The 56,892-nt window shown below is 70.8% G+C and carries 51 protein-coding genes and 2 tRNA genes (1 of these 53 only partly in view); 25 read left to right on the top strand and 28 right to left on the bottom strand.

The window, feature by feature from the left end:
• Nucleotides 1-1,373, bottom strand: the 5' portion of a protein-coding gene (gene purL, locus AC5YDA_RS11335; protein ID WP_496188514.1) for a phosphoribosylformylglycinamidine synthase. The gene continues 2,554 nt to the left of window position 1, outside the view; only the first 1,373 of its 3,927 coding nucleotides appear in the window; it begins with the start codon at nt 1,371-1,373; its stop codon lies off the left edge, out of view.
• Between the two features lie 160 nt (nt 1,374-1,533).
• On the opposite strand from purL, the gene mfd reads away from it, so the two are divergent.
• The 9 genes from mfd to AC5YDA_RS11290 all read left to right on the top strand — a co-directional run bounded on the left by mfd (nt 1,534) and on the right by AC5YDA_RS11290 (nt 10,986).
• A complete protein-coding gene (gene mfd, locus AC5YDA_RS11330; RefSeq protein WP_496188515.1) occupies nt 1,534-5,022 on the top strand; it encodes a transcription-repair coupling factor in 3,489 nt (1,162 codons plus the stop codon).
• Between the two features lie 58 nt (nt 5,023-5,080).
• Entirely contained in the window at nt 5,081-5,590 is a 510-nt protein-coding gene (locus tag AC5YDA_RS11325) for a hypothetical protein (RefSeq protein ID WP_496188516.1), read from the top strand.
• 50 nt (nt 5,591-5,640) lie between these two features.
• Complete coding sequence (locus AC5YDA_RS11320) at nt 5,641-6,216, top strand: nucleoside triphosphate pyrophosphohydrolase (protein WP_496188550.1); 576 nt, start codon at nt 5,641-5,643, stop codon at nt 6,214-6,216.
• A 110-nt stretch (nt 6,217-6,326) separates the two neighbouring features.
• Nucleotides 6,327-7,607, top strand: coding sequence for a phosphopyruvate hydratase (eno, locus tag AC5YDA_RS11315; RefSeq protein ID WP_496188517.1), 1,281 nt, complete (start codon nt 6,327-6,329; stop codon nt 7,605-7,607).
• Nucleotides 7,608-7,771: 164 nt separating this feature from the next.
• Complete coding sequence (locus AC5YDA_RS11310; RefSeq protein ID WP_496188518.1) at nt 7,772-8,443, top strand: FtsB family cell division protein; 672 nt, start codon at nt 7,772-7,774, stop codon at nt 8,441-8,443.
• 37 nt (nt 8,444-8,480) lie between these two features.
• Nucleotides 8,481-8,984 (top strand): DUF501 domain-containing protein, encoded by a 504-nt coding sequence (locus AC5YDA_RS11305; RefSeq protein ID WP_496188519.1) that lies wholly within the window; start codon nt 8,481-8,483, stop codon nt 8,982-8,984.
• Nucleotides 8,981-9,913, top strand: a complete 933-nt coding sequence (locus AC5YDA_RS11300; protein WP_496188520.1) for a Ppx/GppA phosphatase family protein — start codon at nt 8,981-8,983, stop codon at nt 9,911-9,913. The genes AC5YDA_RS11305 and AC5YDA_RS11300 overlap by 4 nt, the downstream gene beginning before the upstream one ends.
• Before the next feature lie 44 nt (nt 9,914-9,957).
• A tRNA-Leu gene (locus AC5YDA_RS11295) sits at nt 9,958-10,030 on the top strand.
• A gap of 89 nt (nt 10,031-10,119) precedes the next feature.
• Complete coding sequence (locus AC5YDA_RS11290) at nt 10,120-10,986, top strand: Bax inhibitor-1/YccA family protein (protein ID WP_496193022.1); 867 nt, start codon at nt 10,120-10,122, stop codon at nt 10,984-10,986.
• Nucleotides 10,987-11,060: 74 nt separating this feature from the next.
• Here the strand turns inward: AC5YDA_RS11290 and AC5YDA_RS11285 are convergent, their stop codons facing one another.
• Nucleotides 11,061-11,774, bottom strand: coding sequence for an NUDIX hydrolase (locus AC5YDA_RS11285; RefSeq protein WP_496188522.1), 714 nt, complete (start codon nt 11,772-11,774; stop codon nt 11,061-11,063).
• 135 nt (nt 11,775-11,909) lie between these two features.
• Between AC5YDA_RS11285 and ypfJ the strand changes: the two genes are divergently transcribed.
• Nucleotides 11,910-12,773, top strand: a complete 864-nt coding sequence (gene ypfJ, locus AC5YDA_RS11280; RefSeq protein ID WP_496188523.1) for a KPN_02809 family neutral zinc metallopeptidase — start codon at nt 11,910-11,912, stop codon at nt 12,771-12,773.
• Nucleotides 12,774-12,803: 30 nt separating this feature from the next.
• Here the strand turns inward: ypfJ and AC5YDA_RS11275 are convergent, their stop codons facing one another.
• The 6 genes from AC5YDA_RS11275 to AC5YDA_RS11250 form a co-directional block, all read right to left on the bottom strand.
• Nucleotides 12,804-13,772, bottom strand: a complete 969-nt coding sequence (locus AC5YDA_RS11275) for a hypothetical protein (protein ID WP_496188524.1) — start codon at nt 13,770-13,772, stop codon at nt 12,804-12,806.
• 10 nt (nt 13,773-13,782) lie between these two features.
• Entirely contained in the window at nt 13,783-15,813 is a 2,031-nt protein-coding gene (locus tag AC5YDA_RS11270; protein WP_496188525.1) for an alpha/beta fold hydrolase, read from the bottom strand.
• 79 nt (nt 15,814-15,892) lie between these two features.
• A complete protein-coding gene (locus AC5YDA_RS11265) occupies nt 15,893-16,945 on the bottom strand; it encodes an alpha/beta fold hydrolase (RefSeq protein WP_496188526.1) in 1,053 nt (350 codons plus the stop codon).
• Nucleotides 16,946-17,073: 128 nt separating this feature from the next.
• Nucleotides 17,074-18,432 (bottom strand): glycoside-pentoside-hexuronide (GPH):cation symporter, encoded by a 1,359-nt coding sequence (locus AC5YDA_RS11260; protein ID WP_496188527.1) that lies wholly within the window; start codon nt 18,430-18,432, stop codon nt 17,074-17,076.
• 26 nt (nt 18,433-18,458) lie between these two features.
• Entirely contained in the window at nt 18,459-19,295 is an 837-nt protein-coding gene (locus AC5YDA_RS11255) for a YwiC-like family protein (protein WP_496188528.1), read from the bottom strand.
• Nucleotides 19,292-20,323, bottom strand: a complete 1,032-nt coding sequence (locus AC5YDA_RS11250; protein WP_496188529.1) for a class I SAM-dependent methyltransferase — start codon at nt 20,321-20,323, stop codon at nt 19,292-19,294. Before AC5YDA_RS11250 ends, AC5YDA_RS11255 begins: the two co-directional genes overlap by 4 nt.
• Before the next feature lie 171 nt (nt 20,324-20,494).
• Between AC5YDA_RS11250 and ppdK the strand changes: the two genes are divergently transcribed.
• The gene (ppdK, locus tag AC5YDA_RS11245; RefSeq protein WP_496188530.1) at nt 20,495-23,149 is read left to right on the top strand and encodes a pyruvate, phosphate dikinase; all 2,655 of its coding nucleotides are present in this window, start codon (nt 20,495-20,497) and stop codon (nt 23,147-23,149) included.
• A gap of 287 nt (nt 23,150-23,436) precedes the next feature.
• Here the strand turns inward: ppdK and deoC are convergent, their stop codons facing one another.
• Both deoC and AC5YDA_RS11235 read right to left on the bottom strand, forming a co-directional pair.
• Entirely contained in the window at nt 23,437-24,105 is a 669-nt protein-coding gene (gene deoC / locus AC5YDA_RS11240; RefSeq protein WP_496188531.1) for a deoxyribose-phosphate aldolase, read from the bottom strand.
• Nucleotides 24,106-24,176: 71 nt separating this feature from the next.
• Entirely contained in the window at nt 24,177-25,868 is a 1,692-nt protein-coding gene (locus AC5YDA_RS11235) for an ABC1 kinase family protein (RefSeq protein ID WP_496188532.1), read from the bottom strand.
• Nucleotides 25,869-25,929: 61 nt separating this feature from the next.
• On the opposite strand from AC5YDA_RS11235, the gene AC5YDA_RS11230 reads away from it, so the two are divergent.
• On the top strand, nt 25,930-26,076 hold the full coding sequence (locus AC5YDA_RS11230) for a hypothetical protein (RefSeq protein ID WP_496188533.1): 147 nt from the start codon (nt 25,930-25,932) through the stop codon (nt 26,074-26,076).
• A gap of 73 nt (nt 26,077-26,149) precedes the next feature.
• Here AC5YDA_RS11230 and AC5YDA_RS11225 read toward each other — a convergent pair whose 3' ends face one another.
• The 5 genes from AC5YDA_RS11225 to AC5YDA_RS11205 all read right to left on the bottom strand — a co-directional run bounded on the left by AC5YDA_RS11225 (nt 26,150) and on the right by AC5YDA_RS11205 (nt 30,174).
• Entirely contained in the window at nt 26,150-26,875 is a 726-nt protein-coding gene (locus tag AC5YDA_RS11225; RefSeq protein ID WP_496193029.1) for a 1-phosphofructokinase family hexose kinase, read from the bottom strand.
• Nucleotides 26,876-27,164: 289 nt separating this feature from the next.
• Nucleotides 27,165-28,655 carry a sensor histidine kinase gene (locus AC5YDA_RS11220; RefSeq protein WP_496188535.1) on the bottom strand — a complete coding sequence of 497 codons (1,491 nt, stop codon included), beginning with the start codon at nt 28,653-28,655 and terminating at the stop codon, nt 27,165-27,167.
• Nucleotides 28,655-29,377 carry a response regulator transcription factor gene (locus AC5YDA_RS11215; RefSeq protein ID WP_496188536.1) on the bottom strand — a complete coding sequence of 241 codons (723 nt, stop codon included), beginning with the start codon at nt 29,375-29,377 and terminating at the stop codon, nt 28,655-28,657. Before AC5YDA_RS11215 ends, AC5YDA_RS11220 begins: the two co-directional genes overlap by 1 nt.
• Nucleotides 29,378-29,449: 72 nt before the next feature.
• Nucleotides 29,450-29,749, bottom strand: coding sequence for an acylphosphatase (locus AC5YDA_RS11210; RefSeq protein WP_496188537.1), 300 nt, complete (start codon nt 29,747-29,749; stop codon nt 29,450-29,452).
• Nucleotides 29,746-30,174 carry a CBS domain-containing protein gene (locus tag AC5YDA_RS11205; RefSeq protein WP_496188538.1) on the bottom strand — a complete coding sequence of 143 codons (429 nt, stop codon included), beginning with the start codon at nt 30,172-30,174 and terminating at the stop codon, nt 29,746-29,748. Before AC5YDA_RS11205 ends, AC5YDA_RS11210 begins: the two co-directional genes overlap by 4 nt.
• Before the next feature lie 83 nt (nt 30,175-30,257).
• Here AC5YDA_RS11205 and metB point away from each other — a divergent pair, with 83 nt between their 5' ends.
• Nucleotides 30,258-31,421 (top strand): cystathionine gamma-synthase, encoded by a 1,164-nt coding sequence (metB, locus tag AC5YDA_RS11200; protein ID WP_496188539.1) that lies wholly within the window; start codon nt 30,258-30,260, stop codon nt 31,419-31,421.
• Between the two features lie 3 nt (nt 31,422-31,424).
• On the opposite strand, the gene AC5YDA_RS11195 is transcribed toward metB, so the two are convergent.
• From AC5YDA_RS11195 to AC5YDA_RS11175, 5 genes are all read right to left on the bottom strand, one after another.
• On the bottom strand, nt 31,425-32,129 hold the full coding sequence (locus AC5YDA_RS11195) for an EcsC family protein (RefSeq protein WP_496188540.1): 705 nt from the start codon (nt 32,127-32,129) through the stop codon (nt 31,425-31,427).
• Between the two features lie 110 nt (nt 32,130-32,239).
• A complete protein-coding gene (locus AC5YDA_RS11190) occupies nt 32,240-33,163 on the bottom strand; it encodes a proline dehydrogenase family protein (RefSeq protein WP_496188541.1) in 924 nt (307 codons plus the stop codon).
• A 166-nt stretch (nt 33,164-33,329) separates the two neighbouring features.
• Complete coding sequence (locus AC5YDA_RS11185) at nt 33,330-34,643, bottom strand: TerC family protein (RefSeq protein ID WP_496188542.1); 1,314 nt, start codon at nt 34,641-34,643, stop codon at nt 33,330-33,332.
• Nucleotides 34,644-34,828: 185 nt separating this feature from the next.
• Entirely contained in the window at nt 34,829-36,556 is a 1,728-nt protein-coding gene (locus AC5YDA_RS11180; RefSeq protein ID WP_496188543.1) for a glycoside hydrolase family 3 protein, read from the bottom strand.
• Nucleotide 36,557: 1 nt separating this feature from the next.
• Nucleotides 36,558-37,499, bottom strand: coding sequence for an HAD family hydrolase (locus AC5YDA_RS11175; RefSeq protein ID WP_496188544.1), 942 nt, complete (start codon nt 37,497-37,499; stop codon nt 36,558-36,560).
• A 169-nt stretch (nt 37,500-37,668) separates the two neighbouring features.
• Between AC5YDA_RS11175 and AC5YDA_RS11170 the strand changes: the two genes are divergently transcribed.
• The gene (locus AC5YDA_RS11170; protein ID WP_496188545.1) at nt 37,669-38,337 is read left to right on the top strand and encodes an HAD family hydrolase; all 669 of its coding nucleotides are present in this window, start codon (nt 37,669-37,671) and stop codon (nt 38,335-38,337) included.
• An 18-nt stretch (nt 38,338-38,355) separates the two neighbouring features.
• Here the strand turns inward: AC5YDA_RS11170 and AC5YDA_RS11165 are convergent, their stop codons facing one another.
• Complete coding sequence (locus AC5YDA_RS11165; protein ID WP_496188546.1) at nt 38,356-39,033, bottom strand: uracil-DNA glycosylase; 678 nt, start codon at nt 39,031-39,033, stop codon at nt 38,356-38,358.
• Nucleotides 39,034-39,101: 68 nt separating this feature from the next.
• Between AC5YDA_RS11165 and AC5YDA_RS11160 the strand changes: the two genes are divergently transcribed.
• The 3 genes from AC5YDA_RS11160 (at nt 39,102) to AC5YDA_RS11150 (ending at nt 41,655) form a co-directional block, all read left to right on the top strand.
• A complete protein-coding gene (locus AC5YDA_RS11160) occupies nt 39,102-40,280 on the top strand; it encodes an AI-2E family transporter (RefSeq protein ID WP_496188547.1) in 1,179 nt (392 codons plus the stop codon).
• Nucleotides 40,281-40,393: 113 nt separating this feature from the next.
• Nucleotides 40,394-41,179, top strand: a complete 786-nt coding sequence (locus AC5YDA_RS11155; protein WP_496188548.1) for a hypothetical protein — start codon at nt 40,394-40,396, stop codon at nt 41,177-41,179.
• Entirely contained in the window at nt 41,176-41,655 is a 480-nt protein-coding gene (locus AC5YDA_RS11150; protein WP_496188549.1) for a DUF2089 domain-containing protein, read from the top strand. The genes AC5YDA_RS11155 and AC5YDA_RS11150 overlap by 4 nt, the downstream gene beginning before the upstream one ends.
• A gap of 82 nt (nt 41,656-41,737) precedes the next feature.
• Here the strand turns inward: AC5YDA_RS11150 and greA are convergent, their stop codons facing one another.
• Together greA and AC5YDA_RS11140 are read right to left on the bottom strand one after the other, a co-directional pair.
• Nucleotides 41,738-42,244 carry a transcription elongation factor GreA gene (gene greA / locus AC5YDA_RS11145; protein WP_496188551.1) on the bottom strand — a complete coding sequence of 169 codons (507 nt, stop codon included), beginning with the start codon at nt 42,242-42,244 and terminating at the stop codon, nt 41,738-41,740.
• Nucleotides 42,245-42,256: 12 nt separating this feature from the next.
• Nucleotides 42,257-42,661: a DUF4307 domain-containing protein gene (locus AC5YDA_RS11140; RefSeq protein WP_496188552.1), complete on the bottom strand. Its 405-nt coding sequence runs from the start codon at nt 42,659-42,661 to the stop codon at nt 42,257-42,259.
• A 33-nt stretch (nt 42,662-42,694) separates the two neighbouring features.
• On the opposite strand from AC5YDA_RS11140, the gene mca reads away from it, so the two are divergent.
• The 3 genes from mca to AC5YDA_RS11125 are packed head-to-tail and all read left to right on the top strand — an operon-like array spanning nt 42,695 to nt 46,046.
• The gene (gene mca, locus AC5YDA_RS11135; protein ID WP_496188553.1) at nt 42,695-43,630 is read left to right on the top strand and encodes a mycothiol conjugate amidase Mca; all 936 of its coding nucleotides are present in this window, start codon (nt 42,695-42,697) and stop codon (nt 43,628-43,630) included.
• Complete coding sequence (locus AC5YDA_RS11130) at nt 43,612-43,827, top strand: hypothetical protein (RefSeq protein WP_496188554.1); 216 nt, start codon at nt 43,612-43,614, stop codon at nt 43,825-43,827. Before mca ends, AC5YDA_RS11130 begins: the two co-directional genes overlap by 19 nt.
• Entirely contained in the window at nt 43,827-46,046 is a 2,220-nt protein-coding gene (locus tag AC5YDA_RS11125; protein ID WP_496188555.1) for a thioredoxin domain-containing protein, read from the top strand. The genes AC5YDA_RS11130 and AC5YDA_RS11125 overlap by 1 nt, the downstream gene beginning before the upstream one ends.
• Before the next feature lie 15 nt (nt 46,047-46,061).
• Here AC5YDA_RS11125 and trhA read toward each other — a convergent pair whose 3' ends face one another.
• Complete coding sequence (gene trhA, locus AC5YDA_RS11120; protein ID WP_496188556.1) at nt 46,062-46,742, bottom strand: PAQR family membrane homeostasis protein TrhA; 681 nt, start codon at nt 46,740-46,742, stop codon at nt 46,062-46,064.
• Nucleotides 46,743-46,812: 70 nt separating this feature from the next.
• Here trhA and AC5YDA_RS11115 point away from each other — a divergent pair, with 70 nt between their 5' ends.
• Together AC5YDA_RS11115 and AC5YDA_RS11110 are read left to right on the top strand one after the other, a co-directional pair.
• Nucleotides 46,813-47,757 carry an NAD(P)-dependent oxidoreductase gene (locus tag AC5YDA_RS11115; protein ID WP_496188557.1) on the top strand — a complete coding sequence of 315 codons (945 nt, stop codon included), beginning with the start codon at nt 46,813-46,815 and terminating at the stop codon, nt 47,755-47,757.
• 23 nt (nt 47,758-47,780) lie between these two features.
• Nucleotides 47,781-48,587 carry an isoprenyl transferase gene (locus AC5YDA_RS11110; RefSeq protein ID WP_496188558.1) on the top strand — a complete coding sequence of 269 codons (807 nt, stop codon included), beginning with the start codon at nt 47,781-47,783 and terminating at the stop codon, nt 48,585-48,587.
• A 139-nt stretch (nt 48,588-48,726) separates the two neighbouring features.
• On the opposite strand, the gene AC5YDA_RS11105 is transcribed toward AC5YDA_RS11110, so the two are convergent.
• A complete protein-coding gene (locus tag AC5YDA_RS11105; protein WP_496188559.1) occupies nt 48,727-51,114 on the bottom strand; it encodes a glycoside hydrolase family 31 protein in 2,388 nt (795 codons plus the stop codon).
• Between the two features lie 10 nt (nt 51,115-51,124).
• Nucleotides 51,125-51,844, bottom strand: coding sequence for a tRNA (N6-threonylcarbamoyladenosine(37)-N6)-methyltransferase TrmO (tsaA, locus tag AC5YDA_RS11100; protein WP_496188560.1), 720 nt, complete (start codon nt 51,842-51,844; stop codon nt 51,125-51,127).
• A gap of 221 nt (nt 51,845-52,065) precedes the next feature.
• On the opposite strand from tsaA, the gene phoH2 reads away from it, so the two are divergent.
• Together phoH2 and AC5YDA_RS11090 are read left to right on the top strand one after the other, a co-directional pair.
• Entirely contained in the window at nt 52,066-53,409 is a 1,344-nt protein-coding gene (gene phoH2 / locus AC5YDA_RS11095) for an RNA 5'-3' helicase PhoH2 (protein ID WP_496188561.1), read from the top strand.
• Between the two features lie 20 nt (nt 53,410-53,429).
• The gene (locus tag AC5YDA_RS11090) at nt 53,430-53,990 is read left to right on the top strand and encodes a DUF4245 domain-containing protein (RefSeq protein WP_496188562.1); all 561 of its coding nucleotides are present in this window, start codon (nt 53,430-53,432) and stop codon (nt 53,988-53,990) included.
• A 4-nt stretch (nt 53,991-53,994) separates the two neighbouring features.
• On the opposite strand, the gene AC5YDA_RS11085 is transcribed toward AC5YDA_RS11090, so the two are convergent.
• Together AC5YDA_RS11085 and AC5YDA_RS11080 are read right to left on the bottom strand one after the other, a co-directional pair.
• Nucleotides 53,995-55,566: an SH3 domain-containing protein gene (locus AC5YDA_RS11085; RefSeq protein WP_496193021.1), complete on the bottom strand. Its 1,572-nt coding sequence runs from the start codon at nt 55,564-55,566 to the stop codon at nt 53,995-53,997.
• 325 nt (nt 55,567-55,891) lie between these two features.
• On the bottom strand, nt 55,892-56,521 hold the full coding sequence (locus AC5YDA_RS11080) for a hypothetical protein (protein WP_496188564.1): 630 nt from the start codon (nt 56,519-56,521) through the stop codon (nt 55,892-55,894).
• A 38-nt stretch (nt 56,522-56,559) separates the two neighbouring features.
• On the opposite strand from AC5YDA_RS11080, the gene AC5YDA_RS11075 reads away from it, so the two are divergent.
• Nucleotides 56,560-56,632, top strand: a tRNA-Lys gene (locus tag AC5YDA_RS11075).
• The last annotated feature ends 260 nt before the right edge of the window (nt 56,633-56,892 follow it).

Here is a 56,892-nt window from a genome sequence, read left to right as displayed (position 1 = left end):
CCGGGGCCGCCCAGCTGGATGAGCAGCGAGCCCTCGCCGAACGGCACCTTCTGGGTCTGCTCCACCGCGATCGAGCCCAGGCCGCCGGCGCTCATGATCGGCTTGTGGTAGCCCCGGCGAACGCCGTCCACCGTCTGCTCGTAGACGCGGAAGAACCCGCCGAGCCCGGGGCGTCCGAACTCGTTGTTGAACGCCGCGGCTCCCAGCGGGGCGTCCCGCATGATCTCCAGCGGCGAGGCGATGTGGTCGGGTGCGCCGTAGTGCTCGGCCTCCCACGGCTCGTCGGTGCCGGGCAGGTTCAGGTTCGACACGACGAAGCCGGTCAGGCCCGCCTTGGGCTGCGAGCCTCGGCCGGTCGCGCCCTCGTCGCGGATCTCACCGCCCGAACCCGTCGCGGCGCCCGGGAACGGCGAGATCGCGGTCGGGTGGTTGTGGGTCTCGACCTTCATCAGGACGTGGACCTCGCCCTCCCGCTCGGCGTAGGGGGCAGGGCCCGAGTACGCGGCGTCCGGTTCGGGCAGGAAGCGCGTGGCCCGGCCGCCCTCCATGATCGAGGAGTTGTCGGAGTAGGCGACGACCGTGCCGGACGCGCGCCCGCCCGCGACGCGCTCGGTGTGGCGGATCATGCCGAACAGCGAGCTGTCCTGCGGCACGCCGTCGATGACGAAGTCGGCGTTGAAGATCTTGTGGCGGCAGTGCTCGGAGTTCATCTGGGCGAACATCATGAGCTCGACGTCGGTGGGGTTGCGGTCCAGGCCGGTGAAGGCGTCCATCAGGTAGTCCACCTCGTCCTCGGAGAGGGCCAGCCCGTAGGTGGTGTTGGCCTCCTCCAGGGCGGCGCGGCCGTGGCCGAGCACGTCGACGTGCTGCATCGGCTCGGCGTCCTTCTCGGCGAAGATCTCGGAGGCGGATTCGCGGTCGGGCAGCACCGATTCGGTCATCCGGTCGTGCAGGACCGCTGCGCAGGCGTGCCACTCGTCGTGGGTGAGCGCCGCGTCGAGGGCGAGCGCGTACTCGGTCATGCGCTCGACCCGGTGCAGGTCCAGCCCGCAGTTGCGGACGATGTCGGTCGCCTTGGACGCCCACGGCGAGATGGTGCCCAGGCGTGGGGCCACGATGAAGGACGCCGTGTGGGCGGCCTCGACGGCCTCCGGCGCGGGGACGCCGTAGTCGAGGATGCCGGCGATCGCCTCGGCGGCGTCGTCGTCGAGTTCGTCCTCGGTCGCGACGAGGTGCACGTACTGGGCCGTGACACCCGTGACCGCGGGAGCGACCTCCTGCAGGTGGGCCACGAGTGCGGCCGCGCGGAAGGGCGACAGGGCCGACCCGCCGGGCACCACGAAGAGGTCGTAGGAATGGGACGAGTTCGACACGATGGGCCCTCCGGATGGTCGTGCTGGACGCGGTCTGGGACGCATCACAGGCTACCGGCGTGAGCGCTCCCGCGCGGAACCCGCCGGGCTCTGGTTGCCGCGCCGGCCCGAGGAGGGGGGCGCAAGGGGACTGTCCTGGGCCGGTCGTACACTGTCGGGCGTGGATCTTCCGGGCCTGATCGAGCTCGTCGCCTCCGAACCCGTCGTCGCTGAGCTCGTCGGTGCCGCCCGTTCGGGGTCCGAGCCCACCCTCGACGTCACCTGTCCCTCGGCCCTGCGACCCCTGGTCGCAGGCACCCTCAGCGAACGCGCGGGCAAGCCGCTGCTGGTGGTGACGTCCACCTACCGCGAGGCGGAGGCGGTGCGCGACACGCTGGCGTTCCTGCTGGGGCGGGACGCCGTGGCCTACTACCCGGCCTGGGAGACGCTCCCGCACGAGCGGCTCAGCCCCCGCTCGGACACCGTCGGCAAGCGGCTCGCGGTTCTGCGACGGCTCGCCGGCAACGCCGACCTCCCGGCGCCGCGCGTCGTCATCGCGCCGGTTCGCGCCGTCCTCCAGCCGCAGGTGGCCGGTCTGGGCGACATCCTGCCCGTCCGCATCGCCACGGGGGAGGACCACGACGTCGACGACCTCGCCCACGCCCTGGTCAACGCCGCCTACGTGCGCGTCGACCTGGTGGAGCGGCGCGGCGAGTTCGCGGTCCGGGGCGGCATCATCGACGTGTTCCCGCCGACGCTCGAGCACCCCGTGCGCATCGACTTCTTCGGCGACACGGTGGAGGAGATCCGGCCCTTCTCCGTCGCCGACCAGCGCTCCCACGACGAGACGATGGCCGAGGTGACCGCCGACCCCTGCCGCGAGATGCTGTTGACCACGTCGGTCCGCGAGCGGGCGGCCGAGCACGCGACGCGCACGGGCGTCCCGGACCAGTTGCGCGAACTGTTCACGCGCATCGCCGAGGGCCACGCCGTCGACGGCATGGAGGCCCTCGCCCCCGCCCTGGTCGACCGCCTCGAACTGCTCGTCGACGTGCTGCCCGCCGACACGGTGGTGCTCGTCAGCGACCCCGAGAAGGTCCGCGCCCGCGCCCTGGAACTGCACGCCACCAGCCAGGAGTTCCTGGCCGCCTCGTGGTCCGCCGCCGCCGAGGGCGGCAAGGCGCCCATCGACCTCGCGGCGTCCGCCTACCGCCAGCTCGCCGACGTGCGCACGGACGCGCTGGGCCGTGGCCTGGCGTGGTGGACGCTGTCCGCCTTCGCCGAGGATCCCGACAGCCGCCACATCGTGGCCGAGGAGAACGAGCCGTTCCGGGGCGACCTGGAGGCCGCGGTGGAGGCGTTGTCCGAGTCCGTGGAGTCCGGCTTCACCACCGTCCTGGTGGCGGACGCCGTGGGTCGGGCCCAGCGCTTCGGGGAGGTCCTCGCCGAACACGACCTCGCCGGCAGGGCATCCATCGTCGTCGCCGACCTGCCCCACGGCTTCCGGCTGGATGCGGTCAACCTGTGGGTGTTCACGTCCGGCGACCTGGCCGGCATCAAGGGCGGCTCGGACAAGCCCGAACGCAAAATGCCCGCGCGTCGCAAGAACGCCATCGACCCGCTGGAGCTCAAGCCGGGGGACCACGTCGTCCACGACGCGCACGGCGTGGGCCGGTACGTCGAGATGGTGACCCGGACGATCCAGAACGCGACCCGCGAGTACCTCGTCATCGAGTACGCCAGCTCCAAGCGTGGGCAGCCCGGGGATCGCCTGTTCGTGCCCATGGACAGCCTCGACCAGGTCACCCGCTACGTCGGTGGCGAGGCCCCGAGCCTGGACCGCATGGGCGGCGCCGACTGGAACAAGCGCAAGGCGCGGGCCCGCAAGGCGGTGCGCGAGATCGCCGCCGAACTGATCAAGCTGTACGCCGCGCGCCGGGCCTCCCAGGGCCACGCGTTCGGGCCGGACAGCCCTTGGCAGCGCGAGCTGGAGGACAACTTCACCTACGTCGAGACGCCCGACCAGATGTCCGCCATCACCGAGGTCAAGCGCGACATGGAGCAACTGGTCCCGATGGACCGGCTCATCTGTGGCGACGTGGGCTACGGCAAGACCGAGATCGCCGTCCGTGCCGCGTTCAAGGCGGTGATGGACGGCAAGCAGGTCGCGGTCCTGGTGCCGACGACCCTGCTGGTGCAGCAGCACTTCGCGACGTTCGCGAACCGGTACGCGGGGTTCCCGGTGCAGGTGGCGGCGCTCAGCAGGTTCCAGAGCCCGGCCGAATCGAAGCGGACCATCGAGGGCATCGCGGACGGCTCGATCGACGTCGTCGTCGGCACCCACCGCCTGTTCAGCAACGAGGTGCAGTTCAAGGACCTCGGGCTGGTCATCATCGACGAGGAGCAACGCTTCGGCGTCGACCACAAGGAGGCCCTGAAGAAGCTGCGCCTCAACGTCGACGTGCTGGCCATGTCGGCGACCCCGATCCCACGCACGCTCGAGATGGCCATCACGGGCATCCGCGAGATGAGCGTGATCGCGACCCCGCCGGAGGAGCGGCATCCGGTGCTCACCTTCGCGGGCCCGTCCGATGACAACCAGGTCCGGGCGGCGATCCGCCGAGAGCTGGCGCGCGAGGGCCAGGTCTTCTACATCCACAACCGGGTCAACACGATCGAGAAGGCGGCGGCCCACATCCGCGAGCTCGTCCCCGAGGCTCGCGTCGCGGTCGCCCACGGCCAGATGAACGAGACCCAGCTGGAACGGGTGATGGTCGACTTCTGGGAGCGCGAGGCGGACGTGCTGGTCTGCACCACGATCGTCGAGGCGGGCCTGGACATCTCCACGGCGAACACCCTCATCATCGAGCGTGCCGACCTGCTCGGCCTCTCCCAGTTGCACCAGCTGCGCGGGCGCGTCGGCCGCAGCCGCGAGCGCGGGTACGCCTACTTCCTCTACCCCCCGGAGAAGCCCCTCACCGACACCGCCCACGACCGGCTCGCCACCATGGCGGCCCACACCGACCTCGGCGCCGGGATGGCCATCGCGATGAAGGACCTCGAGATCCGCGGCGCGGGCAACCTGCTGGGCGAGGAGCAGTCCGGCCACATCGCCGACGTCGGCTTCGACCTCTACATCCGGCTGGTCGGCGAGGCCGTCTCGGAGTTCCGCGGTGAGACCACCGAGCCCGAGCCGGAGATGAAGATCGAGCTCGCCGTCGACGCGCACCTCCCGACCGACTACGTGGAGTCGGAGCGCCTGCGCCTGGAGATGTACAAGCGGCTCGCGTCCGTCCGCGAGGAGTCCGAGCTGGACGCCGTGCGCGCCGAACTGCTCGATCGCTACGGCCCGTTGCCGGATCAGGTGGAGAACCTGTTCGGGGTCACCCGGTTCCGGATCCTGTGCCGCTCGGTCGGCATCACGGAGGTGCTGTCGGCCGGGACGATGATCCGGTTCAGCCCCGCGGTGCTGGCGGACTCGCGCGAGATGCGCCGGCAACGGATGTACCCGGGCTCCCGGGTCAACCAGCAGACCCACCAGTTGTTCGTGCCGCGCCCGATGACCGCGCCGATCGCGGGCCAGCCGATCAAGGACGGGCTCCTGCTGGAGTGGGCCACCCAGGTGGTGACGGCCCTGTTCGTACCGGAGCCCGCGCGCACGGCGTCCTGACCCCGGCGGCCGGATAGGATCGGCCGTGAACCGATCGTCCCCAAGGAGTTCGAAGCAGATGAACAAGGCAGCACGCGTCCTCACCGTCGGCATCGCCGTTGCGGCCCTCGCCCTCACCGGCTGCGCCGGCAACCCGGCGGACGCGGCCAGCGTCGGGTCGGTCTCGGTCAGGGACTCCACGGTCCGCGGCGTCGCCGACACGATCGTCGAGGTCACCGGCACCGATCGCGGCGTGGCGCTGAAGCAGGCCACCTACGACCTCACGCTCGGCGAGGCGTCCCGCCAGATCGCGCAGGCGACCGGCACCGCGGTCTCCCCGGCCCAGGGCGCCGCCGTCATCAGCCAGAACCAGGCAGCCGCAGCCGTCGCCGCGACGGAGAAGGGCGCCCCGTGGGCCGCTGCCGTCGGCACGACCTATGTGCTCCTGCAGGACCTGGGCGAGGAGAGGTTCATCGAGGAGTTGAACAAGCTCGACATCAACGTCAACCCCCGCTACGGCGCGTGGGATCCGCAGCGCGTGACGATCGTGGACTCCCCGCTGTCCTCGGCGGCCACGGCGAACGCCTGAGGGGCCTCCGTCCGGTGGCCCACACCGAGGTCGAGCGTCTCCTCGACGTGATGGCGGCACTCCGTGCGGGCTGTCCGTGGGACGCCGAGCAGACCCATCGCTCGCTCGTCACCCATCTGGTGGAGGAGGCGGCCGAGACGGTCGAGGCCATCGAGTCGGGTTCGGACGAGCACCTGCGCGAGGAACTCGGCGACCTGCTGCTGCAGGTGGTGTTCCACGCCGAGATCGCCCGCACCGAGGGGCGGTTCGACATCGAGGACGTGGCCCGGGGCATCGCCGACAAGCTCGTCGCGCGGCACCCGTACGTCTTCGGTGACGGGGACGTCCCCGACGACCTCATCGGCTCGTGGGAGGCGCGCAAGCGCGCCGAGAAGGGCCGCACGTCCGCCCTGGAGGGCATTCCGCCGCTGAACGCCCTGGCGCGGACGATGAAGGTCGTGGGGCGGGCACGGTCCCACGGCGTCCGGATCGACCTGCCGGACGAGCCGCTGTCGGCGGCCGAGGTGGGGGAGTCGATCGTGGCGCTGGTGGCCCGCGCGCAGGCGTCCGGGGTGGACGCCGACCAGGCTGTCCGCGACGCCGTCCGGGCGTTGGAGGACGCCGTGCGCTCGGCCGAGCGGTCCTGACCCGCCCGCGTCCGGGGCGTGGTCCGGCAACAGGGCAAACCGGAGGGACGGGGTCCCGGCGGAGCGATAGGCTGGCCGCGAAGTCAACCGCCGACGAAAGGCAAGTCACCGTGGCACTCATCGACATCGTCACCGCTCGCGAGATCCTCGACTCCCGAGGCAACCCCACCGTCGAGGTCGAGGTGCTCCTCGACGATGACGCCCAGGGCCGTGCTGCGGTTCCGTCCGGCGCCTCCACCGGCCAGTTCGAGGCCGTCGAGCTGCGTGACGGCGACAAGGGCCGTTACCTGGGCAAGGGCGTCCTCAAGGCCGTTGAGAACGTCAACGAGTCGATCGCCGAGGAGATCATCGGCTTCGACGCCACCGACCAGCGCGAGATCGACGCCGCGATGATCGAGCTCGACGGCACCCACAACAAGGGCAAGCTCGGCGCCAACGCCATGCTGGGCGTCTCCCTGGCCGTCGCGCACGCCGCCGCCGAGTCGGCCGGCCTGCCGCTGTTCCGCTACATCGGCGGCCCGAACGCACACGTCCTGCCCGTCCCGATGATGAACATCCTCAACGGTGGGGCGCACGCCGACTCCAACGTGGACATCCAGGAGTTCATGATCGCCCCGATCGGCGCCGAGACCTTCGCCGACGCCCTGGCCATGGGCGCCGAGGTGTACCACAACCTCAAGTCCGTCCTGAAGGAGAAGGGCCTCTCCACCGGTCTCGGCGACGAGGGTGGTTTCGCCCCGAACCTCGAGTCGAACCGTGCGGCCCTCGACCTGATCATCGAGGCCATCCAGAAGGCCGGCTACGAGCCCGGCACCGACGTGGCGCTCGCGCTGGACGTCGCCGCCTCGGAGTTCGAGGAGAACGGCGTCTACACGTTCGAGGGCACCTCGAAGTCCGCCGATGAGATGATCGACATCTACGCCGAGTGGGTCGACGCCTACCCGCTGGTGTCCATCGAGGACCCGCTGAACGAGGAGGACTGGGACGGCTGGAAGGCCATCACCGAGCGTCTGGGCGCCAAGGTCCAGCTCGTCGGTGACGACCTGTTCGTCACCAACCCCGAGCGCCTCCAGCGCGGCATCGACACCAACACCGCCAACGCGCTGCTGGTGAAGGTGAACCAGATCGGCACCCTGACCGAGACCCTCGACGCCGTCGAGCTGGCCCACCGCAACGGCTACCGCTGCATGATGTCGCACCGCTCCGGTGAGACCGAGGACACCACCATCGCCGACCTGGCCGTCGCCACCAACTGCGGCCAGATCAAGACCGGTGCCCCGGCCCGTTCCGACCGCGTCGCGAAGTACAACCAGCTCCTGCGCATCGAGGAGACCCTCGAGGACGCCGCGGTCTACGCCGGGCGTTCCGCGTTCCCGCGTTTCAAGGGCTGATCCTTCGTCACCTTCCCAGCGCCGACACTCAGGCTTGCCACATCAGAGGCGGGTTCGCCACGCGATCAGATGTGGCAAGGCTGAGTGTCGCGCACCCGGGCCGCGCGCCGGGCACCTAGGCTGAGGGACACCTCGAACCTTCCCCGACGAGAGGCGCAGGAGACGTGCGTGAGAACCGGCTGAATCGCCAGCCGTCCGGGCCCGGACGCTCGACGAAACGCACCCGGTCCTCGGCCGGCGAGGCGGGCGCGGGTTCTCCGTCGTCCCCGATCCAGACGCCTGGCGCGCAGCCGCCTCCAGCGGCCCCCGTCCGCAACTCGGCCCTCGCGCGAGCCGCAGCCCACCTGCCCCGTCCCCCGAAGAACCTGGTCTTCACCAGGCGTGCCCTGGTGCTGGTCTCCGTGGTCGCGGTGCTCGGGTTGTCGTTCGCGAGCTCGCTGCGGGTGTGGGTGGTCCAGAGCCAACAGCTCTCGGCCGCCCAGGCACAGATCGACCGCGACACCGCTCGCGTCGCCCAACTGGAGGACGCCCTCGCGCGTTGGAGCGACCCCGCCTACGTGAAGGCCCGGGCGCGCGAGCGACTGGGCTGGGTCATGCCCGGCGAGGTGGGCTACCGCGTCGTGAGCCGCGACGGCGAGGTGCTGTCGGGCACGAGTGCCATCGAGGGTGTGGGGGACGCCCAGACGAGCGAACTCGCTCCCCGCTGGTGGGACAAGCTCGCCACCTCGCTGCGCCATGCGGACGCGGCGCCCCAGCAGACTGATCCGCTGAGCACCGCCCCGTCGCCCGACACGGCCACCGAGCCCGCCCCGGCCGATGAGCCGGCCGGGCGCTGACCCCGCGACGCACGCCCCCAGCGGTAGGGTGGCCGCCGTGCCTGCACTCGAACCAGCCTCGGACGTCGATGTCGCCATCCTGGCGGCGCAACTCGGACGCGAGCCCCGCGGCATCGCCGGGATCGCCTGGCGCTGCCCCTGTGGCAAGCCCGGCGTCGTCGCCACCGAACCACGCCTGCCGGACGGCACCCCCTTCCCGACGACGTACTACCTGACGTGCCCGCGCGCCGTCGCGGGTTGCTCGACCCTCGAGGCCGAGGGCCTCATGGCCGAGATGACCGAGCGTCTCGGCTCCGACGCCGGACTCGCCGCGGGTCACGTGTCCGCCCATGAGGCCTACCTCGCCGACCGTGCCGCGCTGAGGGATGTCCCCGAGATCGCGGGGATCTCCGCCGGCGGCATGCCCACCCGCGTGAAGTGCCTCCATGTCCTGGCGGGCCATGCCCTGGCCGCCGGCCGCGGTGTGAACCCGCTCGGTGACGAGACGCTGGACGCGTTGGGTGCGTTCTGGGAGCGCCCGTGCCTGGAGGGGGAGCAGTGAGCCGCGTCGCTGCCATCGACTGCGGCACCAACTCGATCCGGATCCTCATCGCCGAGCAGTCGGGCGACGGCGTCCGCGAGATCGCGCGCGACCTGCGCATCACGCGGCTCGGCCAGGGGGTCGACTCGACCGGGGAGTTCCACCCGGATGCGCTGGCCCGCACCCTCGCCGCGTGCGACGAGTACGCAGCCCTGGTGCGGGAGCACCGCGTCGACGCCGTCCGCTTCGTCGCCACCTCCGCCGCCCGGGACGCCGGGAACCGCGAGGAGTTCTTCGACGGCGTGCGCGAACGGCTGGGCGTGGACGCCGAGGTCATCAGCGGCGACGAGGAGGCCCGGCTCTCCTTCGACGGGGCCGTCAGCGGTGCGCCGGACGCCCCGGGCCCGGCCCTGGTCGTGGACATCGGCGGTGGCTCCACCGAACTCATCCTCGGGCAGACCGGTGGAGCGGCGCGCGGTGTCTCCCTCGACATGGGGTCCGTACGCCTGCGCGAACGGTTCCTGGCGTCCGACCCGCCGACCCTCGAGGAGGTCAGCGAGGCGTCCGAGTTCATCGACGACCTGCTCGACGCCTCGGGTGTCGACTTCGACGCACCGCGCACGTGGCTCGGGGTCGGCGGCACGGTGACCTCGCTGTCGGCCATCGCGCAGCGCTTGCCGCAGTACGACCGGGAGCGCGTCCATGGCTCGCGGGTCACGCGTGAGGAACTGGGTCACCTGGCCCAGCGCCTGCTGGCCATGCCGGTTGCCGAGGTGCTGGACATCCCGACGATGGTCCCGGGCCGCGCGGACGTCATCTGCGCCGGCGCGCTCATCTGCCACCGCATCGCGGCCCGCATGGTCGTCGACCTCACGGTCAGCGAGACGGACATCCTGGACGGGATCGTCGCCCGCCTGCTCCGCGACCCGGACGACGCGGCGACGTCCTAGACTCGCACCCACCGCGTCCGGCCGCTCCCACGGCGTCCGGACCGGCCCCCGTGGCCCAACGGCAGAGGCAGGCGGCTTAAACCCGCTTCAGTGCGGGTTCGAATCCCGCCGGGGGCACGGATGTCCGGTCTCGGGACGGAATACGGCGCCGGGTTGGCACCGTTGTTTAGGATGAACAGCGAGTCCCCCAGAAAGGCGTGACCCTGATGCGTAGCACGAACCCTGTTTTCACGCGAAGCGAGCAGTTCCAGCAAGCTGCCCCGCCGCAGTACGGCCAGCAGTACGGCCAGCAGTACGGCCAGCAGTACGGCCAGCAGTACGGCCAGCAGTACGGCCAGCAGTACGGCCAGCAGTACGGCCAGCCCGCTGCGCCGGCGCCGTACCAGACCCAGCCCGGCCCCGACGTGATGACGATCGACGACGTCATCACCAAGACCGCCATCACGCTCGGCGCGCTCATCGTGTCCGCGGCGATCACGTTCATGTTCCTCCCGCCGACGCTGATGCTGCCGGCCCTGCTCGTCTCCGGCATCGTCGGGTTCGTGGCGGTGCTGTTCGTGTCGCTGCGGCGTGTGGTCAACCCCGCCTTCGTGCTGGCCTACTCCCTCATCGAGGGCGTCTTCATCGGCGCGTTCAGCCTGTTGTTCGAGAACCTCTACAGCGGCATCGTCCCGGCGGCCGTCATGGGCACCTTCGTCGCCGCCGGCGCCACGCTCGCCGCCTACAAGTTCCTGCGCATCAAGGTGACCAGCCGCTTCCGCAAGATCGTGACGATCTCCACCTTCGCCCTGCTGGGCGTCGTGCTCGTCAACTTCGTGTTCGCGTTGTTCGGCGGCGACCTCGGCCTGCGGGGCATCGGCCCCGGCGCGGGCCCGCTGGCGTGGCTCGTCTCCGCGGTCGCCGTCGTGCTCGCCGTGGCCAACCTGATCATGGACTTCGACTACATCGAGCAGGGCATCCGCAACCGCCTGCCGGCCTCGGAGTCGTGGCGCGGAGCCTTCGGCCTGACCGTCACCATGGTCTGGCTGTACACCGAGATCCTGCGCATTCTGAGCTACTTCCGCTCGAACTGACGCCCCGTCGAAACCCCCGTCCGCACGAACGGACGGGGGTTTCGCGCATCCTGTGCCAGGGGCCTGCAGGTGGGTCAGGCGGAACGGCGGCGGCGGAACATCCGCATCACGTCCTGGCCGTGCTTGCCGAGCAGGGCCCGGGAGCCGTTGATCCAGGCCACGTCGCGCAAGCGGTCCGGTGAGACCCACTGGCTGTTCGCGGTCGTGCCGCCCACGTCATGGACCACCGGGTCGAGCGGGTGGTCGCAACGGGCCGCGTAGATGAGGCGGACGGCGTGGAAGTCCTCGATGATGCCCGCGGGGGAGTGCCCGATCCAGTGGTCGGACTGCATGTCGAGGAACCGCGTGATCTCGACCTCCTGGCCCGTCTCCTCGTACACCTCGCGCTGCACGGTCGTGGCGGGGTTCTCCCCGGGGTCGATGCCGCCGCCGGGCAGCCCCCACATGCCGGGGACCGCCGTCCTGTCGGAGAACTCAGTGGCGAGCACCCCGCGCTCGGAGACGACCAGCGCGTAGGCGGCGAGGCGCTGCCGGATCACGGGGCGTCCGGCGGTCTCGCCGGGGCGCAGGGTCGTCCGAACGCGCTGCGGGCCGCGTGGCGTGACGGGACGCCGGTGCTCGACGACCTGGAGGGTGACGGTGAGGTCCTCGACGGTGCCGGACGCAGACAGGGGACGGAGCACCCGGTAGCCGTTCTCCCAGGCGACCTGGTACGGGTCCTCCCCGTGCCCGAGCGTGAAGGACAGCACGGGCGTCCCGCCCGGCAACTCCACGCCCAAGATCTCCACCCACCCATCTTGGCCTCCCCCGACGGGCGAACCAAGTCGCCCCTCCGGGGAGGGTCGGGGTCCGGGCCCATGTCTGAGGGCCTTTCGTTTGGCTATGCTCAACGCAGTTCCAGCCGACGACGATGGAGGCGTGAGGTGCAGTACAACCCGGGAGCCCAGCTCGATCCGTCCCAGATGGGTGGAGGCGGCCGCGGCCGCGGCGGAACTGTCGCCGTCGGAGGCGGTGCCAGCATCCTGATCATCATCCTCGCCATGCTGTTCGGGTTCGACCCCGGAGCGCTGCTCGGTGCCGGAACCGCACCGGCTCCGCAGCAGACCGACGGCCAGTACGCCCACTGCCGGACCGGCGCGGACATCCAGAAGGATCCCGAGTGTCGCTACGTCGCGTACACGAACTCGATCCAGAACTACTGGCAGCAGGCGCTGCCCGGCTACCAGACGACCCGGACGGTCACCTTCGACGGCGCGATCAACACCGCCTGTGGCCAGGCCACCGCGCAGGTCGGGCCGTTCTACTGCCCGGCCGACCAGACGGTCTACCTCGACAAGGCCTTCTTCGCCACGATGCTCCCGCAGTTGGGGGCCGAGGGTGGCGATGCCGCCGAGGCGTACGTCATCGCCCACGAGTACGGCCACCACATCTCGAACCTGACCGGCATCATGGAGCAGGTCCAGCGCCGGGGGCAGACCGCGGGCGCCGACAGCCCCGCCGTCCGCCTCGAGTTGCAGGCCGACTGTTACGCCGGCGTCTGGCTCCGCTACGCGGCGGGCGAGCAGGACAGCATCATCAGCCAGGTCACCCAGGACGACCTCGACCGGGCGGTGAACGCCGCAGAGGTCGTGGGCGACGACCACATCCAGCGCATGCAGGCGGGTCGTATCGACCCGAGCCAGTGGACCCACGGGTCCTCCCAGATGCGCAAGGCGTGGCTGTCCAAGGGGTTCAACAGCGGTGATCCCAACCAGTGCAACACGTTCGCCGCGGGTGCCCTGTCCTGACGCCTCCTGACCAGCGGCCGGGCCCCGGGATCAGGGGATCACGTTCCCGGACAGGTCGGTGGTGAAGGACCGGTCACCCACCGTGAAGTGCATCGTCGGCACACCGGTGGCCGCGCGGTCGTCGACGATGCAGGACCAGGGCTGGTCGAGGCCGAACGCACCCTGTTCGTGCAGGTCGGACAACACGCGCCAGACCCCGGCCGGATCCACGAGCGCCGAGTCGAAGGGACGCAACAGCGTCGTGTCGACGCGTGTCGTCACGATCACGGGCGTGCGGGCGGTCCGCTGGCGACGCTGGAAGGAGCCGTCCTCTGCCTGCAGGCCATCCAGTTGCACGCCCAACTCCGACCCGAAGCCCATGGCCGAGGCCAGGCGGCGTCCGGCCACGGCGTCGGAGTAGCCGTGCTGGAGCCCCCACTCCGACGTGAAGTCGAGGGTGGGCAGCAGGGTCCCGTCGGGGTTGAAGAACACCGCCCGCGACTCCGGCACGGTCGACACCGACATGGACACCAGGCCGGCCGAGTAGTCCACGATCTGCAGCGACTGGCCGCGCCGCGAGCCGGACACCGACTCCGCGGCCCGGAACAGCGCGCCGAGGTCGGAGAAGTCGTAGTCGTCGGGGTCGAACATGTGCTGGTCGACGTAGGTGATGTCGGACGGCACCCGCTGGATCCTGTTGTCGCGCCACGCCCAGGTCTGGGCCTGGCCCTCGCGGAGGACGGTCACCGCCGCGTCCGAGGGGGTCACGGTCACCATGATCGCCTGCAGCGCGTCGGCCGCGCGCATCAGGTCGGCGACGAGCGCCTTGGCCGCTCCGGGCGCGGTCAGGTCGCGCGCCAGCGCCGGCGTGGCGGACGCCGTGGGCTCCGCCGCCGCGGTGGTCTTCGGGGCCACTGAGGGGATGGGGCCCCCGGAGGCCGCGGGCGCGGCACACCCGGTGCCCACCGCGGCCAGCGTCGCCGCCACCGCGAGGGCGGCAGCGCTGCGGGGCATGGTCACCCTCGTGAGACTACCCGGCACGCTCGCCATCGCGCAGGGGGAGGTGGCGGCCCCACCAGTCCAGGATCGCCTCGAAGCGCTGCCGGCGGTGCCAGGGGGTGCCCGACCGGGACAACTCGTGGTCCTCGCCCGGGAAGACCAGCAGCTCCGTCGGCACCCCGGCCGCCTTGAGCGCCGTGAAGTAGCGCAGCGCCTGCCCCAGCGGACACCGCAGGTCCTGCTCGGAGTGGATCACGAACGTGGGTGTCCGCACCCGACCGGCCAGCAGCGTGGGGGATTGGCGGTCCTGGTCTGCGAGGTCGGTGCCGTTGTAGGCGGGCATGAAGAACCACCCGATGTCGGACGCCCCGAGGAAGGATGCCGGGTCGAGGAACCCGCGCTCGACGATGGCCCCCGCGAACCGGTGCTCGTGGGCGATGATCCACGCGGTGAGGTAGCCGCCGTAGCTGCCGCCCATGATGCCGACGCGCTCGGCGTCCAGCCCCTCCACCGTGGTGGTGGCGTGGTCCAGGAAGGCGAGGACGTCGACCATGTCCAGGTTGCCGAAGTCGTGGCGGATCGCCGCGCCGTGCGCCTGGCCGTACGAGCCCGAGCCGCGCGGATTGCAGGCCACGACCGCATAGCCGGCCTCGGCGAGCACCTGGAACTCGTCGAAGAAGTCGCCGGTGTAGTGGGCGTACGGCCCGCCGTGGATGTTGAGGAGGACAGGGTGGGGCCCCTCGCCCTCGGGCACCAGCACCCAGCCGTGCACCTCGGTACCGTCCGGCGCGGAGGCCGTGAGCTCGCGCGGCTCGATGACGGTGGTGGCCTCGCGCAGAGGGGCGCCGAAGTCGGTCAGGCGGTGCAGTTCGCCGTCACGGACCAGCACCAACTCACCGGCCGAGTCGACCGGGACCACCGACGCCACGATCCCGCCGCCGGGTACCTCAGCCACCGCCTGGGCGGAGGGCCGGCCGGACCACACGGTGTCCACCGTGCCGTCGGCGGCGACGCGAAGGACCTCGGTCGACCCACGGTGGGGGCGGACCGCCAGCACGCCGTCCGGACCGGCCGGGACGAGGCGTCCGGCCAGCTCGACGGTCTCGGGGTCGGTGAGGCGGACGGGGGCGCCGCCGTCGGGGGCCACGACGTACACCGCGGCGTTGGTGGCGACGAAGTCCCGACCGTCCTCCCCGAGGTCGGTGCCGGTCACGAACAGCCAGGTGTCCCCGACCGGGCAGGCGTTGGCGAACGCGAGGTGCGGATCCACGACCACGGGGGTCGTCCGGCCGGTGTCGACACACACCCGGTGGATGGCGGTGCGGAGGTGTTCGTCGGCGTCCTCGCCCGTCCTGGTGGTGACGAGCAGGGCATCGCCGGCCGGGGTGAAGACGGGCTCGCGGACGTCCCACGCCCCGTCGGTGAGCCGGCGTGCGGCGGGCACGTTCCACGACGTCCCCTCCTCGCCGGGGGCCGTCCCCGCAGCGGCCTTCGCATCGCGTGCGGCCCGCCCGACAGGCTTGACCGGCGGCTCGGCGTACGGGTCGGGCGCCTCCGCGACGAACAGCTGGGCGACACGGTCGGTCGACCAACCCAGACCGTTGGCCTGCACCTGGTAGCCGGTGAGGTGCCGGGGATCCTCCTGGCCGGCGTCGACGCCCTCCCAGGTGCCGTAGCGGCCCTCTGTGGCCACGCGCGCGGTGAAGGCCAACCGCTGCGAGTCGGGGGACCAACAGAAGGCGCCGACGCCCAGCTTCTGGTCGGTCGCCTGCGCGGCCTCACCGCCGGACGCGGGCGCCACGAAGAGTTGGGCGCGTCCGCCGGGCTCCCGGCGGAGGAAGGCGACCAGGCGTCCGTCCGGGCTGACCTGCGGGCTGGAGTCGGCGAACCCTCGCGTCATGCGGACGGGCCCGCCCCCGCCGAGCGGGACGCGCCACAGCTGCCCGGTGGAGGAGTCGGCCTCGAACGACGGGTGCGCGGTGGCGACGACGGCGTACGAGCCATCCGGGGCGACGGTGGGTGCTCCGACTGTGGTCAGCAGCGGCAGGTGTTCCGGGCGCATGCTCCGAACCCTACCCGCGCGACCCTCGCGCGCCGACGCCGCGAAGCCTGCCGTGGGGCAGTGAAGTTTTCACTCCGCGTCAGCGCACCAGGATCGCGGTGACCTCCCGCGCCACCCGGCCCGGGACCGCCAGCGGGATGCCGTGGTCCTCGCCCTCCAGCGCCACCTCGGTGACAGGGCCGCCGTTGGCGCGGTAGGCCTCCAGGACGGCCCGGGTCTGCTGCACCATCGGCTGCGGCGGCAGGACGTCCTCGCCCGGCCAGCCCGGGACGACGCCGAGCTGGCCCAGGGTCGCGAGGTCGAACAGCGACCCGTCGGCGACGATCCTGTCCTCGCTGCCGTGGATCCACGTGATCGCCGGCTTGCGCTCGAGGTCGACGATGCCGGAGGCGTCGTAGTACTTCGGGCTCATGGTGTTGAGGACGCCGCGGTCACCGGTCGCCAGGCCCGGCCAGCTCGCTGACGGGACCGCTGTGCCGGGGTAGAAGTCGTCGCCCGTGCGGGTCTTGACCAGTTCGGCGGTGAGGAAGTCCTCGTCGATGGCGGCCGCGTTCGCGCCCCCGCCGTAGAACGTGCGCATGACGATCCGGGGGCTCGTCTGCGGGTCGTTTTCACCCAGGTCCCGGGCGGCGAGGCGCTGGACGAACGCCGGGTTGGCGCCGGCCGCACCGCAGGCCGCGGCGTCCGGCGTGGTGCGTTCGCCGTACGGCCCCTTGGTGCCGCCGAAGCCGTAGTGCGACAGCGGGGCGACGAGGGTGACCGAGGAGAGGTCGTCGGGGTGCTCGATCATCATCTGCTGCAGGACGCCGGCGCCCATCGACCAACCAGCCGCGTTGACCCGGCGCTGGCCCGCCAGGCCCAGGGTCTCCAGGAGGGCGTGGACGTCGTCGACCATGTCGCCCAGCCCGCGGGTGGCGTCGATCGGCTCCGGGTCGGTGTCGCCGTAGCCGCGCAGGTCGGGGGCGATCACACGGATGTCGTCGCCCAGTTCGGCCGCCACATAGCGCCAGAAACCGCCGCTGGAGAGATTGCCGTGGATGAGCAGCAGCGGGACCCCGTCCGCAGGGCCGGAGAACCAGACGTTCTGCGTCAGCCGGCTGGTCTCGATGCGCCGCGGTGAGAGGTCACTCATGACGCAATACTGATGTCTGATTCAGGTTTCTGTAAAGGTTGGTCCGCCCTCACCCGTGCTGCATTTTGTGTCGACGAAGTACCACCATGATGACCAACTCTGTCGACACAAAATGCAACACGGGGGGGTCAGCCCACCAACTCACCGCGGGCGCGCAGGTCTCCCACGATCCGTGCGTGGAACGCCTCGTCGACCCGGTAGAAGCGCCGATTGAGGGCGTAGCTGATGGACATCAGGACCAGCGGGAAGGCCATCATCATGATCTTCATCCCGAACAGGCCCTCGGGTGTGACGTCATCCGGCGTCGGCGCCTCGTTGATGCCCGTCAGGATGACCGTGGAGCCGACGATCGCCGTCCCCACCGCGCCGCCGACCTTGTTGATCAGGGGCTGGACGGAGAACGTGATCGCCTGGTTGCGGCGTCCGAGCTTCCACTGGCCGTACTCGACGCAGTCGCTGAGGAACACGATCATCAGGACGGCCACGAACGAGTTCCCCACGAACAGCATCAGCCCCGCGATCCCGATCGGGACGAGGTTCATCGGCGAGAAGAAGAACAGGACGTAGCCCGCCGCGATGGTGGCCATGGCGGCGGTGAACAGCTGCCGCCGGGTGAGCCACTTGCTGACCACGGGGAACAGCGCGAAGCCGAGGAGCTGGCCGACGCCGAGGATCGCCGCGAACGGCGAGTACATGGCCTCGTCCCGGTAGGCGTACTTGAAGAAGTAGGTGCCGAACGTGGTCGTCGTGTTGTAGCCGATCAGGAACAGCACCATGGACGCCGCGACCCACAGCAACTGGTCGTTGCGGCCGATGACCCTGAAGACGTCACGCAGCGGGGTGCTCTCGGGGGCGGCGGTGATCCGCGGTTCCCTGACCCCGAAGACGGTCACCGCCTGGCCCAGCAGCATGATGGCGACGATGATGCCGGCGAACACGGTCCAGGCGTGGGCGTCGCCCCCGAGGGCGGTCGTCGCCGGGAAGATGCCCACGACCGTCGTGAAGAGCCCGATCGTGGCGAACACCTTGGCCAGGGAGCCGAGGCGCTCCCGCTCCGCGGGATCGAGGCTGAGGGCGGGCAGCAGCGACCAGTAGCCGATGTCGTTCATGCTGAACGCGATGCCCCACACCAGGTAGACCACGCCGAACACGACCACGAACGGCATGCCCCGCAGGCCGACGTCGCTGAACAGGAGCAGCGTCATCACACCCGTCGCCAGGGCGCCGATGACGATCCATGGCTTGAACTGCCCCCAGCGCGTCCGGGTGTTGTCGACGATGAACCCGGTGATGACGTCGTCGAACGCATCCAGCAGGCGGACGGCCAGGAAGATGCCGTTGACCCACCACATCGTGGCGTTGTCGAGGTCGAGGATTTCCGTGAGGAAGTAGATCAGGAACACGGCCATCATCGAATAGACCATGTCGCGGCCCACCGTGCCGATGGCGAAGCTCCAGCGGTTGCGGTTGACGCCCGGGGGGACCATGGCGTCAATCTAACCCGCGACCCCGGTCAGTCCACCCAGTGCCCGGGCCAGAGCACGAAGCACACCAGCAGCAGCGTGCTGAGGACGACTTCGAGGTACCCGATGTGCCGGGCGCTCCACCTGCGGCCGGGGATGAGCGCCGCACGCAGCGTGGTCAGGGCGAAGAACGGCGTCCACCACCAGGGGAGCATCCCGAGGCCCGCCAGCACCGCCGCCAGGGCTGTCCAGCCGGCGTGGTAGCCGATGGACCCCACCAGCCACGGGCGGGACCCGCGCTCGCGGATGTTCGTCTTCACGTACAGGACGGTGCCGAAGAAGTAGGCGAACACGAGCAGCGTGAGCAGCCAGGTGGGCCAGGTGGTGGTGGCGAGGGCGTCGGCCGGGTCGGGATGGCGCGCGATCGGGATCATCAGGGACGCGGCCGCGATCGTCAGGGCACCGCCGATGGTGGCCCGCTCGTTGCGTTGGGCGGCCAGCCACAACGCGGGCACCACCAGCGGGAGGAACGCGGGCGCCCACAGCAGGATCCGCCAGCCCGCGGTCACGAGCGTCAGGAGGCCGGCCGCCGCGGTGATGGCGGTGTACACCACGAGCGGACGCACCCAGCCGGCCTTGCGCCCCGGCGGGGCCTTCAGCCAACCGGAGGCCGCGTGGAACGCGAAGTAGCCGACCATCCAGCACACGAACAGCGGGACCAGGAACCAACCCGACGCCCCATCGGTGAGCCGGAGGAACGTTCCCAGGAGGAAGGGGACGACGAGCATGGCCCACGCGCCGTGCTGGTTCGGCACCCACCCGGCGTGGCGCTTGGCGCGCGCCTTCCGCTGCGGCTGGGGCTTCGGGCGCGGACGGGGCTCGGTCACGGGCTCGGGTCCTTGAGGGCGCGCGCCACGATGTAGTGCCGGTCCTGCGCCTCGATGGTGGTGATGCCGACGTTCAGGCGCAGTTCGGCGAGGTAGGGCAGGTGGGCGTTGAAGACGAGCCACAGTTCCCCGCCCGGACGCAGCACACGGCTCGCCTCGCGGATCATCTGCAGGGTCGGGGTGGAGTCCTTGGCCGCTCCGATGTGGAACGGCGGGTTGCTGACGAGCAGGTCGATCGAGTTCGAGCGCGTCCCGGCCAGCATGTCGGCCCGGCGCGTGCCCACCCTCACGCCGTTGGCGCGGGCCGTCAGGCGCGCGGACTGGGTCGCGGAGTACGAGACGTCCGTGGCGGTGGTGGTCCAGCCGCGCTGGGCCAGCCAGGCGGCGATGATGCCCGAGCCGCAGCCGACGTCGAGGGCCACACCGCGCGATGAGCGTGGGTCCGTGGCGATGTCACCGGCCGAGCGCGCCAGCGTCCGCAGCAGCAGGTGGGTGCCATCGTCGAGCCGGCTGGTGTTGAACACGGGCCCGCGGGAGACGGCGGTCACGCCCACCTCGGGGTGGTGGCGGCGGGTGGGCCAGCGACGCGGTCCGGGCGTGGCACCCGTGGCGTGCAGCACACGGGACTTCTGTCGGCCCAGGCTGGCCCGCACCTCGGCGAACTGGCGGCCCAGGGCCACGTTCTGGCTCGGCGTCATGTGCTTGGTGCGCCCGCCAGCCACCACGCGTCCGCCCGGCGCGAGCATGCGGGCCAGGTGTTCGGCGTAGTCCTCGAGGGCGGCGACCGACTTCGGCAGGCGGACGAGTGCCAGGTCGGGGGCCCAGCCCTCGGGCGGCCGGGTGGGCAGGCGGTGGGACTCGGGGATGTGGGCCAGATCGCGCAGGTCGTCGCACCAGGTGAGGACCTCGGCGCCGGCGTCCACGGCTGCCCGGGTGAGCCCGCCCTCGACGTCGTCCACGACGAGGACGCGTCCCGGCAGAGGGCCGGCCTCGTCGAGCATCAGGGCCGCGACGGGGTCGAGTCTCATGGGCGCATCCTATCGGCCGTACCAGAACGTGGATGGGTCCGGGTTGACAGGCCTGTGGCGCCGCGACCCACTACGGTGGGTGCTGGACATCCCGGGCGGACGCTCCGCCGTCCGGTGGCCCGCGGGCCGGCACGTCAACGTGGACGGAGCACTTGAAGGAGAAGCCTTTTCATGAACGACCAGACGAAGTACGTCTACGACCTCAACGAGGGTGACGCGTCGCTGAAGCCGCTGCTGGGCGGCAAGGGTGCCAACCTCGCCGAGATGAACCGGATCGGCGTGCCCGTGCCGGACGCCTTCACCGTCACCACGCAGGCCTGCGTGGACACCATGAACAACAACAGCGAGTGGCCCGCGGGCCTGCGCGAGCAGGTCGAGGCCGGCCTGGCGCGCCTCGAGGAGCGCACCGGCAAGCAGCTCGGCTCGGCCGAGAACCCGCTGCTCGTCTCCGTCCGGTCCGGCGCCGTCTTCTCCATGCCCGGGATGATGGACACCATCCTCAACCTCGGCATCTCCGACGAGACCGTCCCGGCCGTGGCGGCGCTGGCCGACGGCAACGAGCGCTTCGCCTACGACTGCTACCGCCGCTTCATCCAGATGTACGGCGAGGTCGTGGAGGGCATCGCCCCCGACGTCTTCGAGGACGCCCTCACCGCCATGAAGGAGCGCAAGGGCGCCGCGCAGGACACCGACCTGACGGCGGAGGACCTCAAGGAACTGACCGCCGAGTTCAAGGCCCTGGCCAACGAGGCGCTCGGCGGCCACTGGACGTCCGACCCGCGCGAGCAGCTGATGCGCGCCGTCAACGCCGTGTTCGCCAGCTGGCTGAACCCGCGCGCCGAGGTCTACCGCCGCGCCAACCACATCTCCCGCAACCTCGGCACGGCCGTCAACGTCCAGCAGATGGTCTTCGGCAACCGCGGTGAGACCTCGGCGACCGGCGTCTGCTTCTCCCGCAACCCGTCCACCGGCGCCAAGGAGCTCTACGGCGAGTTCCTGACCAACGCCCAAGGCGAGGACGTCGTGGCCGGCATCCGTACCCCGCGCGACCTCGCGGAGATGGAGGAGGTGCTGCCCGAGGCGTTCCACGAGCTGTTGGCCACCATGGAGAAGCTCGAACTCCACAACAAGGACATGCAGGACATGGAGTTCACGATCGAGGATCGCAAGCTCTACATGCTGCAGACCCGCAACGGCAAGCGCACCGCCGCCGCCGCCGTGAAGACCGCGGTCGACATGGTCGACGAGGGCCTCATCACCACCGACGAGGCGTTGTTGCGGATCAACCCGTCCGACCTGGACGCCCTCCTGCACGACGCCATCGACCCGGACGAGACCGCCAAGGCGATCGTCAAGGGCCTGCCCGCCTCGCCCGGTGCGGCCGTGGGCACGCTGTCGTTCACCGCCGATGACGCCGCCGAGCGTGGCAAGGCGGGCCAGAAGGTCATCCTCGTCCGCTACGAGACCACGCCGGACGACATCCACGGCGTCATGGTGTCCCAGGGCGTCCTGACCGCCCACGGCGGCATGACCTCGCACGCGGCCGTCGTGGCGCGCGGCATGGGCATCACCTGCGTCGCGGGCGCCCCGGGCATCAAGATCGACGTCAAGGGCGAGACCGTCACCATCAACGGCAAGGCGTACGGCAAGGGGGACACCCTGACCCTCAACGGCTCCACCGGCGAGGTGTTCGAGGGCGCGCTCGCGCTGGTGCCGCCGAAGCTGGACGAGAACTTCCAGAAGGTGGGCGAGTGGGCGGACGCCGTCCGTCGCCTCGGTGTCCGCGCGAACGCGGAGAACTTCGAGGACGCCTCCAAGGCCCGCGAGCTGGGTGCCGAAGGCATCGGCCTGGCACGCACCGAGCACATGTTCATGGCCTCCGACCGCCTGCCGGCGGTCCGCAAGATGATCCTCGCCGAGAACGAGGAGCAGCGCGCGGCCGCCCTGGCCGAGATCCTGCCGATGCAGCAGGCCGACTTCGAGGGCATCTTCACGGCGATGAAGGGCCTGCCCGTCACGGTCCGCCTGCTCGACCCGCCGCTGCACGAGTTCCTGCCGAACATCGTCGAGCAGAGCCTGCTGGTGCAGAAGCTCGAGCTGACCGGCGGGGCGGAGGAGGAGATCGCCAAGGAGCGCGAGACCCTCGCCCAGGTCAAGCGCCTGCACGAGCAGAACCCGATGCTCGGCACGCGCGGCTGCCGCCTCGCGATGCTGTACCCGTCGATCCCCGACATGCAGGCCCGGGCGATCGTCAAGGCCGCCCTGGCGGTCCTGGAGCGCGAGGGCGAGACCGTCGGCGTGGAGATCATGATCCCGCTGGTGGCGATCGACAAGGAGCTCGAGGTCCAGCGCGCGATCGTCGTGAAGGCCGTCGAGGACGAGTTCGAGAAGGCCGGCAAGCGGCTCGACTACACGGTCGGGACGATGATCGAGATCCCGCGCGCGGCCCTGACCGCGAACGAGATCGCCGAGCACGCCGACTTCTTCTCCTTCGGCACCAACGACCTGACCCAGACCGGCATCGGCATCTCGCGTGACGACGCCGAGGCGGGCTTCCTGGGCCACTACGTCGACGAAGAGGTCATCGCCAAGAACCCGTTCGAGTCGCTCGACCAGGACGGCGTCGGCCAGCTGGTGCAGATCGGCGTCGACAAGGGTCGCTCCACCAAGGAGGACCTGAAGACCGGCGTCTGTGGCGAGCACGGTGGCGATCCCGACTCGATCGACTTCTTCCACCGGGCGGGGCTCAACTACGTGTCCTGCTCGCCGTTCCGCGTGCCGATCGCCCGCCTCGCAGCGGCTCGTGCGGCGTTGCGCAACGCCTGAGGCCGCTGAGCAGCTCTGAGGGCCCGGACGCCGTTGGCGTCCGGGCCCTTGGGGTTGTGTTCCCCGTGACGTAGCGCCATCTGGACCACAGGAGCGGCCATCGACTCCGAAGCGCATTGCGTTGACGAGGGGTGATGCCCTGGGTGCTGGAGCCGGGGGAACCACAGGTGGTCCAAATGGCGCTACGGCGGAGGTGTCGGGCGCTTCGGGTCCGTGCCACCGGGAGCGCAGGGCGCAGAACGGCCGGTCCCCGCAGGGAGACCGGCCGTCGTCGAGTGGCAGGAGGCTCAATAGCCCTCCGACGTGCCCCCGTCCAGCACCGCGCGGGTGCCCGAGAGGCCGAGGCGCGTGGCGCCGGCGGCGACCATGGCCTGGGCGGTGTCCCAGTCCCGGATGCCGCCGGAGGCCTTCACGCCGAGGCGCCCGCCGACCGTCTGGGCCATGAGCTCGACGGCGTGCACCGACGCACCGCCGGACGGGTGGAAGCCGGTGGACGTCTTCACGAAGTCGGCCCCGGCCGCCTCGGCCGCCTTGCAGGCGGCGACGATCTCATCGTCGGTCAGCGTCGCGGACTCGATGATCACCTTCAGCACCCCCGGTGCCGGCACCGCATCGCGCACGGCGCGGATCTCGTCCTCGGTGTGGGTCGCATCGCCCGACTTCAGCGCGCCCACGTCGATCACCATGTCGACCTCGTCGGCGCCGTTGCGGACGGCCTCCGCCGCCTCGAACGCCTTCGCCCGCGGGGTGTGCTTGCCCGAGGGGAACCCGACCACCGTGGCCACCTTCACCCGCGGCGAGAAGGGCAGCGGCAGCATCGAGGGGGACACGCAGATGGAGTAAGTGTCCAGTTCGGCGGCCTCGTCGGCCAGTGCCTCGACGTCCGCGAGTGTCGCGGTCGGGGCGAGCAGGGTGTGGTCGACGAGGCGGGCGAGCTCGTCACGGCTGAGGGCCATGGTTCTCCTTCGAGGTCTGGTTCTGCCAGCGTAGTCCGCTCGGCTTCGAGCGGACCACGCCCGCCGCCACCTCAGCCGGGGAGGTCGCTCCGTCCCCGGGCACGGTTGCGCTCGTGGGCCTCGGCACGCTTGCGCGTACGGCGGTCGGTGAGCCAGATGCCGAACACGAGCCCCAGCCCGCTGAGCGCGGCGATCAGGAAGAACACCATCGCCAGTGCGGGGTAGCCGAACAGGCGCGGCCCGCCCTCGATGCCCGTCATCAGGGCGGCGGCCACGGTGATGGCGGCCAGGATGATCCCCATCGTGACCCGGTTCGCCAGCCGCTGCGCGACCGCGAGGATCCGATCCTCGTCGAAGGCGTCCACCCGCAGGGCCAACTCGCCGTCGGCCAGGGCGTCCAGCACGCGGTTGGCGCGCCGGGGCAGGTTCTCGGCGAACTCCTTCGCCTCGAGCGCCCCCGCGATGGCGCTGCCGGGGGAGACGGACAGCCCGGCCCCCACCAGCGTGAGGACGTTCCTCTTGATCGCCTCGCCGGGGGAGAAGGTCGGGTCCAGGTGCATGACGGTCTGGTCGAGGTTCAGCAGGGACTTGCCGACCAGCGACATCTCGGCGGGTGGCCGCAGCCCATGGACACCCGACAGTCGGGCCAGCTCGACCAGCACCGCACCGGCCTGCAGTTCCGAGCCCAGGGTCAGCGTGGACGACACCAGGTGCGACACCTCGTCGCGGAACGCGGCCGGGTCGTGGTCCGGCAGCGGGTGCCCCATCGAGGCGAGGATCGTGGCGACCTGTTCGCCGTCGCCCTCGCCGATGGCCAGCAGCAGCTTGACCAGCTGTGACTGCACGCGGCGGGGCACACGGGCCACCATGCCCAGGTCGATGATGCCGAGGCGTCCCTCGGGCGTGATGAGGAGGTTGCCGGGGTGCGGATCGGCGTGCAACAGGCCCTCGTCCAGGAGCGTGCGCAGCATGAACCGGAACAGCGCCTCGGCCAGGGCCGGGCCGTCGACGTCCAGCATGCCGAGCGGGCCGACGTCGGTGACCTTGCGGCCGGGCAGGTACTCCATGGTCAGCACCTGCGCGCTGCTGAACCGGGGGAACGGCTCGGGGATGACGAGGTCGTCCTCGCCTTCTGCCAGGGCGCGGAAGCGCTGCAGGTTGGCCAGTTCCTTGCGGTAGTCGAGTTCGTCGGCCAGCGAGCGCCGGAACTGGGCCAGCAGGTCGGCCGTCCCCAGGCGCGGGCCCGCCTCGGTCCTGGCGTCGACCAGCGAGGCCACCTGCTCCAGGAGTTGCATGTCGGCGCGCACGATCTCCCGCACGTCCGGTCGGAGCACCTTGACCACCACGTCGTGGCCGGTGACGGTGCGGGCGCGGTGCACCTGTCCGAGTGAGGCCGACCCCAGCGGCTCGTCGTCGAACTCGGTGTAGAGGTCGCGCACGCGCAGGCCGAGCTCCGCCTCGATCCGCTCCCGGACCTGTTCGGCCGGGACCGCGTCCACGCTGTCCTGGAGCCGTGCGAGGGCGTCGGTGTAGTCGGGTGGCAGCAGGTCGTAGCGTGTCGACAACAGCTGCCCGAACTTGATGAACGTCGGACCCATGCTCTCCAGGTCGGAGGCGAGCCGGTCGGCCCCCGACCCCGACCCTGAGGCCTCCTCGGTGTCGGCGACCGCGAGGTCGTCCCTCGGCCCGGCCAGCAACCCCGGACGCGCGTGGCGCGCCAGCAGGGCCATGATCTGGGTGGCACGCTTCAGTTTCTCGCCCATGCCCTTGTGCTCCTCCCCGGGGCCACGTCGGACCATCCACGAGCGAGAATAGGCTGTGGCCATGGCAGCCAACCACACGTGGAGGGCGCGGGTTGTCCCCGCGGCCAGGATCGACCGCCTGCTCCCGCTGCTGACCGCGACCTCGGACGTCACCCACGCCAGCGTGTCCCCGCTGGACGGGCGCACGCTCGCCGAGGGCCCCCAGTGAGGCCGTCGCCCTGGCCAACGACTCCTCCTACGGGCTCAACGCCTCCGGGGGAGCCGGGACCACAGGCGGGGCCTCAGGCGAGCCGGTGGACGGTCACGCCCACCTCTGCCGCCTCGACGGGGGTGGTCACCTCCGAGCCCGGCTGGAGGACGGTCGCGGTCCCGTACGCCACCGCACGCCGGACGCGCTCGGCCGGGCCGAGGCCCTCGGCGCTCGCCAGCAACATCCCCGCGAGGGCCGCATCACCCGCGCCCACGATCGACACGGGCCGGACGGCGTCCGGAACGGCATGCCAGAGGCCCTCCTCGCAGGACAGCAGGGCCCCGTGCGCGCCCAGCGTGGACAGCACCTGGGGAACGCCGCGGTCACGCAGCTCCAGCGTGCCCTCGATGGCGGGTCCGAGGTCTCCGGCGGCCAGTGCGGCGCGGACCGGAAGCCCCGTCACCTGGTGCAACTCGGAGGCGTTGGGTGACATGAGGTCGGGCGGTGTGACGCCCTGGGCGACGACGGCGTTGAGCGCCGGACCGTTGGAGTCGACGGCCACCTTGACCCCGACCGAGCGGGCCAGGGCGGCGAGCTTCACGTACCAGTCCACCGGCGAGCCGGGCGGGAGGCTGCCGCACAGCGCCAACCAGGTGGCGCCGGGGACACTGGCCAGCAGGGCGCTGACGAGCGCGGTCTGGTTCTCGGGGGTGAGCGGCTCGCCGGGCTCGAGGAACCGGGTGGTCGTGCCGTCCGGGTGGGTGATCGACAGGTTGGTGCGGGCCCTGCGGCCGACGGGCACCATGCGGGTCGGCAGGCCCCACGGTGCGCAAGGCCTCGGCGAGCGGATCGTTCTTGTCGACAGGGACGATCGCCAGGGTCGGGTGCCCCGCGGCCCAGATGGCCGCGCCCAAGTTGACGCCCTTTCCGGCGGCGATCCGGTAGACCTGCCCGAGACGGTTCAGCCGGCCGAGGCGGAGCTCGCCCGCCAGGGGGGCGCTGCGATCCAGGCTGGGGTTGGCCGTGAAGGTGATGATCACGGCAACGAGCGTATACCGGGGGAGGTGTCCCCCTTCCGGGCGCCACATCCCGGTCCGGGCCCCTGCCTAGGGGGTTCGTGTGCCCGGCCCCGCCGCGGGGGCCAGCGGGACCCGGACGGTGAACTCCGTCCAGCCCGGTTGGGAGCGCAGGCCCACGCGTCCGCCGTACGCCCCGACGACGGCGGCGACGATCGCCAGCCCCAGCCCGGTCGACTGGCCTCCGGAGCCCGACCGGACGCGGCTGGCGTCCGCCCGGGCGAAGCGCTCGAACACGCGATCCTGCAGCTCCGGCGCGATCCCGGGGCCGTCGTCGGTGACCGTGACCACGGCGTCCGGCCCGTCGGTGGAGACCGCCGTGTGCACCCGGGTGCCGGCCGGCGTGTGGGTGCGCGCGTTGGCGAGCAGGTTGGCCACCACCTGGGTCAGGCGGTGCGGGTCGCCCAGGGCGACGACCTCGGCGTCCGGCAGTGACAGCGTCCAGCCGTGGTCGGGGCCGGCGGCACGGGCGTCCGACACGGCGTCGGCGACGAGCTGGTTGAGCGACGTCGGCAGGACCGCCAGTTCGGGGCCGGAGTCGAGGCGGGCCAGCAGCAGCAGGTCCTCCACGAGCCGGGACATGCGCTCGGACTCCGACTCGATGCGGGTCAGGGCGTGGGCCGTCGTCTCGGGGACGTCGTCACGCTCCCGCCGGGTGAGTTCGGCATAGCCGCGGATGGACGCCAAGGGGTTGCGCAGCTCGTGGCTGGCGTCCGCGACGAACTGCCGGACCTTCGTCTCGGACCGCTGTCGGGCGGCCAGGGCGCCCTCGACGTTGTCGAGCATGTGGTTGAACGCCAACCCGACCTGGCCGACCTCGCTGCGCGGGTCCGCATCAGCCTCCGGAACGCGGACGGGCACCGTCACCTCGCCGGAGTGGAGCGGCAGGCGGGAGACCTGGTTGGCCATCGCTCGCAGGCGCGCCAGGGGGCGAAGGCTGCGCTCGACGAGGGTCCGGGCCGCTAGGAAGGCGATCACGATCACCATCAGGGTCAGCACGGTCGCGGCGACCAGCAGCGACGCCATCGTGGTCTTGACGAACGACGCCGACTGGCCGGTCACCAGCACGTACGTCCCCGGCACGCCGTTGGCCACGCCGATGATGGAGGTCGCGTACAGGCGGTAGTCGCCGAGGCCGTCGGACAGGTGGAGGGTCACGAGCCGGTCGGACGGGACCAGTGTGTCCAGTTGGGCGCGCACCGTGTCGGGGAGGCGCTCGCGGTCGCGGCCCTGCTGGACGATGCCGTCGACGCCCTGGACGTAATAGAGCAGGCCCTGCTGCTGGCCGGGGCCCCCGGGCTGGCCGAAGGGCCGCCCGCGCTCGGTGAAGTCACCACGGAACCGGCTGGCCGAATCGACGATCTGTGCGTCGATCTGGCCCTCGAGGATCCGGTGCATGGACAGCGCGGTGAGGCCCGACAGCAGGATCGCGATGACCGCGACCAACGCCGTCATGGCGAGGATGAGCTTCCGGCTGAGGGTGCCGGCCCCGAGCGGGGAGGGCGGGTCCTGGTGGGTCATCAGCCCGCCGGCTTCAGCACGTAGCCCGCACCGCGCAACGTGTGGATCATCGGCTCGCGCCCGGCGTCGATCTTCTTGCGGAGGTAGGAGATGTAGAGCTCGACGACGTTGGCCTGCCCGCCGAAGTCGTAGTTCCACACCCGGTCCAGGATCTGCGCCTTGCTGAGGACGCGGCGCGGGTTGCGCATCAGGTAGCGCAGCAGCTCGAACTCGGTCGCGGTCAGCTGGATCTCCTCGCCGCCACGGGTCACCTCGTGGGAGTCCTCGTCCAGCGACAGGTCCCCGACGACCAATTGGGAGCCCGGCTTCACCAGGGTCGCGCCCGAGCGCCGCAGGAGACCGCGCAGGCGGGCCACCAGTTCCTCCAGCGAGAAGGGCTTGGTGACGTAGTCATCCCCGCCCGCGGTCAGGCCCCCGATGCGGTCCTCGACGGCGTCGCGCGCGGTGAGGAAGATGACCGGGACGTCCGGCTGTTCGGCCCGGATGCGGCGCATGACCTCGAGCCCGTCGAAGTCAGGGAGCATCATGTCGAGCACCAGCACGTCCGGCCGGGTCTCGCGGGCCGCGTGCACGGCGGACGTCCCGGAGTCGGCGGTGGTGACCTCCCAGCCCTCGTAGCGCAGGGCCATGCCGAGCAGTTCGGTGATGGCCGGCTCGTCGTCGACGGCGAGAACCCGGATCGGTGTCCCGTCCGCCCGGGTGAGGTGCTGGCGTTCGGTCATGGCCCCACTCTGGCAGGCCGGGGTGACGGCTCGCCATGAGTCGGCTGTGCAGTTCCTGTGAACGGCGGGCGTTCAGCGGGTCTCGAAGCCGGTGATGGACGGGTCGGGGCTCCGCCGGTCGACGAGGTGGCCCGTGACCTGCCCGGGGCGTCCGAACACCTTGGGTGCGGTCAGCAGGTCGACGAGGGCGTCGACGTCCTCGGGCCGGCCCTGGACGTCGACCTCGACCGCCCCGCTCCACAGGTTCGCGGCGTACCCGGACAGGCCGAGGCGCGCGGCCTGCCCCGAGACCCACCAGCGGAACCCGACGCCCTGGACGCGCCCCTCGACCCGGACGAGTGCCCGGGCCCGGCCCGCGGCGTCCGGCGTCACTTGTGCAGGTAGCTGACGAGGTGGTTGCGCTCGTCGGTCAGCTGGTCGATGCGGTACTTGACCACGTCGCCGATGGAGACGATCGCCGCCAGTTCGCCGTCCACCTCGATCGGGATGTGGCGGACGCGCTTGTGCGTCATGGTGTGGGCGGTGTCCTCGATGCCGTCGGAGAGGTGGCCCACCACGACGTCGCCCGACATCAGTGCGCCGACCGTCGTCTCCAGGAAGGCGTGACCGGACGTCGCCAGCCCGCGCACGATGTCGCGCTCGTTGACGATGCCATCGATGTGGTGCCCGTCGTCGGAGACGACGACGGCGCCGATGTTGTTGTCGGCCATGAGGGAGACGAGCTCGCCCACCGAGGCGGACCGAGAGATGGTCACGACGGAGTTGCCCTTGCTGCGGATCACGTCTTCGAGCTTCATGGGCGGACGTTACCCGGAACGCACCACGACTCGCCAGAGCACGCGCCGTATGATCGGACCCACCTCGAACGAAGGGATCCCCCGTGGAGCGATCGTTGCGCACCGCAGCAGTCCGGGCCGGCATCGACACCGATGTGGCCGAGGGCGCCGTCGTCCCGCCGATCCACCTCTCGACCACCTACCGGTTCGCGGGCTTGCGTGAACCCCGCACCTTCGACTATTCGCGGTCGGGCAACCCCACCCGCTCGCTGTTGGCGGATGCCCTGGCCGAGCTCGACGGGGCCGCGGGGTCCGTCGTGACGGCGTCCGGCATGGGGGCGATCACGACCGTCGTGCTGGGCCTGGTCGCCGCCGGCGATGTGGTCGTCGCCCCGCACGACGCCTACGGCGGCACCTGGCGTCTGCTGGACGCGCTCTCGCGCCGCATCGGCTTCGACCTCCACCTGTTCGACCTCACGGCGCCGGACGCCGCGGCCCGCGTCACCGCCGCGGCCCCGACGTTGCTGTGGGTGGAGACCCCGTCCAACCCGCTGCTCGCGATCTCGGACCTGACCGCCCTCGGCGAGGCGGCCCGCGGGGTCGGCGCCCTGATGGCCGTCGACAACACCTTCTGTTCGCCCGTGCTGCAGCGTCCGATCGCCTTGGGGGCGGATGTCGTCGTGCAGTCCTCCACCAAGTACCTCAACGGCCACTCGGACGTGATCGGCGGCGTCATCTCCGCAGCCACGCCGGAACTGGCAGAGCAGATGCGCTGGTGGTCGAACTGCCTCGGGGTGACCGGCGGCGCCTTCGACTCCTACCTGACCATGCGCGGGCTGCGGACCCTCGGCGTCCGGATCGCGGCTCACCAGGCCAACGCCGCGATCGTGGCGGACGCGCTGGTCGCCCACGTGGGCGACGGGGTCGACCGGGTCCACTACCCGGGCCTGGCCTCCCATCCCGGCCACGAGCTCGCGGCCCGGCAGATGTCCGGATTCGGGGGCATCGTGTCGTTCGAGTTGACCGGGGGGGAGACCGCCGTCGCCGCCTTCGTGGACGGGCTCGAGCACTTCTCGCTGGCGGAGTCCCTGGGGGGTGTCGAGTCGCTGGTCTGCCACCCCGGCTCGATGACCCACGCTGCCATGCCCGCCGACGTCCAGGCGGCCGCCGGGCTCCGCCCCGGCCTGGTCCGCCTGTCGGTCGGCATCGAGGACCCGGCCGACCTGGTCGCCGACCTCGAGGCGGGCCTGGCGCGCGCCTCGGGCTGAGCCTCAGGCGGTGCGCGGAAACTCGGCCCGCGCCTGGTCGCTGATCCGCTTCATCATGGCCAGGTCGACACCGGCACCGACCAAGCCCCCGGCCACCGGGACGAGCTTGCCGATGCGGGAGAACACGCGCTCGCCGACCGAGCGCAGGAGCCGGAAGCCGACGGCCTTCTGCACCACCATCAGCGCCGGCTTCGGCAGGGTCCCGCCGAACGTGGTGAGGGCCGCCGAGGTGCCGACGCCCACGCCGGCCTTGGTCAGGATGTCGGCGGAGTCGGAGCCCACCAGCGTCAGCAGCACTGCGGTCCGGATCGTCGGGTCGCCGATGTCGTGCCCGCGCAGGTGCGCCACCGCCGCGGTCATCCGCGTGGCCTGCACGTAGAACTCGAAGACGTTGGCCGGGATCGCCACCACCATGGTGAGGAAGCCGCCCAGGGAGGTCACGAAGCCGCCCGTCGCACCGCCCAGCAGGTGCTGACGAACGACGGCGTCCACGGCCGTCTCGACATCACCGTTGGCCTTGGCCAGCGCCTTCTCGGCGAGCTGAGCCGCACCGGGGAAGCCGGGGACCCCGTCGATGCCGACGCCGGTGAGCTGTTTGATCAGCCTGGTGACCGCGTCGTCGCCCCCGGTCGGATCGTTCGCCTCGTCCAGCGCTGACCGCGTGATCGTGACGTCCTCGTCGCGTCGGAACATGTCGAACAGGCCCATGGATCCCCCTTGGCTCGATGGCGTGCGTTCGCCGGTTGGAGAACGACCCTTCCGCACGCGCGCCGCCGGCTCAAGGGCGGACAGGCTGAATCAGGGTTGGTTCGGGGACATCAACTCCGGGACAACAAGGCCTTCCCCAGCAGTGCCAGGTTCGCCGGCTTCTCGGCCAGGCGACGCATGTAGTAGCCGTACCAGTCGGCACCGTAGGGCACGTAGACGCGGACGCGGTGGCCCTCACGCGCCAACCGGAGCTGCTCGTCGGGGCGGACGCCGTAGAGCATCTGGATCTCGTAGCTGTCCACGGAACGACCCGCGACCAGCAACTGGCCCAGGGCGGCGGTGATCATCGCCGGGTCGTGGGTGGCGATCATCGGGTACGCCCCGCCCGCGATCAGCACGGCGAGGCACCGTGTGTAGGACTCGCGGATCTCCGGCATGCGCTGGTGGGCCATGGCGGCGGGCTCTGCGTACGCGCCCTTGCACAGGCGGACGCGGGAGCCCTCCCCGGAGAAGTGGGCGCAGTCCTCCTCCGTCCGGAACAACATCGACTGCAGGACCACCCCGGTCCCGGGGAACTCGCTGCGCAGGGCGTCCACCAGGGCGTGGGTGGCGTCGGTGGCGGTGTGGTCCTCGGCGTCGAGGGTGATGGTGATGCCCGCCTCGGACGCCGCGGCCGCGATGCGCTGCGCGTTCTCCAGCGCGAGACCCTGTCCGTCGGGCAGCGCCTGGCCCAGCGCGCTCGCCTTCAACGACACTTCCGCCACGTCCGTGAGGCCGGCGTCGGCGAGCCGCCGCACGAGCCGGATGTTGGCCGCGGTGGCTTCCATCGCGGCCGTCCGTGTGGTCGTGTCCTCGCCGAGGGTGTCGATGGTGGCCAGGCGTCCGGACGCCTTGAGCTCGCGGACGGCACCGATCGCGTCGTCGATCCGTTCGCCCGGGACGAACCGGTCCACGGTGCGCCGGATGAGTGGGAGGCGGGTCGCCACGTCGCGCACGGTGAGGTTGCGCGAGGCGGTCAGCAGCAGGTTCTTCATCGATCCCCCTGGAGTGCGGTTGGGCGCGGGATCGCCGCGCACCCAGCGAATCTACCTCGTGGCACCGGCGTCACGCGCATCCCGGGGAAAGCGCCAGGGGCGGCGATCCCGACGCCTCCGCGTCAGGATCGCCGCCCCGGGTCGATGCGTGCCAGGTGCTGGAGGATCAGCTCTCGGTGGTGTCATCCTCAGCGGTGCGCCGGTAGCTCGCGGTGTCGAGCTTGGTCTGGCCCTGGAGGCGGTCGTGCGTGACGAACCGCTCCGGGTTGGCCTCGACGTAGCGGTCGTGCGTCGCGTGCGCCTCGTCCAGGAGGTCGAGGAGCTCCTGCTCGCGGAAGATCTCCTCGTGGTACTTCTCGGGCATCGCCAGCAGGGCCTGCTCCTCCTTCAGCAGCGCGCGGTAGTTCTTCTCGCGCTGATCCGGGTCGGCCTCGAAGCCGGTGTCCAGGTACTGCTTGGCGTGGCGGCGGGCGTTCTTGATGGTGGTGAGCGCCTTGCCCTTGGGGGAGACCAGCGAGAAGAAGATCACCACGATCAGCGTGCCGACGATGACGGCGAGCGAGAGCTCGGTGGTCACCTCGAAGACCGGCACGTGCTCGCCACCGTTGATGAACGGCAGGGTGTTCTCGTGCAGGGCGTGGAGGATGAGCTTCACACCGATGAAGGCGAGGATGATCGCCAGGCCGTACTTGAGGTAGATGAGGCGGTCGAGCAGGCCGTCGATGAGGAAGTAGAGCTGGCGCAGGCCGAGCAGCGAGAAGGCCACGGCCGTGAAGACGATGTAGGTCTCCTGCGTCAGGCCGAAGATGGCCGGGATCGAGTCGAGCGCGAACATCACGTCGGTGCCACCGATGGCGATCATCACCAGCAGCAGCGGGGTCATCGCCTTCCTGCCGTGGGAGTCGACGGTGAACATCTTGTCGCCGTCGTAGTAGTCGGTGGTGTGCATGAAGCGCTTGGCCAGGCGGATGATGAAGTTGTTCGCCTCGGAGGACTCCTCGTCGTCGCCGTCCTTCTCGGGCTTGATCAGGTTGCCGGCCGTGATCAGCAGGATCAGGCCGAAGATGTAGAACACCCACGCGAAGCTGTTGATGAGCGCGGCACCCAGGAAGATGAAGCCGGTGCGGAAGATCAGCGAGACGACGATGCCGAACATCAGCACCAACTGCTGGTTCTGCCGCGGCACCTTGAAGCTCGCCATGATGATCAGGAAGACGAACAGGTTGTCGACCGAGAGGCTCAACTCGGTGATGTAACCGGCGAAGTACTGGATGCCCCACGACGGGCTGAAGGACACCCACACGAACACGCCGAACAGGATCGCGATCGACACGTAGATGCTGGTCCACTTGGCGGCCTCCCCGATGGTGGGGATGTGGGCCTTCCTGACGTGGAAGATGAAGTCGAATGCCAGGAGCGCGATGATGCCGACGACCGTCGCGATCCAGATGGGGGTGGAGACCACCAGGGGTGCAATCACAGGGGCACCTTTCCGAAATGTCTTGCTGAGCGGGTCCCGCCAGGCAGTTCGTCGCGCAGGCGGACAACCTCGTTGTCCAACCCGACCCGTTCACGGGCCGTCTGGAGGAGTCTATTTCACCTGACCGCCACAATGGCAGCAGGTTGCCAGAACCTGCTGCCATTGCCGGGGGAGTGTCTGTCAGGTCAGAGCTTGGCCTGCCACTTGTCCGCCCAGACGAGGTCGTTGGGCCGACCCTTGAACTCCGACTTGCCCTCGAGCTTGTCGATCGTCGCCACCACGTTCGCGTCGTTGGGGTGGTACGCGTTCACGTAGCACTTGACCATCGTGGCGTCGTGCAGGTGGGTGGTGAAGTTGTGGCTGACCATGAAGGTCGGCACTTCCCAGACGTACCAGGGCACCTCGTTGCTCATGGCCGTCTTCCACTGGATGCGGTAGTTGTTCTGCGCACCGTAACCCATGACCTCGGCGAGCACGAGCGCCGCGTCGACGTCCTCGCGGTACTTCAGCGTGGGTCCCTTCACGCGGGTCGTCCCGTCGTTGACGGTCACCTCGTAGCCGCGCTCGGTGAGGACCTCGACGTACTTCTCCAGCATCTCGGGGTCACCGCCACCGGTGATGCCGCCGACCTCACCGGTCAGGTGGTACAGCCGGATCCGCCTGTGGTCCCGCGGGTTGAGCGGCAGCTGGTCCAAGGTGTTCTTGACCAGGGTGATGCCCAGGTCTGCAGCCTCCTCGCGCATCCGCAGGTGCTCCGCGCAGCCGACGACCTCGAGGTCCTCCGGCTTGGTGAGCAGGGTGCCGGCCTCGCGCTTCTCGTGGAGGCGCAGCTTGGCCTTGAGGCCGAGCAGGCGACGGTTCGCGTCGTCGAGGCGCTCACGCGTGATGACGCCCTTCTCGACGCCGGCCTTCATGAAGCCGAAGTCCTCCTCGAGGTTGTTGAAGAACAGGAACACGTCGCAGCCCGCGGCGATCGAGGCGGGGACGTAGTCCTCGCGGCGCATGGCGGCGGTCATGCCGAGCATGTGCGAGGCGTCGGTGATGACCGCACCGTTGAAGCCGAGTTCGGTCTTGAGCAGGCCGTTGATGAGCTCCGGCGCCAGGGTCGCGGGCAGGATGTCGGCATCGGACAGGCTCGGGTCGAGCTTCTTGGAGTACTCCGGCAGTGCGATGTGGCCGGCCATGATCATCTCGACCTGCGTGTTGTCGATGTGATGGCGGTAGACCTTGCCGAAGCTGTCGTCCCATTCCTCGACCGACAGCTCGTTGACGCCCAGGACCAGGTGCTGGTCGCGTTCCTCTGTCCCGTCGCCGGGCCAGTGCTTGATGCAGGTGAGGATGCCCGACTCGCGCTGTCCCTCGATGAACGGCGTCGTGAACTTGATGACGTCGTCGGCGTTCGTGCCGTACGCGCGGGTGTTCACGATCGTGTTGCGCCAGTTGAACAGGATGTCGACGCAGGGGTCGAAGTTCATGTTGACGCCGATGGCCCGCATCTCCCGGCCCGACACCCAACCGGCGTTGTACGCGACCTCGGTCGAACCGGACGCCTCGGTCTGGGCGCCGGACGCGATGTAGGTGCCGTCCTTCATGGCGCCGTTGCCGCCGGAGTCACAGTTGGCGGCGATGATCATCGGGATCCGCGCCGCCTTCTGCAGGCGGTTGAGCAGGTCCTGTACCTTGACGGCCTCGCCGCCGTGGTAGCGGGCCATGCCGATGTGGAACGTCTCGATGATCTGCTCGGCTGTGTAGGAGTTGCCGGAGAAGCTGTCCTCGCCGAAGAAGAACAGGTTGGTGAAGAGCTGGCCCACCTGCTCGTCCAGGGTCATGGAGGCGAGGGTGTCCTCGACCCACTGGATCTGGTCGTCGTCGAGGTTGTACGGAGCGGCCTTGAGGTCCACGAGAACAGGCATGTCACTTCACTTTCGGCATGGTGATGGTCTTGTTGCCCGAGATGGTCTCCCACGGGACCTCGCCGGGCAGCTTGGCGTTGAACTCGTCGATCAGGCCCTGCTGGTACTCACCGGCGAACGTGCCGTCGAGGAACTTGCCCAGGGCCTCGTCCTTGAAGCGCAGCCAGGAGCGCTTCTCCTCGCCCGGCAGGATCGGGTAGTACAGGCAGCCGACCTTGGCGGCGGCGTCGCGGTCGCCCGGGGCATCGCCGATCAGCATGATCTTGTCGTCGTCGTACTTGCCCTTGGCGGCGTACGTCACGTGCTCGGCCTTGCTGCCCATCTCCTGGCCGGCGATCACCTTCATGTACGGGGCCAGGCCGTGGGCGTTCCACTCGTACTCCAGCGAGTGGACCGGGGTGGCGGAGACGACCATCTGGTCGACGCCCGCCTCGTCGAGGGCCTGGATGGACTCGCGGACGCCGACGAACGGGCCCGCGTTGTGCACCATGTCGGCGATGCGCGCGTTGACGTCGTCGCCCCAGCGGATGGCGCGGGCGATGGTCTCGGACGGGTGGTCCGCCTGGTACTGGGCGATGCCCTTGTCGGACAGGGGGTAGCCCGGCGCTGCCAGGAACTCGGTCAGTTCCGGGTACTCGGGGATGGTGACGCCGCGCTCGGCGACCTCGACGCGATCGCGGAGGAGGTCGAGCACCTGCTTCAGCGCCACCCAGCGGTTCAGGCCGCGGGTGACCGAACCCAGGTTGACGAAGATGGCCGTCTCCCGGGCCAGCGTCGAGATGGGCTGGAGGTCCCAGGCCTTGATGTAGGCGGGGGTGAAGCACTCGAGGTGCTTGATGTCCATGGCGTCCATGGCGCAGCCGTCGGAGTCGATGCCCACGAAGTACTTCTGCGTGGGCACGAACTCGACGAGCGCCTGGGCGGCTTCTGGGGGTTGGCTCACGTGCTGCTCTCCTTCTGCGCTGTGTCTCGGACGCGCGGAGGCTGCGCCCGGCCGTTCCCACATTCTTGCCGCGCCTCCCGGAACTCGCTGAGGTTCCGCTGAATTGCCGCTGGCCGCCCGATGGGTGGCGAGGAGGTGCGGACTTTTCCTCCTCTGCTTGGATGGAGCCATGGAAACGCGCCTGCAAGCCGTGGTCTTCGACATGGACGGCACCCTGACCGACTCCGAGGAGGAGTGGGACGTCGTCCGCCGTCGGCTGGCCGCCGACGAGGGGTTGCCATGGCCCGAGGAGGCGACCCGGGCCATGATGGGGATGAGCACGCCCGAGTGGTCGTCCTACCTGGTCGAGGTGGTCGGCCTGCCCGGTACCCCCGAGGACGTCGCCCGTCGCACCATCGACGCCATGGCGGACGCCTACCACGCGGGGCGGATCCCGATCCTGCACGGAGCGGCGGACGCCGTGCACCGGATGGCCGAGATCGCCCCCCTGGGTGTGGCGTCCAGTTCGCCGCGCGAGCTGATCGAGGCCGGTCTGGAACTGCTCCGGGTCCGTGACCTGGTCGCCGTCGTCGTGTCGACCGAGGAGGTCGCCCGCGGCAAGCCCCACCCGGACGGCTTCCTCGCGGCCTGCGAGCAACTGCGCGTCGACCCGGCGGCCACCGTGGCCATCGAGGACTCCACCAACGGCCTGAGGTCGGCGCTCGCCGCGGGCCTGAAGGTCGTCGCGGTGCCGCCTCGGTTCCACCCGCCGGCAGACGACGTCCTCGCCCGCGCGCACGCGGTCATCGACGACCTGGACGCCCTGACCGTCGACCTGGTGCTCGGCCTGGTCGAGTGAGGCCCCGGGCCGTGGCGCTCACGGCAGCCGCCAGTCCACCGGCTCGGCTCCTTGCGCGACGAGGGCCTCGTTCGCACGGCTGAACGGACGCGACCCGAAGAACCCGTACCGGGCCGCCATGGGGGACGGGTGCGCGGACGCGATGACCGGCACGTCGCCCAGCCGGGGGGCGAGTGCCTGGGCGTCCTTGCCCCACAGGATCGCGACGAGCGGCCCGCCCCGGGCCACGAGGGCGTCGATGGCGGCGTCCGTCACCACCTCCCACCCCTTGCCGCGGTGGGATGCCGGTGCGCCCGGCCGCACGGTCAGACACCGGTTCAGCAGCAGGACGCCGTGCTCGGACCACGCGCCGAGGTCCCCGTGCCCGGCCGGCGGGATGCCCAGGTCGGTGTCCAACTCGGCGTAGATGTTCTGCAGGGAGCGGGGGATCGGCCGGACGTCCCGGGCCACCGAGAACGAGAGCCCGACGGCGTGGCCGGGCGTGGGGTAGGGATCCTGGCCCACGATGAGGACGCGGACGTCGGCCAGCGGACGGGCGAACGCCCGCAGCACGTGCTGTCCGGCCGGCAGGTAGGACCGTCCGGCTGCGTTCTCCTCCCGGAGGAACCGGCCCATCGCGGCCACCTGGTCGGCCACGGGGGCCAGGGCCTCGGCCCAGTCGGGGGCAACGAGTTCGGTCAGCGGGCGAGCGGTCACCGGCTCAGGCTAGCGGCCCCTGTCGCCCGCAAAAGGCGCCGGTACGCTGACCCCGGAAGGAGAACCCCGTGCCCCTCATCCCAGCCCTCCGCCGCCTCCTGCGCGTGGAGGACCACCCGGCCGAGCCGATCATCATCCAGGTGCCCGTGGCGGCGCCCCCGATCGAGACGAGGGCATCCCTCGAACCGGACATCCCGCGCAGCGTGACCGTCGCTGCGGGATACGCCTGGCGGCTGCTGTTCATCGGCGCGGCGGTCGTCGCGGTGTTCCAGGTGCTCGCCTACTTCTCCCAGCTCACCGTCCCGCTGGGGATCGCGGTGCTGCTCACCGCGATGCTGTACCCCCTCACCTCGTTGCTCAAGACGTGGAAGTGGCCACCCGCCCTGGCCGCCATCGTGTCGCTGCTGTTGCTCATGGTCGTCGTGCTGGGGCTTCTCGGCTTCGTGGGACAGCAGGTCGCCTCCGAGTGGCCGGACCTGCTCGAGCAGTCGCGCGATGGGTTCCAAGCCCTGGTCGCCTGGCTGGGCACGCTGCCGTTCGGCATCGACGACACCCGCCTCAACGAGTGGATCGCGCAGGGGACGGCGTGGCTGCAGGGCCAGGCATCCGCGCTCGCCGGCGCGGCGGCCTCGCTCGGCGCGGCGTTCGGGGGCTTCTTCGCCGGCCTGGCCACCGCCCTGGTCGCGACGTTCTTCTTCGCCTACCAGGGCCGCCGCATCTTCTCCGGGACCGTCGAGGTGCTCATGCCCCGGCCCTACAAGGCCCCCGTCGACCGTGCTGCCCTCCGCGGCTGGACGTCCCTGGTCGCGTACATGCGCTCCGCCGTCATCGTCGCGCTGGTGGACGCCGTGGGCGTGGCCCTGGCCGCGCTCGTCCTCCAGGTGCCCCTCGTCGCAGCGCTGTTCGCGTTGACGTTCTTCCTGTCGTTCATCCCGATCGTGGGTGCCACGGTCGCCGGCGCGGTCGCCGTCGTCCTGGCGCTGGTCACCCACGGGTGGGTGACGGCCCTCATCATGCTGGCCGCCGTCATCGCGGTCATGCAGATCGAGAGCACGTTCCTGCAGCCGCTCGTGATGGGCTCCGCGGTCGACCTGCACCCACTGGCCGTTCTGCTGGGCATCACGGCGGGCGCCATCATCTCGGGGATCCTGGGCGCTCTGGTGGCCATCCCGGTGCTGGCCTTCGGTGTGGCGTTCGTGCGGGCGCTGCGCAACCCCGATCCAGTGGTGCCCGTCGCGGGCGGCTGACGCCCCACCGGGGGGAGCGGCCCCGGAGGCAGGTTGCCGCGCCCGCTGAACTCAGGGGCGCCTCAGGGACGTGCGATCTTCCACGATTGGAAAGTCGGACTTACCATTTGGTCATGAGTGACCCCGATCTCACCCGCATCCTCGCCGACCTCGCGGCCGGCACCATCGACGCTGCGGAGGCGGCCCGCCGTATCGAGGCGGCGCGCGCGGGGGCACCCCGCACCGACGACCAGCCCGTCGACGAGCCCGCCGGGCCGACGGGGGTCAAGGGCACCGAGCGTGTCACCATCCGCGCCGTGGGCCGTCGCGTCACCGTCGTGGGCGATCCGTCCGTGGCCACGGCGTCGGTCACCGGTGAGCACGTGCTGCGCCGGCAGGGGGACGTGCTCGAGATCTCCGCCGACGGCGAGGTCGGGCCCAAGCTGGAGGGCTTCAGCGTCATCAACCCCCCCAAGAGCCTGGAGGACCTGCGCGGGCTCACCTTCGCCCGGGGGCTCACCGTGCGCGTCAACCCCGCGATCGAGGTGGATGTCGAACTCACCGCGGGCAGTCTCGCGGTGACGGGCGTCCCGTTCCTGGGGCGTGTGCGGGTCACGGCCGGCGGTGCCGACATCAAGGGTGTTCGCCGCATCGCGGACGCGCTGGTCCAGGCCGGCTCGGGCAGCATCGAGGGCCCCATCAACGTCGGACGGTCGCGGGTCAAGATCGAGTCCGGTGCACTCACGCTGACGCTGGCGGGGCGGGCCTCGGTGACGGTCCGCGCGTCCACCCAGTTGGGCCGGGTCGTCTGGCCGGACGACGGGGGCAGCCCCGACGAGGTCGTCTTCGGCAACGGCACCGCGCGCCTGGACCTGGACGTCGTCATGGGCTCGGCCACGGTGAAGAGGGCGGACGCATGACGGCCACGCGGGACGGACACCCGTTGCACCGCGCCCCCGCCGACTGCCCGGTCTGCGGTGAGAACCTGGTCACCACGCGGCTGGGCTGCGCGAGCTGTGGCACCGAACTCGTCGGGCAGTTCGCATCCTGCCCCTATTGCCGACTGGACGAGGCCGACCACGAGCTGTTGCGGGTGTTCCTGACCGCGCGCGGCAACCTCAGGGAGCTCCAGGGCCACCTCGGTGTCAGCTATCCCACCGCTCGGGCGCGCTTCAACGACGTCCTCGAACGCCTGGGCTGGCTCGGCGAGGCGTCCGACAGCGAGCCCCGGACCGACGCCGGCACGGACGACGAGGAGGGCGGGGAGCCGGCCGGGCCCGCGGCGTCCGGCCCTTCCGCCGGCGACGACACGATCCGCGACCAGGTGCTGGCGCAGGTGGCGTCCGGACAGCTCTCGCCGGCTGTCGCCGCCGACCTGTTGGCCGAACTCCGCTGACGTCGGACGAAACCGGTGCTTCTCACGGCCGTGCGCACCTGCTGGAGCAGGTGCGCACGGGGGTGGCGCGGGGTGGCTGCGGTCAGCCCGTGAACACCTTGAAGTCGAGCACGGTGACCTCGATGGTCCTGCCCGTGGGGGCCTCGTAGGAGACCGTCTCGCCCTTCTTGGCTCCGACGACCGCCGCACCCAAGGGGGATTGGGGGCTGAAGACCTCGACCTTGGCGTCCGTCACGCCCATGAGCTCGCGGGAGCCGAGCAGGAACGTGTCGGTGTCGTCGGTGTCGCCGTCGTAGCAGATGGTGATGGTCATGCCCGGGGTCACGGCGTTGGCCGACGCGGGGGCCTCCCCGATCTGGGCTTCGCGGAGCATCGCCTCGAGCTGGCGGATGCGGGCCTCCTGCTGGCCCTGCTCCTCGCGGGCCGCGTGGTAGCCGCCGTTCTCCGACAGGTCTCCCTCGTCGCGGGCCTGGGCGATCTTGGCCGAGACAGCGCGGCGGCCCTCGCCCTTGAGTTGTTCGAGCTCCCCGGAGAGCTTGTCGAACGCTTCCTGGGTGAGCCACACGGTGGACTGTGCTGCTTCAGACATCCAGCAAGCCTATCAGCGGGGCACGCAGGTGAGGACTTTCACGGACGTGGCGCGCTTGAAGGTCCGGATCACGATGTCGTGGTCCTCCAGTTCCTCGGTACCGGGGGCGAGGACGACGTCGTACTGGCCGACGGTTTCGTAGGACTCGGCCTGCGCGGTGATGGTGCACGTGGCCGGACGCGCCGGGTCCGGCCGTTGCGTCGTCACGCGGACGTCCATCGTCTGGTCGGACGTGACCGTCCAGGAGACGATCTTGGCGCTGATGGGCGGATTCGCCCCGTGGAGCGCCGACCACAGCAGCCACGTGCCGCCGACACCGGCGAGCACGACCGCGACCACGATCCACAGCCACCGGGGCGTCCGGCTCGGCGGGTAGCGGCGCGCGATGCGCTGGGCGTCGGTCTCGGAAGCGTTCATGGCCCTCATTGTGCCCGTGGTTCAATGGCCGGCATGGCTGACCTTCCGCAGACACGCGTGGACTCCGCCGGGGAGCCGTTGCGCCTCCTGGCCGTTCACGCCCATCCGGACGACGAGGCGAGCAAGGGTGCCGCCACGGTCGCGAAGTACAGGGCGCAGGGCGTCCAGGTGCTCGTGGTGACGTGCACGGGCGGGGAGCGCGGCGACATCCTCAACCCGCGGCTCGACACCCCGGAGAACAGGGCGAACATCGCCGCGCTGCGCGTCGCGGAGATGGCCCGCGCCGCCGAGATCCTCGGCGTGCAGCAGCGGTGGCTCGGCTACGTCGACTCCGGCCTGCCCGAGGGTGACCCGCTGCCGCCGCTCCCGGACGGCTGCTTCGCGCTGGCCGACCTGGACGAGGCGGGTGCCGCGCTGGCCGCGATCATCCGGGAGTTCCGCCCGCACGTCGTCACGACGTACGACGAGAACGGGGGGTACCCGCACCCCGACCACATCCAGACCCACCGCGTCACCGTCCGTGCCGTCGCCATGGCCGCGGACTCCGCGGCCCGGGTCGCGGGGGCGCCCTGGCCGGTCGCCAAGCTCTACTACCACATGACCTTCCACCGCCAGCGGGCCGTCGCCCTGGACGCCGCCATGCACGAGCACGGTCTGGAGTCGCCCTATCGGGAGCGCCTCGCCAACTGGCCCGAGGACACGGAACAGGCTGAGCGCCTGACCACGTTCATCGCCTGCGCCGAGTTCTATCCCGTCCGCGACGATGCCCTGCGCGCCCACGCCACCCAGGTGGATCCCGACGGCTTCTGGTTCGCGGTGCCGCTGACGGTGCAGCAGATGGCGTGGCCCACCGAGGACTACCAACTGGTCATGTCCCGCGTCGCGACGACGTTCCCCGAGGAGGACCTCTTCGCCGGGGTCGAATCCCATTCCGCAGATAGGGTGGACACGTGGTTCTATTCGATCTAGGGCGCGAACTCGCCCCGAGCTGGGCGCCCCTGGGGGCGTCGGTCGTCCTGATGCTCCTCCTGCTGGTGCTGTGGTTCAGCATGCGTCGCCACCTCAAGCGCGCCGCACGGTTCTCGGGTGACGAGGGCGTCGACGTCCACGCGCCGCGGATGGACGACGACCGTCCGACGGGCCGCGACGAGCACCCCGAGACCTGATGGCGAACCACCTCGCCGATCAGACCAGCCCCTACCTCCTCCAGCACGCGGCCAACCCGGTCGACTGGTGGCCGTGGGGTCCGGACGCCTTCGCCGAGGCCCGTCGGCGCAACGTGCCCGTCCTGATCTCCGTCGGGTACTCCGCCTGCCACTGGTGCCACGTGATGGCGCACGAGTCCTTCGAGGACGCCGGGGCCGCAGCGCTGGTGAACGAGCACTTCGTCGCGATCAAGGTCGACCGCGAGGAGCGCCCCGACGTCGACGCCGTCTACCTGCGCGCGACCCAGGCCCTCACGGGGCAGGGTGGCTGGCCCATGACGGTCTTCGCCACGCCCGACGGTCGGCCGTTCTTCGCGGGCACGTACTACCCCCCGGAGCCCAGCCAGGGCCTGCCGTCCTTCACCCAAGTGGTCGGCGCCCTCGGCGAGGCCTGGCGTGACCGTCAGGACGAGGTGGTGGCCTCGGCGTCCACCATCGTGGAGCAACTGGCGCAGATCAACGCCCTGCCCACGGCCTCCGCGCCGCCCGGGGTGTGGGAGGTGCTGGACGAGGTGAGCGCCGACTTCGACCTGCTGCACGGTGGCTTCGGGGGCGCGCCGAAGTTCCCGGCGCCGATGCTGGTCGACGCCCTGCTCGTCAAGGGGGAGGCCGGCACGCTCGACCTCGCCCAGCGGACGCTCGAGGCCATGGCCCGCGGCGGCATCCACGACCAGGTGGGCGGCGGGTTCCACCGCTACGCCGTCGACGCCGGCTGGGTCGTGCCGCACTTCGAGAAGATGCTGTACGACAACGCCCTGCTGCTGGGCTCCTACGTGCGCGGCTGGCGGCGGACGCCCCAGCACGAGACCGGCCTGCGCTGGCTCTTCGAGCGCGTGGTCCGTGGGATCGTGGGCTGGCTGGAGCGGGAGATGGTCGTCGAGGGCGGCGGGTTCGCCGCTTCGCTGGACGCCGACTCCGCCGACATCCGCGGGATGGCGCACGAGGGCATCTACTACGTGTGGAGCCCGTCGTTGCTCACCGACGCGCTGGGCGAGGAGGACGCCGACTGGGCGAGCTCGGTCTTCCACGTGACCAAGGACGGGTCGTTCGAGCACGGCCTCTCCACGCTGCAGTTGCGCGGGGCGCCCGACGTGGCCCGCCTCGAGTCGGTGGCGGCGCGGCTGCTCGCAGTGCGCGGGAACCGCTTCGCGCCGCCGCGCGACGGCAAGGTCGTGGCCGCCTGGAACGGTTGGATGGTCGAGTCCCTGTTGTGGGCCGCCCTGGTCTTCGACGAGCGACCGTGGCTGGACCTGGCCGTCAGGGCGGCCGAGTACCTGTGGTCGGTGCACCGCACCGAGGACGGGTTCGTCCGGACGTCGCTGGACGGCCGGGCCGGGACCGCGCGGGCCGTCGCGGAGGACCACGGTGCGGTCGCCCAGGCCTACGGGCTGCTGGCCGGCGTGCTGGGTGAGTCGGTGTGGCTCGACCGGGCGGTGGAACTGCTGGACGAGGCCGTGGTCTTGTTCGGCGCCGAGGACGGAGGCTTCTTCGACGCACCTGCCGGCGACCTGTTCTCCCGTCCGCGTGACGTGCAGGACAATCCGACCCCCTCCGGCACCATGACGCTCGTCACGGCCCTGCGCACCGTCGGCCTGCTCGCGGGGCGTCCCGACTTCGTCGCCCGCGCGGACGCGGCGGCCAGGACGACGTGGGGGATCGTCGCGTCCGGGCCGCGCCACGCATCGGCGGCCCTGACGGACCTGCTGATGTCCGACGATGCACGCAAGGGGCTACGGCCGGCGGTGGCCGTCGTGCTGGACGAATCCGGGGACCCGCTGAACGATGCCGCCCGCGCCGCGTGGCGCATGGCGCCGGCCGGCACCGTCGTGGTGTCGGGGCGTCCGGGGACGGAGTTCTTGTCGTGGTTCGAGGTCGACGCGGGTGACGACACTCAGGAAGGTTCGCGACACGCCGGGGGGCTTTCCCCCGCAGAGGTGGCACCGGTGAGTGTCGGCGCCTCCGACCTCGCCAAGCTCACCCACGCCCGCGTGGGCGGATCGGGCCAGGTGTCCGAGGTCCGGACGGCGGGTGAGGGTGACGGGGACGAAGGGGGCGACGAGTACGACGAGCACGAGGTCGTCCCGTTCGAGCAGGTCGTCCACGTGCGCCGGGGTGAGGTGGCCTTCCCCCCGGCGTCCACGGTGCAGGCGTTGCGCGCGGCGCTCTGGTCGCGGGCCTGAGGCGGCCCCGACGCCTCAGCGCAGCGTGATGATCGCGATCGCGGCGAAGTGGCACAGGGCCGCGACGACCGTCGCCACGTGGAAGATCTCGTGGTAGCCGAACCAGGCGGGCGAGGGGTCGGGACGCTTGCGCGCGTAGACGACGGCGCCGGCGGTGTAGATCAACCCGCCCGCGATGATGAGGAGGACGATGAGCGGGCCGCCGGTGTTCCAGAACGGGACGAGCCAGCCGACCGCCACCCAGCCCATGGCCAGGTAGAGCCCGGTGTAGAGCCACCGCGGGGCGCCCATCCAGCCGAGCTTGAAGCCGATGCCGGCGACCGCGATCCCCCAGACGAGCGCGAGGAGGATCGTCGCGTTCGACCGGTCCAGCAGGAGCAGCGCGAGCGGGGTGTACGTGCCGGCGATGAAGACGAAGATGTTGGCATGGTCGAGGCGCCGCAGGAACCCCTCCAGGCCGGGCCTCCACGTGCCGCGGTGGTAGAGGGCCGACGTGCCGAACAGCATCGTGGCTCCGACCAGGTAGATCGCGACCGCTAGCCGTGCGACCCAGTCCGACGCGACCACCATCAGCGCCAGGCCGAGCACCTGGACGATCGGGGCCATGCCGAGGTGGAACCAGCCGCGCAGGCGCGGCTTGGGGCGGGGCGTCTCCTGCCCCCGCCCATTACTTGACGATGCGTAACTTACGGTCACGTAGGTAAGGGTAGGCCGAGCCCGTCGGACACGCAAGCACGAGCTTCCCGGCCGCCCTAGGGTGGAGAGCGTGAAGATCCTCGCCACGACCGCCGTCCCCTTCGAGTTCGATCCGCCCGCCGACGTGCTGGTCGTCCCGATCGACGAGGACCAGCCCATCCCGGCCGAGCACCTGGACGCGGACGCCGCGATCCTCCAGGGGTGGTCCTCGCCGGCCGCCACCCAGCTCGCACGCGAGGCGTCCCACCTGCGGTGGGTGCAGACGATGGCCGCCGGACCGGACGGCGTCCTGGCAGCCGGCTTCGGTCCCGAGGTGACCATCACCAACGGCACCGGCCTCCACAGCCAGACCGTGGCCGAGGCTGCCCTCGCCCTCGCGCTGGTCGGCATCCTGCGCTTCCCGGCCATGCTGGAGGCCCAGCGGGGTCGACGCTGGGAGCACGACGAATTCGGGGCCTGGCGTGCGTTGCACCCGGCGGGCAGGGTCGGCTCGATCATCGACGCCAACGTCCTGGTCTGGGGTTTCGGCGCCATCGGTCAGCAGGTCGCGCGCAACTTCGCGGCGGTCGGTGGGCGCGTCCGCGGCGTGGCCACCACGGCGGGGGAGCGGGCCGGCTTCGAGGTGTTCACGGACGCCGACCTGCCGAGCCTGCTGCCCCAGACGGACATCCTGGTCATGGTGCTCCCGACCGACCCCTCCACCGACAAGGCGCTGGACGCCGACCGGATCGCGTTGCTGCCGGACCGGGCCTGGGTCATCAACGTGGGCCGGGGCAGCACCGTCGACCAGGACGCCCTCATCGCGGCGCTCCACGCCGGGGAACTCGGCGGGGCCGGGCTGGACGTCGTCACGCCCGAGCCCTATCCGTCCGACGGGCCGCTGTGGGACGCACCCAACACGGTCATCCTTCCGCACACGGCGGGCGGGCGCGCCCACGGGTCCCATGAGCTCGTCAACGACAACATCGCGCGGCTGCGTTCGGGAGAACCCCTGCGCAACGTCGTCGCCCGGTGACTCCCCGGCGCTAGGCTGCGGCCATGTCCTGGGGTGATCGAGCACGGGAATTCGCTGATCGGTTGCACCCGGCCAGCCTGCTGTACTCGACCTACGAGCAGCGGCTGCTGGCCGAGATCGACCGGACACGCCTGCCCCGCCACGTGGCCGTCCTCGCCGACGGCAACCGACGCTGGGCGCGCCTCAACGCTCCCGGGCAGCCGTACGAGGTGGGCTACCAGGCGGGTGCCGACAAGCTCAAGCAGTTCGTCGAGTGGTGCGATGAGGTCGGCCTCGGCGTCGTCACCCTGTGGGTGCTCTCGACCGAGAACCTCGCGCGCAACGAGGACGACGTCCGGCCGCTGCTCGGCGTGATCGAGCGGCTGTTCGTCGAGCTCGCCGAGACCGGGCGCTGGCGCCTCAAGCTCGTCGGCGACCCCACCCTGCTGCCCGAGACCATGACGGACGCCCTGCGTGCCGCCGAGTTCGACACGGCGTCGGTGGCGGGGCTCCAGGTCAACGTGGCCATCGCGTACGGCGGACGCCACGAGCTCCGCGACGCGGTGCGCAAGTTGCTGGCCGAGGAGGCCGCCCAGGGCGCCACGCTGGACGACGTCGCCCAGCGCCTCGAGATCGACGACATCGCGCAGCACCTCTACACCGCCGGCGACCCCGACCCGGACCTCATCATCCGCACCTCGGGCGAGCAGCGGCTCTCGGGTTTCCTCATGTGGCAGTCGGCGCACTCGGAGTTCTACTTCTGCGAAGCCCTCTGGCCGGACTTCCGCCGCGTGGACTTCCTCCGCGCCCTGCGCGACTACGCCTCCCGTGAGCGTCGCTACGGGCGGTGACCCCGGGCGTCGTCGACGGTCCACGCGGTCCGGGGTGTGCTGCATTTTGTGTCGGCAGAGCTGGTCATCATCCCGGTAGTTTGCCGACACAAAATGCAGCACACCGCGGGCCGCTCACCGCTCCACTCCAGGCCCCGGGCTACTCGGCTCCGGCGAGCAGCACCTCCAGGACGACGTCCTTGATGTCCTGCGCGATCGGCAGGGATTCCAGGCCGGCGATGCGGGCCAGGGTGCTGGGCGTCGACTCCAGGAACGCGCACAGCTGGTGTTTGTCGATGTAGCCCACCTGCAGGTCGTGGACGATCGCGAAGATCCGCTCGTCGATGCGCTGGTCGGACGCCGTGGGTGCAGGCGCGAAGCCGAACGAGGCCCCCTCGGACGCCGCGACCTCGCCGAGGTCGACGGTCACCGTGCCCGTCGCGGGGTCGTAGCTGGTGGTCCCCTCAGCGGACGTCGTGTCGGACGGCGCCAGGCCCGTCACCGACACCCGGTAGCGGCGCCTCGCCGGGATGGCCGAGGCGTCCCCGACCACCGGGGCGATGGTGAAGACGCCCTCGTCCTGATGCCAGGCGAACCGCGTGGTGCACGATGCCGGCTGGGCGGCGTCGTCGTCCTCGTACAGCACGAACTCGCCGTCCGCCCCCGCGAACACGCGGACGAGCAACGCTTCCGGGTTGGCCACGGACAGGTCGTCGCCGTCCACGAGGGGCACGATCGTCCCGGACCGCGCCAGCACCGGGTACGTCTCGAGCGGACGCCGCAGGGTCACGAACCGCCCACCGGTGTAGCGCAGGCCGGAGTACCAGTCGTGCCAGGTTCCCTCCGGCAGCCACGTGGTGACGGAGGCCCGCCGCGTCCGCCGTTCGGCCGGGGTGGTGAGCGGGGCGACCAGCAGTCCCGTCCCGAACAGGAAGGCGCCCGAGCCGCTCAGCAGCGTCTCGGGGCGCGGGTCGAGGTGGTGCACGGGCCGCGCGATCGGCTCCGACAGGCGGTGCGCACGCTCGTTCATGGTGTACAGCCACGGGATGAGCCGGTGGCGGAGGCGCAGCGCGTCCGCCATGACGGAGGCGGCCGGCCCGCCGAAGTTCCACGGCTCCTTGCCCTGGAACGGAGAGGACGTCGAGTGCAGGCGGTTGATGGGTGACCACGTCCCCAGTTGGAACCAGCGGGCGACCATCTCGTCGTCGCGCTCGCCGAACATGTGCCCACCGATGTCGTGGCTCCACCAGCCGTAGCCGATGTTGGCGGCCGTCGCGGTGAACCACGGCTGGAAGTGCAACGACGACCACGTCGTCACCGTGTCGCCGGAGAACCCGACCGGGTAGCGGTGCGAGCCGGGGCCGGCGTACCGGCTGAACGTGATCGGACGTCGTCCGTCGCGGCCCGAGTCGAGGAAATGGAGGTGGTTGAGCAACCACAGCGGATCCAGGCCGGGGATCGAGGACGAGCCGCCCTGCTGCCAGTCGACCCACCAGAAGTCGAGGCCCTGCTCCTCCAGGGGGTGGAGGACCTCGTCGAAGTAGGCCTCCATGAAGGCGGGGTCGGCGACGTCGAACGGGATGGGGTCGCCGTCGGCCGGATCGAGGCCCAACCGCTCGGCGAGGGCGGCGTAGGCGTCCTCGAACGAGCGGACGCCGTCGGCCGGGTGCAGGTTGAGGGAGACCTTCAGCCCTCGCCCGTGCAGGTCGGCGAGCAGCGCCTCGGGGTCGGGGACGAGGGTGGTGTTCCAGGAGTAGCCGGTCCAGCCCGAGCCGTGGCGGGGGTCGATGTCGACCCAGTGCCAGTCCATGTCGAGGACCGCGACGGAGAAGGGCAGGCCCTCGTGCTCGAAGCGGTCCATCAGGGCGAGGTACTCGTCGGCGGAGTAGGCGTGGTAGCGCGACCACCAGTTGCCCAGGGCCCACCGGGGGAGGAGCGGTGCGGGTCCGGTCAGGGCGTGGAAGTCGCGGAGGGCCGCCGGGGCGTCGTGGCCGTGGACGAACAGGTAGAGGTCGACGTCCCCGACGCGCGGGGTGGGCCAGCCGTCCTCGTCGAGGGCCAGCGAAGCGGCGTCGTCGAGGGTGGCGTACCCGAAGGCGCTCAGCAGGCCCTTCTCGACCGGGACGGCACCCTCCGCCTCGTCGAGGGTGCGGGCGGTGCCGCCCAGGTTGCCGACGTGCCAGCCGGGCTCGCGCTCCTGGACGGTCTCGGCGTCCCCGAAGTGCCACACGCTGCGCCAGTCGCGGACGCCGGGCTGCCGTACCTGGAGGCCCCCCGGGGAGAAGCGCCGACCGTCCCAGGCGAGCTGGAGGCCGCGCGTGGTGAGGTGGAGGCCGTCCCCGTCGCGGGTGAGTTCGAAGGGGACCGGTGGGAAGTCGCGGTTCCAGACCACCTGCGTGGCGCGATCCTCGAACTGGCCGTCGTCGGACCACTCCAGGCGCAGCAGCCGCTCGGTGAGGATCGTGATCCGCCACGTGGGGCCGACCAGCACCTGCCCGGGGTCCGACAGGGGAGAGACTGCGGGACGGAAACGCTCGGGCAGGGCCATGGGGGCCAGCCTAGGGATGCCGGCTGGTGCGCGAGGTCCCCCCGAGTGACGTGTCGCCCGCCACCTCGACCACCCGGACCACGCCGTCGACGATCCGGAACCGGACGTTGAGGCCCGCGAAGGTCACCCCGTGCACGCGCTCCGGGTCGCGCTGGTACGCCGGACGGGGGTCCTGGGCCAGGACGCCCAGCAGGGCCTCCCGCTTGTCGGCGGGCACCAGCGCGGCGAGATGGTCGGGCAGGTCCACCTCGAGCCGGTGGTCCGGGTTGGTGGCGGTGAACCCGAGCCGGGCGTCCGGGTGGCAGTCGGCTGCCACGTAGGGCTTGATGTCGTAGATCGGGGTGCCGTCCATGAGGTCGGCGCCGCCGACCACCAGTTCGGGCGCGCCGGCCGCGTCCGACTCGACCGCGAGCAGCCGGACGGAGGACAGGCCCAACCCGTTGGGGCGGAACGGCGACCGTGACGCGAACACGCCGACCCGCGTGTCGCCGCCCAGCCGCGGCGGCCGGACGACCGGCGACCAGCCGTCGCGTTCGACGGCCGAGAACCCCCAGACCAGCCACACGTGGGAGAAACCCTCGAGGCCACGCACGGCGTCGGGGGTGCGGAACTCGGGGACGAACACGATCCTGGCGCGCAACTGCGGTACCAACCCGGCTTGGCGCGGGATGCCGAACTTGGCCGGGAAGTCGGTGCGTGCGAACGCGACCGGCCTGATCTCGTGACCCATGGGCAGCATTGTGCCCGTACGACCCTGAATGAACTTTGGTTGAACTCCGTCGTGTCTGGCCTGCACGCGCCGCGGGCGCGCCTACCGTCAGATCAGGACACCACGGACTGATGTCCTCGAGAGGACTCCATGAGACTTCTTCCCCGATCACGGGACGCCCTCGGCTGAACCACACGGACAGGCCGGGTGGTGGTCACCCGGCCCTGACGAAAAGGACCGACGTGACCGATCTCGCCACCGACGCCCGGACCAGCACCGCGACGAGCGCGCCCACGAAGGTGCGGACGTACGTCATCGACACCTCGGTGTTGCTGTCCGACCCCAACGCCCTGATGCACTTCGCCGAGCACGAGGTCGTCGTGCCGCTGGTGGTCGTCACGGAACTGGAGGGCAAGCGCCACCACCCCGAGCTGGGCTTCTTCGCGCGCAAGGCGCTGCGTTTCCTGGACGACCTGCGCATCACTTACGGCCGTCTCGATGTGCCCGTGAGGGTCAATGACGCGGGGGGCGTCGTCCATGTGGAGCTGAACCACACCGACGTGGACCGGCTCCCGGCCGGGTTCCGGCTGGGGGACAACGACTCACGCATCCTGGCCGTGGCGGTGAACTTCGCCCACGAGGGCCGCGACGTGGTCCTCGTGACGAAGGACCTCCCGCTGCGCGTCAAGGCCGCCGCGGTGGGTCTGGCCGCCGAGGAGTACCGCCACGAGATGCCGCCGGACACCGGCTGGACCGGCATGGGCTCCCTCGACCTGGCGCCCGAGGCCATGGACGAGCTCTACGACACCGGCTCGACCGCCGTCCTCGAGGCCGTCGAGCTGCCGATCCACACCGGCGTCGTCGTCAAGGGTGGCGGCTCGACCGCGCTGGCGCGCGTCCACCCGGACAAGAGGTTGCACCTGGTGAAGACCGACCGGGACGCCTTCGGCCTGCACGGTCGCTCGGCCGAGCAGCGCATCGCCCTCGACCTGCTGCTGGACCCGAGCGTGGGGATCGTGAGCCTGGGTGGCAAGGCCGGCACCGGCAAGTCGGCGCTGGCCCTGGCGTCGGGCCTGGAGACCGTCATGGAGCGGCGCCAGCACGACAAGGTGATCGTGTTCCGCCCGCTGTACGCCGTGGGCGGTCAGGAGCTCGGCTTCCTGCCGGGCACGGAGCACGAGAAGATGTCGCCCTGGGGCCAGGCGGTCCACGACACGCTCGGGTCGGTGGTCCACAAGAACGTGATGGACGAGATCGTCGCCCGCGAGGTCATCGACGTCCTCCCGCTGACGCACATCCGCGGCCGGAGCCTGCACAACGCGTTCGTGATCGTCGACGAGGCCCAGTCGCTGGAGCGCAACGTCCTGCTCACCGTGCTCAGCCGCATCGGGCAGAACTCGAAGGTCGTCCTCACCCATGACGTCGCCCAGCGCGACAACCTGCGCGTGGGACGGCACGACGGCGTCGCGGCGGTCGTGGAGAAGCTGAAGGGGAACCCGCTGTTCGGCCACGTCACGCTGACGCGCTCGGAGCGGTCCCCCATCGCGGCTCTCGTCACGGACATGCTGGAGGACATCAGCATCTGACGCATGGGACACTGGCCGCCATGGCCACCACCAAGAAGAAGCCGAACCCGACGGTCCTGCACATGCTGGTGGCCATGGCGGTCCTCTTCGTACCCGTGATCCTCATCACGCAGCTGTTCACCCGGAACCCTGAGCCGCCCGTCACGGCGCTGGACTGGCAGCCGGTCGCGCAGCGCGCGGCGGCCGAGTCCGACTACGAGGTGCTCGCGCCCGAGAACCTGCCCGAGGGGTGGATCGCGACGCGTGCCCGCTACGTGCCGGCCGGACGCCCCGTGAGCGGCGGCGACCCGGCCGTGGGGGACACCTTCCAGCTCGGCTTCCTGAGCCCCGAGCAGCGGTACGTCGCCCTGGATCAGCGCGACGTCGCACCCGACCAGTTCGTGATGTCCGTGACGCGCAACGGTCGCCCCGAGGGCACGCTGGACGGGCTGGGCCGTACCTGGGAGCGGCGGCTCTCCGACGATGGGCGCACCCGTGCGCTCGTCTCGCGCGGGGAGGACGCCGTCACGATCGTGTCCGGCGACCTGCCGTACGAGGCGCTGGCAGCCTTCCTCGCGACCCTGGCGCCCGTGGAGCCCTGAGCCCTCAGTCGAGGAACGAGATGTGCACGTGGTCCATGTGGTTGGCGGTGGCCGACCCGCGGTCCTCCATCGTGCGCCAGCCGCGCTCGGGGTAGGAGGCGTTCCAGATCTGCTGGCGCCAGATGATGTAGGTGATGTTGTACTGCTGGGCGTTGGCCGCGAAGTCGCGGGCGATCGTCCAGCCGTAGTCGGCGCCCGACTGTTGCGACCAGTCCGACACCATCACGTCGATGGCCCGCCCGTTCGGGTGGTCGGAGGAGTAGTTGCTCGAGGGACGGTAGCCGCCGATGGTGCGGATGAGCGGGTACGCCTCGAGCACGTGGGCCACCGCCTTCTTGGCGTTGTCGTTCAGGCGGTCGTAGCCCGGCAGCGACACGGTCGTGCTCGGCGCCGGTGAGGGAGCCGGGGCGGTGCTGGTGCCCGGGTCCTGGGTGGTCGTGTAGGGCTTGTAGACCCAGGCGGGCGTGCCGTTGTGGAGGATCTGCAGCCGGTCGCCCTCGACGGTGCCGGTCGTCTGCAGCTTGTCGCCGCGGTACACGGTGGCCACGACACTTCCGGTGGCGGACGAGGTGGCCCGGACGTAGAGCGAGCCCACGTTCACCCAGACCGCTCCGCTGGCCAGCGGGGTCGGGATCGGGGGCGTGGCCGGGGCATCCCCGGCGATCGTGTACGGCGCGTAGACCCAGCGCGCGACGCCGTCGTGGATGACCTGCAGGCGCGAGTTCTCCTCCATGCCGGTGGTCTGCAGGGTGGCCCCGCGGTAGACCGTGCCGACGATCGTCCCATCGGCGGCCGACGTGGCGCGCACGTACAGCGCACCCACGTTGACGACCACGGTGCCCGTGGCTGCCGGGGCCGGTGCGGGGGCCGGCGCCGTCGTCGCGACGGCCGTGGTGTAACGGGTCGCGATCCAGCGGTTCTGGCCGGACCAGATGATCTCGGTGTACTCGGCCGTGGTCTGGCCCGTCGTGTCGACCACGGAGTTGGCGGGCAGGATGTCGGTGTAGGGGGAGTCCGTGTCACCGCCGGTCCGCAGGTACAGGTTCGCCGTCGTCCGGACCTGGCCGGCCGGCTTGCTGGTGGTCGGTGTCCCGGTCGTCAGGTAGCTGGTCGAGATCCAGCGGGCTTGGCCGGACCAGACGACCTCGGTCCACCCTCCCGACGTCTTCCCCGTCGTCGGGAGGGCGGAACCCTTGGCGGCCACGCCGACCGTGGCGTAGTCCGTACCGGGGCCCGAGCGCACGTTCACGGCGGCCGTCGTGGTGGCCTGGCCGGACGCCGTGGGCGCGGGCTGGGTGTCGGCGAGCGGGGCGGCCGGAGCCGCCGTGTCCGCCGTTCTGAGGTAGCTCTGGTAGACCCAGCCGGTCACGCCCTTGGAGGTCGTGACCTCGTACCAGCCGCCGGACGTCTGGCCGGAGGCCGTGACGGCCTCCGATGGTGCCAGCACGGTGAGGACCGTGTTCGAGGTACCGGGGCCGGACCGCAGGTTGACCCAGGTGGTGGCGGTCATGGTCGTGTTCGCGTTCGCCACCGCGGCGATGACCAGGCCGGTGGTCCCCAGCATCGCCAGAGCCACGCAGCCTCCCACCACCGCGTTCGTCAGCCTGCCCGCACGCTTCACCGTTTCCCCCTGACGTCTTCGCACCACACCGTGACGCTCGCGCCCGGCGCGAGCCACCGACGTCAGTACAAGCGCCTGAACCCGCTTGTGGCAAGCCTGTTGGACGGGGTCGACCTCCGAAGTCCAGACGCCACGCCGACGACGGGGCGAAAATGTCACCGCTGTGATTCATGCACGGGGTGTGGGTGTCGTCCCTAGTCAACGGCGATTTGGGGCTCCAGCGGGTGAGGTGTCCCCCCTGGTGGGGTGGCCCGAGCGGGGATCCTGAGAAACCTGAAGGTCAGGTCGAGACTGGCGGGGCACCCTCGACCCAGGAGTCATCCATGTCCGCGACCCACCACGCAGCGGTGCCGCGGCTCGACTCGGGGAGCCAGCCGGACCGGAGATCGGCGTCCGGGGTGACGGCGGTGCCGCACAGCGCGGCCGTCCGGGACAGGAGGTCGGGGTCGGCCAACTCGATCGGGAGCGTGGTCACCCGCCCGGTGAGGTGGTTGGCGCGCAGGGTCCCGAGCAGGCCGAAGCCGAACCCGGGGGCGACGAGGACGAGCGGGCGCGAGCGTGCCCGGGCCGAGTCGAGCAGGGACAGGATGAGGCGCTCGTCCTCGAGGGGGGCGTCCGTGACCACCACGATGGGGTCGCGGACGGCGGCGACACCGCTGCGGGGGTGGGTGAGGAACTCCCGGTCCGCGACCCCGCCGGGCAGCGTCGGTTCGGCTCCACGCGCGCTCAGCAGGGCGGCGAGGTCGGCGTCCGGAAGCGTGCTGGGTGGGGTGTGTGACAGGAGGTCGTCCTCCGTCGTGAACCCCTCGGCCCCTTTCCGGGTGCGGGGGCGGTCCCACCACCAGCCGGCGGCGATGACCAGCACGCCCACGACCAGCAGGACGGGGATGCCCCACGATGGAGGGTTCATGATCGCCAGCCTAGGCGGCGCTAGACTCGGCCGTCGCGGGGCCTATAGCTCAACCGGCAGAGCAACGGACTTTTAATCCGTGGGTTCTGGGTTCGATCCCCAGTGGGCCCACCGTGCGTTTCGCCTTGATCGCTGGGGTGAATCGCCCCGGGTTTCGTGGAGGCTCGGTTAGTTGGATCCGACCTCGGTGAGGACCGGGTTCTTACGGTAGTGCTCGACGGGCTGGCTCGCCCAGTGGTTGGTCTCGGGGCCTGACCCCGGTTCTTGGACACGCTGAATCCAGCACTTGGTGCTGGGGAAGCGAGATGATCCGAGATATGGCTAGGAAGAACTACTCCGAGGAGTTCCGTCGTCAGGCCGTCGACTTGTAC

Source organism: Propioniciclava sp. LT294, from assembly GCF_059516005.1.
This window is presented reverse-complemented; position numbering and strand designations above follow the sequence as displayed.

Bases quoted from the DNA above. Each gene is read 5' to 3' on its own strand.
- AC5YDA_RS11260 (WP_496188527.1), bottom strand. From the start codon at position 18,432: ATGGTCCCCCCGGGCGTCAACCGCAACCGCTGGAGCTTCGCCATCGGC.
- AC5YDA_RS11220 (WP_496188535.1), bottom strand. From the start codon at position 28,655: ATGACCCACCAGGACCCGCCCTCCCCGCTCGGGGCCGGCACCCTCAGC.
- mca (WP_496188553.1), top strand. From the start codon at position 42,695: ATGGCTGACCTTCCGCAGACACGCGTGGACTCCGCCGGGGAGCCGTTG.
- AC5YDA_RS11125 (WP_496188555.1), top strand. From the start codon at position 43,827: ATGGCGAACCACCTCGCCGATCAGACCAGCCCCTACCTCCTCCAGCAC.
- AC5YDA_RS11155 (WP_496188548.1), top strand. From the start codon at position 40,394: ATGAGTGACCCCGATCTCACCCGCATCCTCGCCGACCTCGCGGCCGGC.
- AC5YDA_RS11190 (WP_496188541.1), bottom strand. From the start codon at position 33,163: ATGAAGAACCTGCTGCTGACCGCCTCGCGCAACCTCACCGTGCGCGAC.
- AC5YDA_RS11320 (WP_496188550.1), top strand. From the start codon at position 5,641: ATGGCGGCACTCCGTGCGGGCTGTCCGTGGGACGCCGAGCAGACCCAT.
- greA (WP_496188551.1), bottom strand. From the start codon at position 42,244: ATGTCTGAAGCAGCACAGTCCACCGTGTGGCTCACCCAGGAAGCGTTC.
- AC5YDA_RS11080 (WP_496188564.1), bottom strand. From the start codon at position 56,521: ATGAACCCTCCATCGTGGGGCATCCCCGTCCTGCTGGTCGTGGGCGTG.
- AC5YDA_RS11170 (WP_496188545.1), top strand. From the start codon at position 37,669: ATGGAAACGCGCCTGCAAGCCGTGGTCTTCGACATGGACGGCACCCTG.
- AC5YDA_RS11250 (WP_496188529.1), bottom strand. From the start codon at position 20,323: ATGAGACTCGACCCCGTCGCGGCCCTGATGCTCGACGAGGCCGGCCCT.
- AC5YDA_RS11180 (WP_496188543.1), bottom strand. From the start codon at position 36,556: ATGCCTGTTCTCGTGGACCTCAAGGCCGCTCCGTACAACCTCGACGAC.
- AC5YDA_RS11205 (WP_496188538.1), bottom strand. From the start codon at position 30,174: ATGAAGCTCGAAGACGTGATCCGCAGCAAGGGCAACTCCGTCGTGACC.
- AC5YDA_RS11150 (WP_496188549.1), top strand. From the start codon at position 41,176: ATGACGGCCACGCGGGACGGACACCCGTTGCACCGCGCCCCCGCCGAC.
- AC5YDA_RS11235 (WP_496188532.1), bottom strand. From the start codon at position 25,868: ATGGGCGAGAAACTGAAGCGTGCCACCCAGATCATGGCCCTGCTGGCG.
- AC5YDA_RS11195 (WP_496188540.1), bottom strand. From the start codon at position 32,129: ATGGGCCTGTTCGACATGTTCCGACGCGACGAGGACGTCACGATCACG.
- AC5YDA_RS11110 (WP_496188558.1), top strand. From the start codon at position 47,781: ATGTCCTGGGGTGATCGAGCACGGGAATTCGCTGATCGGTTGCACCCG.
- AC5YDA_RS11325 (WP_496188516.1), top strand. From the start codon at position 5,081: ATGAACAAGGCAGCACGCGTCCTCACCGTCGGCATCGCCGTTGCGGCC.
- AC5YDA_RS11290 (WP_496193022.1), top strand. From the start codon at position 10,120: ATGCGTAGCACGAACCCTGTTTTCACGCGAAGCGAGCAGTTCCAGCAA.
- tsaA (WP_496188560.1), bottom strand. From the start codon at position 51,844: ATGGGTCACGAGATCAGGCCGGTCGCGTTCGCACGCACCGACTTCCCG.
- AC5YDA_RS11270 (WP_496188525.1), bottom strand. From the start codon at position 15,813: ATGCGCCCGGAACACCTGCCGCTGCTGACCACAGTCGGAGCACCCACC.
- ppdK (WP_496188530.1), top strand. From the start codon at position 20,495: ATGAACGACCAGACGAAGTACGTCTACGACCTCAACGAGGGTGACGCG.
- AC5YDA_RS11090 (WP_496188562.1), top strand. From the start codon at position 53,430: ATGGCCACCACCAAGAAGAAGCCGAACCCGACGGTCCTGCACATGCTG.
- deoC (WP_496188531.1), bottom strand. From the start codon at position 24,105: ATGGCCCTCAGCCGTGACGAGCTCGCCCGCCTCGTCGACCACACCCTG.
- AC5YDA_RS11140 (WP_496188552.1), bottom strand. From the start codon at position 42,661: ATGAACGCTTCCGAGACCGACGCCCAGCGCATCGCGCGCCGCTACCCG.
- AC5YDA_RS11105 (WP_496188559.1), bottom strand. From the start codon at position 51,114: ATGGCCCTGCCCGAGCGTTTCCGTCCCGCAGTCTCTCCCCTGTCGGAC.
- AC5YDA_RS11215 (WP_496188536.1), bottom strand. From the start codon at position 29,377: ATGACCGAACGCCAGCACCTCACCCGGGCGGACGGGACACCGATCCGG.
- AC5YDA_RS11230 (WP_496188533.1), top strand. From the start codon at position 25,930: ATGGCAGCCAACCACACGTGGAGGGCGCGGGTTGTCCCCGCGGCCAGG.
- AC5YDA_RS11265 (WP_496188526.1), bottom strand. From the start codon at position 16,945: ATGAGTGACCTCTCACCGCGGCGCATCGAGACCAGCCGGCTGACGCAG.